The sequence below is a fragment of the Kordia sp. genome (assembly GCF_965283645.1).
Taxonomy (GTDB): Bacteria; Bacteroidota; Bacteroidia; order Flavobacteriales; family Flavobacteriaceae; genus Kordia.
On the sequence record NZ_CBDIPG010000002.1, the window covers coordinates 115344 to 173014 of the forward strand.

Genomic DNA, 57671 nt, shown 5'->3' on the forward strand with positions numbered 1-57671 from the left:
CCCTTCAAAACGTGTCGATTTCGAATTAGAGATGGCATTTATTACTACAGATGCAAATCATTTAGGAGAACCAATTCCTATTGAAGAAGCGGAAGATTATATTTTTGGAGTTGTTTTGTTTAACGATTGGAGTGCACGCGATATTCAAAAGTGGGAATATGTGCCTTTAGGACCATTTTTAGGGAAGAGTTTTGCATCGTCAATCTCACCTTGGATTGTAACAATGGATGCTTTGGAGCCATTTAGAGTGGAAAGTCCAAAACCATTGAAGCCACAATTAGAATATTTACAGTATGCAGGAAAGAAAAGCTATGATGTTAAGTTAGAAGTAGCAATTCAGCCAGAAAATAGTACAGAAACTGTTGTGGCACGTTCTAATTTTAAATATATGTATTGGAATATGGCACAACAATTAACACACCATACAGTAAATGGTTGTCCTGTAAATTCTGGTGACATGATGGGAAGTGGAACGTTGTCTGGAAAAACACCAGATTCGTATGGTTCTATGTTAGAATTGTCTTGGGCAGGAAAAAATCCTGTGCAATTAAATGATGGTTCTGAACGTACATTTATCAACGATGGCGATACAGTAATTATGCGCGGACATTGTAAAAACGAACATGTACGTATTGGTTTTGGAGAAGTTTCTTCAAAATTATTGCCAGTTTTTAAACCTAAGAAAAAGTAACAAACTAGTATTGTTTTTATATAAAAGTAATACTCCCAAAGATTAATTTCTTTGGGAGTTTTTTGTGCTAATTCGGGAAAATTAAATTCTTAATGTGTAATACTTAAATTCTTAATTCTTACAATTCCGTTAGAACCTGTATAGTTTACATTCTTGACAGATTGTAAATAGTTCCCAACTTTAAAGTAATTTCCTGAGGCATTCGTTCCTATTGCTTGGGAGAATATTTCATTAGAGCCATCAAAAACCTTCACAACTCCATTATTATATGATATTTTAAACGTATAACTCGAACCTAATTGATAACCATTATCAATAAATACACTGCCGTTTAAAACATCTTCGGTTATATAACCACCTATTTTGAGTCGTACACCGCCAGATGATTGATTTCGATCACCATAAAATTGTAATCTTATTACATCATCAACTGTATTATTTGGTCCGTGAATTTGAGCAAAACACAAAACACCATTATTTTTCTCTACTACATTTCCATCATCAAGTGCTGCACTTGCTGGCAATCTGTCAACTCTAACGGTAAACGTCATTGAATTATTTCCGCTAGAACCGCTCCAATTAGCTAAATTTCCATTACTCATTTCTCTTAGTTCTACTCTTGGGTTTCCAGAAGTAGCCGAACCTCCTAAACCTCTGTAGCACTTAAAAAATGTCCATTCGCCATCTGTGTAAAAATAATTTGGATCGTCGTATGTTGAAAACGTTTCTCCTGTTGATGCCAACACATCATCTCTATACGTTGCATTAGATCCTGGACTTCCTGTGAATCCGTTTAGTTTCCAGTTATTTGATGTTAAGCCTAAATTGTCTCCAGGTGAATCGCCATTTCCGCCGCCGCCGTCGCTAGTTCCAAAAATTTCTGCTTCCGTAATACTATTCCAAGAGCTTGAAGAGTTTCCAAAACAAGAAATTCGCACATACCGAACATTTACAGTATTGAAACTATACGTTTCTAAGCCATTCGTATTTCCGCTACTTCCCGTAGTTTTCTTATCTACAACGGTTTGCAAATTATATTTAGTGGTTCCTACTCTAATTTTAAAGTATGCTTTTCGTTGATTTCCTTTGTAAAAAGCTAGCTTTACAGATGATACAGATTTTACAGAACCCAAATCATATGTAATGTATTTTCCGTTGTAGCCATTAGAAGACCAACGTGTGCCTAAATTTCCATCTAATGTGTTTTGTGGTACATTTCCATCGTCTCCGTTAGCAGAAGCAGTAATAGACGTTATTCCTCCATTTTTTTGTCGTGAAAGAACTGTTTCGTTTTCAATAGCTTCTTCTTCTAGTTCAACTATTTCATCTGTAGCGCATGAATAGCATATTAGTAAACATAAAAGAAGTAATAATTTGATTGGTTTGTAGGTGTGTTGTAGGATTAACTGTTTCATTGGTTTTGGTTTATAGTTATTATTTTTTTGGTAAACCAATCTGGTAAACCAAATTGGTTTACCAATTATACAACAATACCGATTGATAAAAAAACATAAAACCGTAAAAAAAAGGTGGTTTATTTTAAGGTTTAGTCACAAAATAATAGTATATCATTTTACTCATAATCAATCACATACCAAGAAGATTAGATATGATTTGTATCAAACTAAATAAATAATGGCTATTGATAGTAGAAGAATACCATAAATAAGAGTAAAGGCTTTTCCTGAAATCTTACTTCCCATTTTAGCCCCAAAGAAGTTTGAAATAAAGTATGTGCCAAATAAAATTCCGACCAATTGCCAATCGACAGGATTTTCAAAATTGTATTTTATAAAAGCACCATAACTTACAGGTGGAATGAGTATTGCCAAACTCAATGCGCGCGCATATTCTTTTTTTAGTTTAAAAACGCCTATTAATATTGGAACCATTAACACGCCAGCGCCAATTCCGAACATTCCGCCCAAAATTCCTGTACATGCGGCTAAAATAAATATCCAAATGTATGAAATGTGTTCTTTGTGAGATTCTTGAGCATTTTTCTTTACGTACGATCGAAATTGCATCAAAGCGATAATAACTAATAAAACTGCGAAGTAATATTTTAAGTCCGTTTCTCCAATATAGAAAGCAAATACAGCTCCAAAATACGAGAAAACGCAATAGGAAATAACGCCAATAGTTATGTTAATCCATTGTTTTTTAACATATTCATACATGGACATTACACCTAATAAACTCATAGGACCTAACATCATGGTGAGTACGTTCCCTTGTGCGGCTAGTTGTGACATTCCACAATACAATACTAAAAATGAGACTAAAAACGGACCGCCGCCAATTCCTGCAAAACCGCCAATATAGCCGACGGCTAAACCTAATACTACATAAATAAGTGGATCACACATGAACTGTATTCAAAATTTAGCGCAATTTACTAGAAAAGTTTAGTTAACAAACCATTAAACAAAAAAACAACTTCAAACCGAAGCTTGAAGTTGTCATTACAAAAATTGAATTAATCAATCAAGTAAGTGCAAAACGCACTCGTAAATAAACTAAAGATGGAATTAGTAGTAACTTAATTCTTTCTACAGCAATACGAATACATGCTATACAGGACATGTTCTAAATGTCTCAGTTATACATATTCGCGGGTTTATAGTTTCTTCATTACAAATAATTCCACACGTATATCCACACGTGTTTGCACATGTATTGGCGCAAGTAGGTTGTAATGTTTCCGGACAACAAGAATGTCCGTGACATGTATACGTTCCTCCTCCTTTAACTTGTTGCTGTATTAAATTTGCAACTGTCGACTTTTTAAATTGTAATGATGATTTGATAACTGATTTTTTCATACTGTTTCGGTTTTAATGATTTATATAATGCCTACTCGTAAGTTTTTCGGCTTCCACTACTTTTTTGTCTTAACACGTTGTATTAGGACATAGATAACAGTTTGTATATAAAAGTGTAAAACAGTTTTGTGTACAACCTTCTGTTTCACAATGCAATCTGTCAATAGATTCTAATCCAATTGTTCCACCTTTTAGTTGTGCCGTATTGAAATTTGAAACTACTGATTTTTTCAACTTTAAGGTTGATTTTATTTCTTGCTTTTTCATGATATAATATTTTATAATATTGCCTACTCTGTTAGTTTTTCGGCTTCCCCTTTTAAAAACAAATGGCCGTTTATTTCTATCATAAAGAAAACTAGAAAAGTGAACAAAATAATCCACACCGATAAAGGTTTACAAAAACAAATTGTGAATATTAGGAAGTCTTTTTATGAATCTTTCTGTACGATTTAGGCGAAATTCCTGTCTTTTTCTTGAATGCGTTGTAAAATGAAGTTCGATTGTTAAATCCGGCGGCATAAATAATCTGGTTGATATTTAAGGTATTCTTTTGATCTTTTAAAAGCTCAATAGCTTCGTCAATCCGATAGTTATTGACGAATTCAAAGAAGTTTACCTGAAAATGTTCATTGATTAATTGCGAAGTATGATGTCTGGATAAGTTTAATTCTTCCGATAACACATCTAGCGTAAGCGAATTGTCTAAAAATAATTTATCCGACTCCATTAAAAAGAGCAGTTTATTCTTCATTTCAGTTACTAATGAAGACGATAAACCGTTGTTTTTATATTTAGTAAAAGGAAAGCTAATTGTACCTGAAAAGATGTTAGGTTGCATAAAACTGAAATATGTTACAATGCCTATAAAAAAAGTAATTCCATATCCAATAAGGTAATCATTGGAAATAGTCATTAAGCGCAAATAAATCAGTAACATGTATAAAATAAAGATAAATGTATATCCTGTAAAACATAGCCATAACGATTTTACCCATAAACGTTGCGGTTCAGTAACATTTACTTTTTCTTTTTTGTACAAACCATAAATTTTAATAACATATACAATCATTAATATAGTTACGGTATACACCATATATTCTCTCGGAATTGGCCACCAATTTACATAATTTTCATACGTATCATCAGCGGCAATTTTTAACTTTACATCATACGGTAAAAAGTAAAATCGACCAAATACACTGAATACCCAAACAATAGGAATTGCGTGTCGTGCATCTTTCCAAGTAAATGGACTTTGCTTTAATACACGCTTGATATAAATGTATAATAAAGGTCCGTAAGAAACCCAAGGGATAAAATTGGTGAATGACAAATGTTCTACATAATCACCTTGATAATTAGACCAATACGCACAATTAAAAATTTGATTGTACGAAAACAATAAAAGAAAAACACCAAATATACTATTCGCAATTCGGTCTCCTTTTCGCTTTAAAAAAAATAAAGTAGCGAGTATAAAGGATTGTATGGCAAATGCAAAAAACAGCATTATCCATATATTAATGGTAGTTTCCATAAGCAGAAGTTTTAAGAACGTTTTTTGATTGATTGAATGATGTAACTTCAATGTACAAATAAGAAAGTAAAACCCTTCTTAAAAAATTCTTAATTCTTATGCTAAAATGAAAAATGAATACTCGTTATACGAATTCTGCTAATGGAATCGCGTTAATTTGACCATGAGAAGCGTGCGCAACAGTCACACCATTTTTAATCATAATCAACTGTGGACTTTCGTGCCATACTTGAAAACGAGCCGCTATTTCCTCTGAAATTGGACGGTAATTCAATAAATCTAAATAATAAACTTTCATTTGATTTTCTTCCAAATCATATGATCCTTCAAATTGCTTAATCACCATTCTACTAATTCCACAACGCGTACTATGCTTAAAAATAGCAACCGGCTGTGTTTTCGATTCCTCCACAATAGTATTAAGCTGTTCTACGTTTGTCAAAGGTGTCCAACGTAATTTTGAAGGCTCTGGAGTTTCAGAAGCCTCAGAACTTCCGAATATTTTATTGAATAATCCCATAAGTATGTACTAAATTTAAAGAATGAGTCGAAAGGAATATAAAAAACTTTCAAATTGTCAAAATGTCTTGAAAACTTACGCCTAAACCGCCATTTTGTCTGGGTTTCGTAAATGGAACAAGAATTGCAAAACTACCAAAAAACACACAATAGAACGTTATGAACTTTAATAATTACACTATAAAATCACAAGAAGCTGTACAACAAGCACAGCAACTTACCCAAACATACGGACATCAACTCATTGAAAACGAACACTTGTTCAAAGCAATCATGGAAGTTGATGATAATGTTTTGCCTTTTCTATTAAAAAAACTTGATGTCAATGTTTCGCTACTAAATCAAATTTTAGAAAGCACACTGACAAGTTTTGCAAAAGTTAGTGGTGGAAACATTATGCTATCGCCTGCAACTGGAAAAACGCTCACAGATGCTAGTATTATTGCCAAAGATATGGATGATGAATTTGTTTCAACATCACACTTAGTATTGGCAATATTTAAATCGAACAGTAAAATTGCGCAGATTTTAAAAGATCAAGGTGTTACGGAAAAAGATTTAAAAGCCGCCATTCAAGAACTCAGTAAAGGCGAACGTGTTACTTCTGCAAATGCGGAAGAAACATACAATTCGTTGAATAAGTACGCGAATAACTTAAATCAACTCGCTAATGACGGTAAACTCGATCCTGTTATTGGTCGCGACGAAGAAATCCGTAGAGTCTTGCAAATTTTATCAAGACGCACAAAAAACAATCCAATCTTAGTTGGTGAGCCTGGTGTTGGTAAAACCGCAATTGCGGAAGGTTTAGCTCACAGAATCATTCAAGGTGATGTTCCTGAAAACCTGAAAGACAAGCAAATATTTTCGCTTGATATGGGCGCATTAATTGCGGGTGCAAAATTTAAAGGTGAATTTGAAGAACGTTTAAAAGCCGTGATCAAAGAAGTTACTTCCGCAGATGGTGATATTGTCTTATTTATTGATGAAATTCATACACTTGTTGGCGCTGGCGGCGGACAAGGTGCAATGGACGCGGCAAACATTTTAAAACCTGCATTGGCACGTGGCGAACTCAGAGCCATTGGAGCTACAACGTTGGATGAATACCAAAAATACTTTGAAAAAGACAAAGCGTTGGAACGTCGTTTTCAGAAAATTATGGTGAACGAACCTGATACGGAAAGTGCCATTTCTATTTTAAGAGGAATCAAAGAAAAGTACGAAACACATCATAAAGTACGTATCAAAGATGAAGCTATTATTTCGGCTGTAGAACTTTCACAACGCTATATTACAAATCGTTTTCTGCCAGATAAAGCTATTGATTTAATTGATGAAGCGGCTTCAAAATTACGCATGGAAATCAATTCTAAACCTGAAAATTTAGACGTTTTAGATAGAAAAATTATGCAGTTAGAAATTGAAATTGAAGCTATTAAACGTGAAAATGATGAAACGAAGTTAAAATCGCTTAATGCTGAATTGGCTAACATCAAAGAAGAACGCAACGAAATTTTTGCCAAATGGCAATCTGAAAAAGACATCGTAGATAGTGTCCAAGTAACGAAAGAAGCCATTGAGAATTATCGCGCGGAAGCGGAGCGAGCAGAACGTGAAGGAAATTATGGAAAAGTTGCCGAAATCCGTTATGGAAAAATTAAAGAAGCACAAGCAACATTAGATGCATTACAACATGAGTTATCATTACAAGATGATAATGCATTAATAAAAGAAGAAGTTACGAACGAAGATATTGCAGAAGTTGTAGCAAAATGGACCGGAATTCCTGTGACTAAAATGCTGCAAAGCGAACGCGAAAAATTGCTTCAACTAGAAAACGAATTGCACAAACGTGTGGTTGGACAAGAAGAAGCAATTACAGCAGTTTCTGACGCTGTACGCAGAAGTCGCGCTGGATTACAAGATGCAAATCGCCCAATTGGTTCGTTTCTATTTTTAGGAACAACTGGTGTTGGAAAAACAGAATTAGCAAAAGCACTTGCGGCCTATTTATTTGATGATGAAAGTGCCATGACGCGAATTGACATGAGCGAATATCAAGAATCGCACTCTGTAAGCAGATTGGTTGGTGCGCCTCCAGGATATGTAGGATATGACGAAGGCGGACAATTAACGGAAGCTGTGCGACGCAAACCATATTCGGTTGTGTTATTAGATGAAATTGAAAAAGCGCATCCTGATACGTTCAATGTGCTTTTACAAGTATTGGATGAAGGAAGATTGACCGATAATAAAGGGAGAATTGCGGACTTCAAAAACACAATCATTATTATGACCTCAAATATGGGAAGCCATATCATAGAAGAAAAATTTAAAGCGGTAAAAGATATTGATACAGCTATGGAAGCCGCTAAAGTGGACGTGTTAGGTTTACTGAAACAAACGGTTCGACCTGAGTTTTTAAATCGAATTGATGATATTGTCATGTTTACACCATTATCACAAAATAACATCAAAGAAATTGTCCGATTACAATTTAAAAATGTGATCAAAATGTTAGAAAAACAACAAATTACGTTGGATGCAACAGAAGAAGCAATTGCCTATTTAGCAAAGCAAGGATTCGATCCACAATTTGGTGCGCGTCCTGTAAAACGTGTTCTGCAACGTAAAGTATTGAATCAACTTTCAAAAGAAATATTAAGCGGAAAAGTGACTGTTGACAGTATTATTCTCTTAGATGAATTTGACAACGAACTCGTATTTCGAAATCAAACAGATTTGATTGTGAATTAAGATTCTGCTCTTCAGCGGAATTAGTTTAGCTTGTAATTTTGTGTTTGTCTTGCTGACTTCCCAAAATTGAGCTTCACTAAAACACACAAAGCGCAACTAAAATTAGTTGCGCTTTGCATTTACTAACAAAGACAGAAACTATAAATAGTTCCTGAACTACAAGATTCAGTATATAAACGCTGTGCGCAAAGCTTTATTTTATTGGGAAAAGTTAAAGTTGTGTGAAGTATCTTTAGTGAAACGTCGTGCTGAAATTTTACATAAAACGGACTACTCAGATTTTAAGACTCGCTATTGCTCTTTTGATTGTTAAATTTCTCTTAAGCTAGCGCATGTTTTTAACTTGTATCTAAAAAGACTAAAAATTGCGGATTCGTGAAGAAAATAATTAGTTTGGAATTCTAAAGAAATCCTAAAATTTTAATTTTGCAAAAGTTATATCAAACTTACATTAAATTAGAAATTTCTAAATCAATTCATAAGACATATGAAACATACGAAGCTTATTATTCCACTACTCATTTTATTTTTAGCTATCAGTTGTAAAAATTATTACAATGAAATGCTAGATTGGATTGATACTATTGAAATTGGATTGAACATTGAAGATGTAAAAAATATGCAACCAGATTATTTAGAAATAGATTGGGAAGATCCACAAAATTTTGAAAATGAAAAATGGTATTTAATTACTAAAATAAAAGGAAATAATGATGTTTTAGGAATGTCTAATTTTTTAGTCTTTATTGATGACAAGTATCAAGGAAGAGAAGTGAGAAAGTAAAACCATCAAGCTTTTAAAAGCAAACTGATTGAAAAATTCGCAAAATTCGTAACAACATCTCGATACAATTTTTCTTCATTCTAGCACGAAAAACCACTCGATGTGACGCGTAGAAAAACTAAAAATCGAGAACTGAAAACTGTCAACTGAAACCTACTCCAATCCTAAAACCTTTGTAACTTCTGCTAACTGCTCATCAAACAACTCTTTCGTCAATTCCTGTTTCCAAAAAGGAACTAATTCTTTTAATAGCTTTTTTCCGTGGTCGGAATGTACTTCTTCTGGAAATGCAATTTCTAACACTTCTAGCATAATCTGAACTGCAGTAGACGCACCAGGTGAAGCGCCTAACAATGCTGTAATACTTCCGTCTTTGCTATGAACGACTTCGGTTCCGAATTGTAATTTTCCGCCTTCAAATTCATCCTTTTTGATAATTTGCACGCGTTGTCCTGCAATCATTAATTCCCAATCTTCGTTTTTTGCATTTTTGACAAACTTTCGTAATGAATCCATGCGATCTTCGTGCGACATCAAAACTTGTGCTACCAAATATCTTGTCAAAGGTAAATTGTGCCAAAATGCTCCAAACATTGCAGAAACGTTATCAAACTTAATCGATTTCATCAGGTCTAAATTTGAGCCTTTTTTTAAGAACTTTGGACTGAATCCTGCAAAAGGACCAAATAACAATTCACGTTTTCCGTTAATATATCGCGTATCTAAATGCGGCGTTGACATTGGCGGATCGCCAACACCAGCTTTGCTATATACTTTTCCTAAGTGTTGCTCAATGAGCGCTTCATTTTTACAAACCAACCATTCGCCACTCACTGGAAAACCACCATAGCCGTCTTTTTCGTCAATTTCAACTTTTTGTAATAACAACAAACTTCCGCCGCCAGCACCAATAAATACATGTTTTGCATCTAAATGTTGAATTTCGTTCGTTGCTGTGTTCTTCACTTTTACAGACCATTCTACCTCATCATCTGGATCAATATCCAACACATCATGGTTGCATTGTACTTTGGTGTTGTATTCAGATTCTAAAATTTCAAATAGTTTTCGGGTTAAATTGCCATAATTCACGCCAGTTCCGCGTTCAATTTTTGTAGCCGCTAGTAGTTCATCTTCGTTTCTATCATTCGCGATAAGCGGAAACCATTCCTTCATTTTAGAAATATCATTGGTAAACTCCATCGAATTAAACATAAAATGTGCTTTCAATGCTTTGAAACGTTTTTCTAAATAGGCTGTGTTTTCTTCACCAGTTACCCAACTATAATGTGGCATTTTTTGAATAAATGCGCTTGGATCGTCAATCAAATTATTTTTTACCAAATAGGACCAAAATTGTTTCGATATTTCAAATTGCTTACAGATTTTTAATGCTTTTGTAATATCTACAGCACCATCTTCGTTTTCTGGTGTATAATTTAACTCACACAACGCAGAATGCCCAGTTCCAGCATTATTCCAAGCGGCAGAACTTTCCAAAGCAACTGTATCCAATCGCTCTAAAATTAAAATATTCAAGTTGGGTTGTATCAATTTTGTCAATAAAGCTAAAGAAGCACTCATAATACCGCCACCAACGCAAATAAGGTCGTAATCGGTATTTACATCAATCTTTTGTGAAGTCATAATCTATGTTTACGAAAGTAAATAAGTCACAATATACTAAGAAGCATACGCTAACGCATACTTCTATCTCCTTTAACTAACTCAAAATTTATAATTATGGTAGGTATGTAATTCTAGTTAACAGTTAAAAAGTGTGTTTCCACAACCTCTTGGCGTACAACTCAGCGCCGCATCTGTAAGACACGTTGCATTGGTTCCGCCACCAGTTCCTGTTCCTCCTGTGCCACACAAAGCGGCAATTGTATAAGGTGGACAGTCTGCAGTATTTCCAGTTCCTCCTTTTACATTTTGTTTACAAAACGTAGCAACTTTTTTCTTTTTAAAATTTAATTTTGTCGTAAGATTTTTCTTTTTCATGACAACTATTTTACAAATTATAATTTAATAGGATTTGTTTCCGTTACTTCACATGTACATGATTCAATTGGGCATGTACTTTGCTTTCCTAATGAATTATTAGCTGTAGTCGGATCGTCAGAAGCTCCAATTCCTCCGTATACATATAGCAAATCTAGAGAAGCAATTTTTTTCTTTTTAAAATGTAACTTGGTATTCAGATTTTTTTTCTTCATGATTTAGACTTTTAGAGTTAACCCTATAAACTTACTAATAATCAATTACTTGTGAATACACAGAAACATTACTTGAACTACGTTTTTACAATAAAATTATCGTTTTATACCGATTGGTATATTTTTTACATATCTTTGGAACATATGATAACAAAAGCTGAAAAAACAAAAGCATTTATTATTGAAACCGTAGCACCAATTTTTAACAAAAATGGCTATGCGGCTACTAGTATTGCTGATCTTACCAAAGCTACAGGTTTGACAAAAGGTGCCATTTACGGTAATTTTGAAAACAAAGAACAATTGGCAATTGCCGCATTTAAATTCATGGTTAAGAGTTTAATGAAGGAAATTGTTAGACACATGGACAAAAGCGAGTCACCAATTGAAAAACTTTTACTGATCTCAGATTTTTACCGCAATTATTACATGTATACCAACAAAATGGGCGGTTGTCCTATTTTAAATATTGGCGTAGACGCGAATAATCAAAATACGTTGTTGTTACAAAAAGTGCGTACTATTATTGAGCGTATTCAAGATCAACTAGCAAGCATTATTGAAGATGGAATTGAAATTGGAGAAATCTCTACAAAAATAAATGCCATGCATACTGCCAAACGCATTGACACGTTGATTCAAGGTGCCATTTTTATGGCATATACTATGGATGATGATTTTTACATTAAAGATAGTATGAATCAGATTGACAAAATGATTAATGAAGAATTAAGAGCTTAAGACTATTTTTTTAACTTAAAATATACCAATTGGTATAATAATTAAAACAATTTACAATGAAACAATTACCAAAAATTTTAGAAAGTAAAACCAAAATCCGTTTTCAAGATTGTGATCCACTAAATCATTTGAATAACAGTAAATATTTAGATTATTTAATTAACGCTAGAGAAGATCAACTTATTGAAGCGTATGATTTAGACATATTTAAAAACGCAAAAAATACAGGAATAACTTGGGTTGTTGGTTCACATCAAATCGCTTACATTCGTCCAGCATTTGTAATGGAAACAGTGACTATTGATTCACAATTAATTCAATTTGGTAATAAACAATTACTGGTTGAAATTCGCATGTGGAACGAAGATAAAACAGTATTAAAATCTGTAATGTGGAGTTCGTTTATTCATTTCAATATCTTAAAAGGAAAAGCGCATGAACACAATGAAAATTTCATGAAATTATTTGCAAATGCTGTACTTCCAGTTGAAGAAACTAGTTTTGATGCACGTGTTAAAAGTTTACGTTTGGCAAAAGCTTCGTGATAATTATCACATTTCAACGATTATATTTTAAATATATTTGACCTAAATATGATATATTGGTTTTTAGAGTTCCTACACTGCGGAAAAATAAAAACCAACTAACGTTATTTAATATATACAATGAAAATTAATCGATATATAGATCACACCTTACTAAAACCAACGGCAACACTAAACGACATTGAACAACTTTGCAATGAAGCTATTACACATAATTTCTTTTCAGTTTGTGTACATAGTTGTCATATAGTATTTGCAAAAAAATGTTTACAACATACTACTTCCGTTCACGTGTGTAGTGTTATTGGTTTTCCGCTTGGCGCGATGAGTACCAACGCTAAAGTAGCTGAGTTAACACAAGCAAAAGAAGATGGCGCAGACGAATTTGACATGGTGATGAATATTGGTTGGCTAAAATCGGGAAAGGATGAATTAATCTTAGAAGAAATCAAACAACTAAAATTAGCGGCTGGAAACAAGGTTTTGAAAGTAATTATTGAAACATGTTATCTTACCCATGAAGAAAAAGCAAAAGCTTCTGAACTCGCAGTAAAAGCTGGAGCTGATTTTGTAAAAACCTCAACCGGATTTGGTTCAGGTGGCGCGACATTAGAAGATATTGCCATCATGAAAAATGCAGTAAACGGAAAAGCAAAATTGAAAGCTTCTGGCGGTATTCGCGATTATGAAACGGCTCAGCAGTATATTGACGTTGGCGTTTCGCGTTTGGGAACTTCTAACGGAATTGCTATCATTACAGGAACAGCATCAAAAAACACCTATTAACATGAGTATACACATCAACGCAAGAAAAGGCGAAATTGCACCAACGGTTTTATTGCCTGGCGATCCAATACGTGCCAAATGGATTGCAGAAACTTATTTTGAAAACCCAACGTTATACAACGACATTCGTGGAATGTTTGGCTATACAGGAACGTACAAAGGAAAACCTATTTCAGTACAAGGTACTGGTATGGGCGCGCCTTCTATTAGTATTTACGCGCATGAATTGATCAACGAATACGATGTGCAAAAATTAATCAGAGTTGGAAGCGCTGGTTCGTATCAAAAAGATGTAAACATTCGGGATATTGTGGTGGCAATGTCGTCTTCATCAAACAGTAGTATGAACGATTTACCATTTCATGGAGAAACGTTTGCACCTACAGCAAATGCCGAATTATTCTTAAAAGCCATCAATGTTGCCAACGAAAAAAACATTCCTGTAAAAGCTGGAAATATTTTAACAAGTGATATTTTTTATCAAGAAGATCCTGATTATTATAAAAAATGGGCAAATTATGGCGTTTTATGTGTAGAAATGGAAACAGCATCTTTATATACACTAGCCGCACGATTTAATGTAAAAGCACTATCTTTATTAACAATTTCTGATAGTTTGGTGACCCATGAAACAACAACTTCGGAAGAACGTGCACAAACTTTTAAAGAAATGATTGAAATTGCACTCGCAATTATTTAAACAAAAAACGAATGAAAAAAAACATTTTACTTCTATTAAGTCTATTCTTAGTAATGAATTGCTTCGCGCAAGAATCAAAAGAAAAAAATACTAAATCAAGTGCTGTAGCGGCGAAAACTTCTGTGTATTACTTAATCCGTCATGCTGAGAAAGATCGTAGTGACAAATCAAACAAAGATCCTAAATTAACCAAAAAAGGTAATGATAGAGCCGCCTATTGGGCAGAAGTATTCAAAAATGTAAAGTTTGATGCTGTCTATTCTACAAACTACAACAGAACATTAGAAACGGCAATGCCAATAGCAAAAGCGAATGAATTGGAAATTATTTCATACCATCCTTTTAAGATTAAAATGAATAAGTTTTTAAAAGAAACCAAGGGAAAAACTGTTTTAATTGTTGGACATAGTAACACAACTCCTTCATTTGCAAATAAGCTCTTAAACAAAGAAATGTTTGAATCAATTGAGGACGATAACAACGGAAATGTATATATCGTAACTGTTACTGGCAATGTAAAAACTGTACAGTTATTGACCATTAATTAAACTTTACCGAAAAAATAAATATACGAAAAGATTAATGTTGGCAAAACTAGCATTGATCTTTTTTTAGCTTAAAAAGGTAAAATACAGTACAAATTATAGTGGAATCCCTATATTTGCGCTCATTTATGCAAAAAAATATCAACATACAAAACAAGAAGGCGCGCTTTCAATATGAAATCTTAGATAAGTATACGGCAGGAATTGTCTTAACGGGAACTGAGATTAAATCTATTCGAATGAGCAAAGCTTCTATTGCCGAAAGTTTCTGCGAATTTAACGAGCAAGGAGAACTTTTTGTGGTGAATATGTATATTGAAGAATATGCTTTTGGCACGCATTACAATCACCAACCGCGAAGTACACGAAAGTTGTTGTTGAATAAAAAAGAATTGCGAAGCTTAGAAAAAAGTATCAAAAACGCTGGATTAACCATTGTTCCGTTGCGTTTATTCTTAAATGAAAAAGGATTGGCAAAATTATCTATTGCGCTTGCAAAAGGTAAAAAGATTCATGACAAACGTGAAACGATGAAAGATCGTGACAACAAACGTAACCTGGATCGTATTAAGAAAAATTTCCGTTAAGTTTCTACTAGTTATTTACTGTATAAAATCACGTCATTACGAGAATTTGTTCGCTCTAATCACATAATTGTCATTCCTGCGAAGATAGGATTCCATTTTACTAGTAATTCACGAATTACTTTGCTTGCATTACGGAAAACCGCATTGTATATGTGTGCATTTTGTTTTACATTTAGGGGAAATAACAGGAAGTTTCGATAAAAATACTTCCTGTTATTGACTAAATTTAGTATGAAAACGGGAATTCCTGTTATTCATACGTTAGCTGCAAGCTGAAAAAATCAAATGGAACCTGAATTAAAAAAATACTTGCTCGAACAATGTCGAGATTGGATGCTTAAAGAAGAAATCAAAGTATTAAACAGATTAGGATTAACAGAACACGGAGAGACGGTTACACGAAAAAATGCTTTAGTTGAATATAAAATGGAATTGTTTTATGGGTTTCAAGACAAAAAAGTAAATGATTTAGTTTCTTTAGAAAAAACTCTTGTGGAAGAAAGAATAGCAGAACGTATATTAAATGATAACCCCGATATTCTGAATAATTGCTCAAATTGTGGAAAATTATGACTACAGAACCAAGAGGAAGATTATATCAAGATTCTGAATTTGAATTCAATGAGTTTAACGGATTAAAAATAGAAAAACTAATTGTCTGTGAAAATCCAGAGACTAAAGAGCCTATACTTATTTATATTAAAGTGGAAAATAGAAATTGGCATCAATTCTTTTTGGACGCAGGAATAGGGTTTTGGGAAAACTGGGACGAAATTGACATTGAGGATGATTCTTATGATTTCATTGATTTTACTGACAAATTTGATTTAAAAAACAAAGTTATTAATAGAATATTCTGTAAAAAAGATTTAAATAATAGCAGAATAATATTAGAACTGAAAAGCAACGAAAAGTTGATTTTAAAATGCAAAGAGCCAAATATATTTGATTCTGATTGTGAATTAATAATGTAAAAAAGGCCAGCAGGTAACAAGGTATAAAAAACATAGGGCGCTTTAGGCTTATCCGAAAGATCTGTGTGTATTTGCAAAGTCACCGAATATAAAATTTGGCGTTTATGAGAAAAAAGATAAAAGCAAAATATTTATATTTGGCTTAGTACCAACTCGAAACGTATCGCTTATTACCTGCCCTACGTTTCTTATACTAGCCGTTGTGCGTCATTTAAGAACACTCGAATAAAAAAAGAAAATTATGACAAATTATATTAACTGTGATAAACCTGAAAGTCCTTTCGGAAGAATTGAATGTAATAATTGCGGAGCGAAATATGATTTTGAATTTGACTCAATAAAAGCACCTTACAAAGAAACAGGAATTTTAAAATGTGCTTGTGGAGTTGACTTGGTAAGATGGAATAGTACGACTGAACCATATTTGGTAAGAGTTAATGAATAAAACATACAAAATACATCTGAATGGAATTCTAATTGGGACTTCTGAATTAGAAAAAGCTGATGCACCAATGGGAGTTGCATTTGGACTGATTGTATTTAACCGAATTGAATCGCCATACGAATTCTTTAAAGAATACTGTTTGAAAAACAATATTGTTATAAATACAGACGACCCAGAATTTGAATTTATCGACACTCAAGTGATATCTGGTTTAAAAGTATTTAGACAAGATGGACTGGAAATAAAAGGAGTTGCTGGAAATGCAATTACAGGAATGAAAAGAGATGGATATGAAATTTCAATTTTAGGAATCAATTATCCTTTTTACGAAGAAGAATTTCCACATCACGTAAAGGAATATGAAAATTTGTTCGGAAAAGAATAAAAACGAACGCACAACACCGTGTATAATTAATTGCTTTGGTCGTTGCCTATTTGGAAAATTCCTTCGGAATTTTCTCGCGTTCGTTTTTGTTTACTAAATTAGTTGCTCAAACACGCAACTAACCATACACATCAACGTTAGGCTTAATTAGAAAAACCCGAGAGACCAATTCCATAAATGAAAATATTCCTTAAAATTCTTGGACAAATAATAGCACTCGGAATAGTAATCTTTTTAGGAATATTATTGACTTGGGAACAAATTCCTGGAAATAAAAATATTTGTGATGCTGGTCAAGGACTTTACGGATTAGCTTGGTTGATTTTCATAATTATTTCAATCGCTTTGTTTATAAATTCTTGGATTTTTCTAAATAAAAATAATTGGAAAAAATACCGAATTACTGTTATGATAATCTGTGTACTTATCGTTTTAATATCGTTAACTCTAAGGTCTGTGATTTTTCAAGTATCATATGGAAAAGAAAAACATAAAATTGAAAATACCGAAAATTACAATCAGTTAATTGAAGTAAAACTTTATGAAAATGGAAAATTCTATTCTTGGACTTATGATATGGGTTGTCAATTAGAAAATATCGGAACATATAAATTGAATGGAAATAAAATAACATTGGAATTTGGAAATGAAAAATCTGAATATTTAGGAACAGAATATCTAATCGAAAATGATAAAGTTGTCTGTAATAAAGGTTGTGATTACGAAAACGAATTGAAAATAGAATAAAATAACTAAGCCTAACACCGTGTATAATTAATTGCTTTGGTCGTTGCTTATTTGGAAAATTCCTTCGGAAGTTTCTTGCGTTCGTTTTTGTTTACTAAATTAGTTGCTTAAAGACGCAACTAACCATACACAATCACGTTAGGCACAAGCAAAAGAAACCAACATTAACCAACTATATTAGAATGAGTTTAGTTCAAATTGACAAACAAAAACTAATCGATACAGGATTTACGGAATCTGGTGTAAAAAGGTATGAAAATACTATTACAGAATATTCCCAAATACTATTCGATAAGTCTAAAAAATTCGGAGAAGCGCGAAAGGCCAACGATTCTGCGGTAGAAATAAATTATGAAAATGTTCAAGGAGCTGTGAAGGTAATTTCTTCAACATTCGCAGATGAAAAAATACCGAAATGGAAATTATGGGCTCAATCTGGTGAATATCTGATAACCGCACTTTGTGGTTATTTAGGTTCTCAAGCGACACAAGATAATGCACCAAGTCACTTCACAATATTCTTTGTAATATCTGCAGTTGTCGGAGTAGGTTTGTTTATCGTTAGAAAAACTTCAAAAAACTAAAAAAATGAAAAAGTCAATAAAATACACAGATTCGGCTTCAAAAAAACTTAATAGTGTTTTGGAGAAAGTCAAAGAACAAATTGCTGATGATATCGTTAATTCTAAAAATTATCCTGGAGAAGAACTTATTGAAATAACAGCTTCAGATATTGAAGAAACTTATCGCAGATTAAGCATACGGAATAACAAGTCAACATTTTACAGAAAAAGTAAAATGATAAGAATGATAATTCCTGTTTATTTTATTTTGGGTATTATGCTAACACTTTTTGGCATTTTTAGAAAAGATATTATGGAATTAATTAAAAATGACAAAGAGGGTCTTATGTATTCACTAACAGGTTTTGTGATATCTCTAACTTCTGCTGCTATATTTTATCTATACAAAAATAAAGAGAATGAAAGAAGACGTGAATATGAAAAAGAACGTAGAAATCTAAGTAAGTGGATATCTGAAATTGATTTAGAAAAATATGATACTGAATTTCTGAAAGATGAAAATGCCAGTGCCTAACATCGTATAAAAACAATAGGGCAATTGTAGCAAAACCGAATGGTTTGGGCGCATTTGCAAGGTCGCCAAATTTTTAAATTTGGCTTATTGAGAAAGAAAAAATAATAAGAAAAATTTAAAAATTCAGCTTGTGGCTCAACCGAATAGATAGCGTGCAAATCTGCCCTACTGTTCTTATACACAACCGTTATATATAATTCAAAAAAAGAATCGGAGACATCCGTTAGAAAAGAGATTTTGGAACGATTTTATGTAGTTTTTAAAATCAATAGGTTTTCATTTAAGTTTTTGTCAGTTACACTGTGAAAGACAGTTCTTTCAAACATTGTTAATGTACTCAAAAACTTGATTTAAGGTAGTAGATTTATTTGACAAAATCAACTCTTTATAAAAAACGATAAAATCTAACGTTGTAAATGCTAAAAAACAGCACACGCCTTATACAAATATAAAGCGCATCCTTTTTTTTATTTCAAACGGATTTCAATGCTCATTTGGGCTCTTTTTTGAACTCCTGTTTTTTACTTGAATTTAAGTTGTATTTTAGTTCAATAAAGAACGCAAAAAAACATATATATAACATTGTGTAAACCTGCATTAAAACGCAGTTTACACTTAACGTTACCTGCAAGCTGAAAAAAATTGAGTATGACAAAAAACATTACACTTCTGATTTTAATATTTATTATTTCAAGTTGCTCTGCACAAGAAAATTTTAGAGATTATTATTATCAAATTGGAACAAAAAAGGAAATCAAAGTTTACAAATATGTTGACAAAAACAATCCAAGGAATATTGAATATTGGAAAGTTACTACAAACCCGAAAACAAATAAAATTCTAACCGAATCTTTCACAACTGATTTTAGACTTTACAATATATTCGAGGAAGAGCTGAAAACAAATGGAGCGGAAATAATTCGTTATGCAGATTTTGAGGTTAATGACGAAAAACAGAATATACGGATTGACGGAACGATTGTCGATAAAGATGTTTATAAATGGAATGACACAAACAAATATATTTATTCAGTCAAATACACGAGTCCAAAATATGGAAATGAACAATTCATAAAAGAACGAACTAAAAATAGCTTTGAAAAAATAACTATTAGCGGAACTGAATATTCAACATTAAAATTTAAGGATGAATACGAGATTAAATCACTCGAAAATGACCAGAACTATGAATTTCATCAATTTACCTATTACGCAAAGGGAATTGGAATGGTAAAATACCAAAGGTATCATCCAGATGGAGCAACGATTGAATTAGAATTAACCGAAATCCTAACTGAAAAAGAATTTGATGAACTGAAAGAAAAAGCCAGCAGGTAACACCGTATATAATTCATTGCTAGTTATAGCCAGTTTACGAAAGTCCTCGCGGACTTTATTTGTCCGTAATTTTTTATAAATTAGGTGCTTAAAACACGCAACAAACCATATACAACAACGTTGCCATTAATTAGAACCTATGACCAGAAACATTCCGAAAAAGGTAAGAGAAGCTTTAAGAAAAGAAGTCAATTTTGGATGTCCAATTGATGGTTGTGGCAGTCCTTATTTGAGTTATCATCATTTTGACCCACCTTGGCATATTGAAAATCATCATAGACCAGAGGGAATGATTGCATTATGCCTCGAACATCACAAGCAAGCCGATTATAATGCATTCACAGATGACCAATTAAAAGAATTTAAAAAAAATCCGTTCCTATCTTCAGATGATTCAATACAAGGTCAAATAAATTGGAAAAGAGAGAATTTAGTTTTCTTAATTGGGGGAAATGTTTTCATTGGAGCTCAAAATATTTATCTCAATAAACAAGAACAATTGTTGTGGCTCACTACTGATGAACAAGGTAATTCACTTCTGAATTTAGATATGAAATCCGAAAAGGGAGAATTGATTTTTTCATTACGTGATAATGATTGGTTGGTTATGTCCAATTTTGATAATATTGAAAGTATTCCGAGCGGAAAAAAATTATTCTTCGAAAATAAAACAGAAGATTTAAAAATCGATATTGAATTTAATAACTATTCAAAAGTCGACTTTCAAAAGAAATATGCAGAAGATATTCCAGCGAGGTGGATAGAGATAATTACAAATAAAATTGTTGCTGAACCTATCACAGTCTGCGTAATCAATGGTCACTTAACTTATCCTTTTGAAATTAGAATGGAATCAACAGGCACTACAATAAACGGAGAAGGAAGCGAGATTACTGTAATGGGAAGTCTAACTCTAAAAAATGTCAAGGAACACATAATGCAAAGAGGATTAGTTGTCGGAAGTGGAGTACTGATAAAGTAACTAATGGCAACAATGTATATAAAAAATAACGCAAGTCGTTGCTAAAACAAAGGCTTGGGCATTATTTGGAAGTCGCCAAATTTTTCAATTTGACAATTTCCTAAAAATAAAATAAATAGTAAAATTTAAAAATTCGGCTTGTGTATAATCTGAAAAGTATCGCTTACAACTGCCCTACTTTTCTTATACGGAGACGTTGGCAGTAATACCGAAATGAACATAGAATTAGAAAACCTACAATCGACTATAAAAAGGAAGTACAGTTTTAAATATAAACCTGAATTTTCTGAATCTTTCAAGACAGATATAAAAGACAACCAAATAATCCCATTAACTATTGAAGTTTTTGAAAAATTAGAATGGCCAATTGTCTTTAGAGACAATAAGTCAGTTGAAGCTAAAAGGAAAGGCGACTGGAATAAACTGACCGAAAAAATAACAATTACCAAAAAGGCTTCTGGTCGAATTGAGGTTCATAGTAAAACAATTGAAGGTAATTTCATTGATTTCGGAAAAAACTCTAAAAGAACTGGTTTATTCATTATTCTTTTTCAAAAGTTAGCTAAAGAATACCAAGAAAGCGGAAAACTCTCTGAATTAGAAACGGAGTTTGAAAAAGAAAACAGTTGGGCAGATTATGAAATTCCTTCAGAATTACCAAAACCAAAAGAATTTGGAAAACCAAATTTAGTTCTTTCAATAATTGGAGGTCTTATTATCGCAATTCTGTTTGGAATATTAATTGCGTTTTTAACTACAAAATTTACCTATTTCATTGGAATCTATGAATTCGCAATTGGAATCGGTATTGGATACTTCTTTGGTCAAGTTTTAAAGAAAACTAATTACATTGAGTTTAGATCAATTCAATTTATCATTGGAGGAATCGTGATTGTAATGTTTATAACGAATCTATTCACACAATATCAATTAATAATCGCAGAGAATAACATTTCAGAACTTAGCTTTTTTGAATTTATGAAACTGCGTTTTGAAGGCGGGTTAACAATAAAGGATTTAAATACAGGTTGGATTGGACTTACTTTAAGTTGGGTTTTTCAAATGGTTTTCCCTTACTTTTTAGCTGTCGGTAAAGTTGCAGGAATTACAGCAAATTATATTATTGAAAAAATTCCTGAAAAAGTACTTGAATATACAATTTATCTTTTCGAAATGGAAAAGTCAGAAAGTGAAGTTAGAGCTGAATTAGCACAAAAAGGATGGAATAAAAAGTCTGACCAAGATAATGTTTTTAAAGCTATTGTCGAGATAAGTGGATTTCATCAAATGAACAGAGAATAAAAGTACTACTTGGCAACACCGTAAATAATTAATTGCTATTTATAATATACTTATGAAAACCCTCGCAGATTCTCTATTCATTTTTATTCGCCAAATTATATTCTTAAACAAATAATACACAAAACCATTACCAATAATTAAGATGAAGAAAATAATTTTCATATTAACTTTGATATGCATATCTACTATTGGATTCAGTCAAACAGATTCAATTAAAGGAAACCAATTTGAACTAACGGGAAAGATTATCAATGAAATTTCTTTAACTCCTCATTGTGGAAATTTTGCTTTCGGAACGGTCGTTGAATTTGAAATTATCGAATTTTCTGACTCCAATTATAAAGGTAGTTCTATAGGTGTGATTTTTACTTGTCCTGAATTCTATAAAAGTGGATTTTTTGAGATTGGAAAGACTTATACAATTACCATTGCTGATGAAAATCAAGCAGACTTCAGTTGGATTATTCCTAATGAATATATATTGAATAAATACAAGTTGGACAAAAAACTGTGGGTCATTGAAGCGAATAAGAAATAATAAAATATGAAATCATAGTTCACTACGGCTGTTATGTTATATATACTAAACGTTACAAATTCCAAATACACAAAACCAAGCACATTCAAGATTTCCCAAATGTGCTCAACTTAAAATATAGTAGTGTTTTCTAAACAACAACTTCCTCAGAAGTTTTCGATGTCAACTTTGTGAACTCTTGATTATCTTTCTGAAAATCTACCAATCGTGCAAAAAACCAAATAAAGGCTTCTACTTGTCCGTTTAGCACAAATCTTCCACTAGAAATATGATCCAATACAGCTTGTATATCTAACGTTTGTAACGCAGTAAATGCTTCTTGATGTTGAATCCATACAGCACAAGAAGGCAAATCTGTGATGACTTCTGTATTTTGTGCTATATTTCCATCTTGTATAACAATTGTAATTGGCGTACTCTTTTCAGAAATACGCATGGAAATCGCAAGATTCGGTGTTGGGCGCGTAATTTGTGTCAACCAACGCTGCAAATACGAAGCAAACGTAGTTACCCAATATTGAAGTGCTTCCCGCGTTACATTCACTTTTTCCTGCTTTTGTTCTTCAATAAGCATTTGCGCATCTATTTCGCGTTCAGCTTCAATAAGTGCTTCCAGCGTTTTATCAATATCTTTTCGCGTATGCGCTGCCGAACAAATAAATCGTAAACGTCCACGCCCAATTTCAACAATTGGATAGGTTACCGCCAAGGTTTGAACGCCACGTTTGTACAAACTTTGCACAATAGCATACAATTTATCTTTATCGCCAAAATGTGGTGTGATAATTGGTCCGTCACCTGTGCCTAAATCATAGCCAGCTTCTTCAAATCGTCGGCGCATGTATCGTGTTCTGTCCCATAATTGTTCGCGTAGTTTTTCATCAGCGCGAAGCATTCTCAATGAAGTCAACGCTGCAGCAATATCTGCCGGACTGATAGACGCCTGAAATATATACGCTCTTGAGGATGCTTTTAACAAACCTATATGTTCACGACTCGCGGCAATAATTCCACCGATACTTCCCAACGCTTTGCTCAGTGTTGTCATTAAGAAATCTACATCTGCGGTTGCACCTTGTTCGGCACAAATTCCAGCTCCATTTTTTCCATAAAAACCAAAAGAATGTGCTTCATCTACAAACGTAAGTGCATTGTATTTTTTTGCCATACGCACAACTTCTGCTACAGGCGCAGTTCCTTCTCCCATACTATACACACTTTCCAACACTACCAAAACTGTGCGATACGGAGAAACTTCTGTCTGTAACACTGCTTCTAAATCGTTTGCATCATTGTGTTTAAATGTTCGTATTTCGGCACCGCTCAAACGCGCGCCATCTACTATGGAAGCATGACACAATTGATCGATAATGACAACATCATTTTTTCCAAGAATTCCAGAAATGGCACCTACATTTGCCGTGTAACCTGTGGGAAACAAGCAAGCATCTTCTTTTCCGACCAAATCAGCAAACTCTCTTTCAAAAGCTACATGCTGATTCGTCATTCCAGATGCCGATGCAGAAATCCCCATTCCTGTACCAAATTTTTCCAAAGCGGCTGTCGCTTCTTTGATCACGTTGGCATCTCTATTTAAACCAAAATACAAGTTCGTAGACCAAATAATTGCTTCCTGTTCTTCATCATTAAATGCATCACCAACTACACCTGTGGCGGCACTTCCAGTTCGTAATACTTTCCCGTAAGGATTTCTACGATTGTCATTTACCATACGCAACACTTCCTGCACAAGCTTGCTTTTATCATCCGCGCTCCAAGCTGTTGCGTTTGCCGCTTGAAACGTTGGAAAACTCGCTTGAATATCAAATTGAAATTTCGCCAGCGTATCACTCATCACCTTGCACGGTTGATGTGTAGGTTGTGCTTCCACTCCATTGGTTGTTATGTTGGCAATATAAGTTGCCAAAGCATTTGCTGTTGGATATTCAAAAACCGTTGGCGCTGTGATCTTTTTTCCTAACGATTTTGAAAGTCTACTGCTAAATTCCAACGTAGTTAACGAATCGAGTCCGAATGCATCAAACGGTTGATTGGGTAAGATTTCTTTTGGATCGTTTATATTAAGAATCGTAGCAATTCCGCTTTGAATAGTAGCTAAAATGGCTTCTTTTAAGGAGTTATTTGAATTTTTAAAGCTTTCCAGCAGATTTTCCTCAGTAGTTTGTTTTGTCGATGGAGTTTGTGACAAACGCATGAGTTGCTTTCGATCAAGCTTATCATTTGGTAACAATGGCAATTCATCTAAATAATTAACAACTTGCGGCACCATATATTTTGGCAATCGTTCCGAAATGTATGATTTGATGTTTTCCGTTGTAATTGATGCATCTTTCTTTACAACGTATACAACCAACATTTGTTGACCAATGCCGCCTTCAACAGCCGCAGCCGCTACAGCATCAATGCCATTCATTGATTCAAGTGTAGATTCAATTTCTTCGAGTTCAATTCGGAAACCTCTAATTTTCACTTGTTGATCAACTCTTCCCAGAAATTCAATTTCCCCATTTTCTGTCCAACGGCATAAATCGCCTGTTTTATACAATCTGTTATCTGGAATAGCTTCCGAAGGTGTAATTTCAATAAAACGTTCCTTTGTTTTTACTTCATCATATAAATAACCACGCGCCAATTTCGTTCCCGCAAGGTGTAATTCTCCAGCATCTCCATTAGATACAGGTTGTAAATTATCATTTAAAATATACGCTCGTGAGTTTGGAACTGACTTTCCAATTGTAATAACTTTTGCATCACGAGCAACTTCTGAAATCGTTGAATATACGGTATCTTCAGTAGGTCCGTATGCGTTTAAGACTCTTTCAACTGAATCATGTGCATACACTTGCTGCACCAATGAACGCTTTAGAGCTTCTCCTCCAAAAACAACACACTTTATATTTTCAGGTAATATTTCTGTTGCCAATAATGCTTGTACTGACGACGGAACCATTACAAATGTTCGTACTTCATCTAACGCTGGAATTTTAGTCAATTCTAAAGCATTTTTTACTAATATTATTTTTCCACCAAGTGATAATGTTCCCATGATTTCCATCACAGACGTATCAAAACAAACAGATGCTGCAGCAAGCATTCCGTTCAATTCTTCATCACTAAATATTTCGCGTACGGAAGCACGCATTTCCACTATATTTTTATGCTCAACCGCTACACCTTTTGGTTTTCCTGTAGAACCTGAGGTATAAATTACATATGCCAATTCATTTTTAGATGCATGTATTTTTTCGTCTGAATGATTTCCGAGTTTGTCAATCCACAATACATTTTCAACTTCATTACACAAATCCGCAGTAGCTTTTGTATCAACAATTGCAGCTTTCGATTTCGAATTTGTCAACATATATTTAATACGATCTTTCGGATATGCAGGATCTAACGGAACATACGCGCAACCTGCTTGCATTACGCCTAGTAATGTTGCTACTAATTCCCAAGAACGATTCATACAAACACCAACTAATGATCTGGCTGTTACACCACGATTTTTGAGTTCTCCAGCTACTTCATTGGCTTTTTTCATCAACCGTTGATACTCAATATTGAGTTCTCCGTCAATGATTGCTATTCGTTCTGGATGTGCCAGCATTTGTTTTTTGATCAATCCACAAATTGTTATTTCTGGATTGTCTTCAATCTGTTGCATTAATGTATCCATTTTCATTTTTCTTTTAGTAGTTATTAATTAAGTTAATTTCTTAAAAGTCAAATGGATTAGGGAAGTCCAATACTAGTTAGTTATTCACTAAATAATCATTGTAATTTTGAAAATATTAATTTCGATAGTGCGAATACAGTTATTATATCGATTGTGAATAAAGCTATGATTTAATTACTCAAATTCAAAATAAACGGTGGAATTTTTGAATCGTATAAAAGTTTATGAATGCTAGAAAGTTAGTAGGGATTCAGTTATAAGTTAATTTTTTAATTTTTATTCTCTAACATTGGAACAAAACGGAATTCGCCGAATTCTTTTTTTGTAAATTCTTTTTCAGAAGTACGCACAAATAAAGTCATAATTTGCGCTTTATCACCTACAGGAATCACAAGCTTTCCTCCTATTTTTAGTTGTGCCAATAACGGTTTTGGTACAAACGGTGCGCCAGCTGTAACGACAATTCCGTCAAATGGTGCTTCTTCAGGCAATCCTTTATAGCCGTCACCAAAAATGAGTCGTTTTGCTCGGTAACCAAGTTTTGGTAGGAATAGACTTGTACGTTTAAATAATTCTTTTTGACGTTCTATACTGTATACTTTTGCGCCCAACTCAAGTAGCATAGCCGTTTGATAACCACTTCCTGTACCAATTTCAAGAATTTTAGCACCTTTTGTCACTTCTAATAATTGTGATTGAAAAGCAACCGTAAATGGTTGTGAAATTGTTTGATCCGCTCCAATAGGAAACGCTTTGTCTTGATACGCATGTGCTTCAAAACTAGAATCCATAAACAAATGACGTGGAATGTTTCGAATTCCATTCAGCACATTTTCATCTGTAATTCCTTTAACAGCAACAACTTGTGCTAACTGATTTCGCATTCCTTTATGTTTAAACGTATCTTTCATACCGTCACAAAAGTAGGTTTATTTTTTATGTAATTCTCAAAAATAATACAAGTTCGATTCAAAAAGATCTTAGATTTTAGCTAACAAACTCTTTTTCTGAAATGTAACATGTTTATTTTAAAAAGTAAATTCTAGTGTCCGAATAAAAGAGTAAGACTGCTACACTAGAAGAATAAAGAATCTAGATTTGATGGTAACTATTTGAGAGCCTTCTAATTCTTACATATAAAGTATTTATCGAACACTACTAAAAGTGAAAAAACAATTTTATACTTAGAAAAAAGCATTCCATTTAAAAGATTAAAGCATTCGCAGAAAAGTTTAATTATACAAACACATCAAAGACCATTTGCGTAAATTTGTCGTACTAGAAATTCAATATCCATGAAAAAAACAGAAATTATACTAACTTTTGTTTTCGCAACTATTCTTATTGGTTGTAATACTGATACATCAAAACGTACAATTGAAAATGCCGAAAGTGATTACACAGAAAAGAAAACTGATACACTTACAAAACATTTAAAACCTTTTAAAGAAGAATTACCTACTATTGGTCTTTTAATGTATAATGGCGTTTTACAAAGTGAAGTTGTAGCAACATCTGATGTTTTCGCAAAACCTACCGAAGATGGCACACAACTTTTTAATGTGGTTACCATTGCCGAAACTGAAAACCCGATTACCACAGAAGAAGGAATGCGTTTTCTTCCAGATTACACCTTTGAAAATTGTCCGAAATTAACGGCTCTCTTTGTGCCAAGTGCTTATGATATGTATGCACAAGTTCATAATAAAGAAATTGTAGATTTTATTAAAACTAAAAATAAGGAAACCACGTATACTGTGAGCAATTGTGCTGGCGCGCAACTTATTGGAGCCTCTGGAATTGCGGATGGATACAAAATTGTAACGTGGATTGGTGGTGGTTTACAATTACAAAAGGACTATCCTAACTTGAAGGTTCAGAATGATAGTTTGGTGACTTTTGTAGAAGACGGGAAATTCAGCTCATCAAACGGGAATTTGGCAAGTTATATTACTGCACTGAATTTATTAGAAAAAATGACAAGCTTAGAACATAGAAAATTCGTAGAAAGCTATTTGTATTTAGATCGATTGCAACATTGGAAGAATTAAGACTATTGCCAAACTACCTACGTGTATTTTAAAATATAGCATAATTCGTAAAAATTAGTGGTGAAAAATATAAATAATATATAATTGTTGATGATAAGTCCGAAGGTTTTCGAAAAATAAATTATTTTTGTGGAAAACACTTTTTTTATGCTAAAAGCTGGAGTTTTAGGTGCTGGACACTTAGGAAAAATTCACCTTCGATTATTACAACAATCTTCACAATACGAACTTATTGGTTTTTATGATGCAAATCCTGAATATGCAAAAAAAATAGCCAAAGAATTTGGGTATACGTATTTTGATTCAATTGATGCATTAATTGACGCTGTAGATGTGGTAGATATTGTAACTCCAACGCTTTCACATCACGAATGTGCTAAAAAAGTAATTACAAAAGGAAAGCATGTTTTTATTGAAAAACCAATTACGAATACGGTTGCTGAAGCTGAGGAATTAATTAAACTTGCAAACGAACACAACGTAAAAGGACAAGTTGGACATGTAGAACGTTTCAATCCTGCATTTAAAGCGGTAAAAGATCAGATCAATTCGCCAATGTTTATTGAAACACATCGTTTGGCAGAATTTAATCCGCGCGGAACTGATGTTCCTGTAGTTTTAGATTTAATGATTCATGATATTGATGCAATTTTAAGTGTTGTAAATTCTAAAGTAAAAGACATTCACGCTAGTGGTGTTTCGGTAATTAGTAATTCGCCAGACATTGCCAACGCACGTTTGGAGTTTGAAAATGGTTGTGTTGCCAATCTGACTTCAAGTCGAATTTCCATGAAAAACATGCGTAAAAGTCGTTTCTTTCAACGTGATGCATACATTGCTGTAGATTTCTTAGAAAAGAAAGTTGAAGTTGTAAAAATGAAAGACGCACCGAAAAAAGAAGATGAATATGCTATGATTCTTCAAAATGCAGAAGGTGTAAAAAAACAAATCTATTTTGAAAATCCAGAAATTGACGAAAACAATGCTATTTTGGAAGAATTAGAAACGTTTGCAGACGCAATTAACAATGACACAACGCCAATAGTTTCGTTAGAACAAGGAACCGAAGCATTGCGTATTGCGATTCAAATCATTGAAAAATTCAACAAATAATTCTATTCATGTCAAGTATCAAAAAAATAATACATCTTCTTACCCTTTTTACGATAACGTTTTCGTTTGGACAGGAAATTATAGAAATTAAAAATATTGATCAAATTAACGTTTCTGACTTGACAAAAGATATTCAAATTGTCAAAAAGGATAAAGATAATTTCAAAATGGTATGGTGGATTCCTACGCAATATTGGCAAGTAGTGATGAACGGAAGCTCCATTGTAAATTCAAGTGAAATAGATCAATTTGTAGAAATATTAGACGAATATATTTTGGTGGCAACTATGAATTCTGAACTTACAATTACAGGAAATTTTAAACCAAAGTATTCAAAAATTCAACTGAAAGACGAAAAAGGAAATATGTATGAAGAACTGAAAGGTTCAGAAATTTCGGGAGAATATCTTCAAGTACTTTCTACACTCAAGCCTTCTATGACACAAACTTTGGGCCAATTGGGCAAACAATTGAAATTTCACGTATTCAAAAAAACAGGGGAAAACGGAAAACTTATTACACCAATGGCAAAGTTCAGTGAATTTTCATTTATTATGAATGAAAAATCAAAATTCAGTTTCAAATTACCTTTAGCAAGCATGGTAGAAGAAAAAGTATGTCCTAAAGATAATGAATTGGTAAACGGAAACTGGAAATACTGTCCATGGCATGGAAAAAAACTAAAATTACAGACTAAATAAACTATATATTATGAAAAATGTAGCTGTCATCGGAGCAGGAACAATGGGCAACGGAATTGCACATACATTTGCTCAATTTGGCTTTAAAGTTCAATTGATAGATATCTCTCAAGCATCTTTAGATAAAGGAATTGCAACAATTACGAAAAACTTAGATCGTATGGTTGCAAAAGAAAGAATTTCTGAAGAAGACAAACAAAATACGTTAAACAATATTACAACACATACTTCAATTAAAGAAGGTGTAGAATATGCTAGTTTAGTAGTAGAAGCTGCAACTGAAAATGTAAATCTGAAACTGAAAATATTTAAAGATTTAGACGAATTATGTCCAGAAGATACCATTTTGGCAACAAATACGTCTTCAATTTCAATCACACAAATTGCAGCCGTAACTTCACGTCCAGAAATGGTGATAGGAATGCACTTTATGAATCCAGTGCCCATTATGAAATTGGTTGAAATCATTCGTGGATATAACACTTCGGATGAAGTTACGAATACCATTATGGAGCTTTCGAAGCAATTGAACAAAGTTCCTACAGAAGTGAACGATTACCCTGGATTTGTAGCAAACAGAATTTTAATGCCAATGATCAATGAATCAATTGAAACATTGTATAATGGTGTTGCTGGCGTTGCGGAAATTGATACCGTAATGAAATTAGGAATGGCGCATCCGATGGGACCATTACAACTAGCTGATTTTATTGGGTTAGATGTTTGTTTATCTATCTTAAATGTAATGTATGAAGGATTCAAAAATCCAAAATATGCACCTTGCCCACTATTAGTAAACATGGTAAACGCTGGAAAATTAGGTGTAAAATCTGGAGAAGGATTCTATGATTATTCAGAAAGTAGAAGAGCCGAAAAAGTAGCAAAAATGTTCAACTAATGATCGATACAAAACGGTATCAATTGACAAAAAAAGAATACAGAAATGTAGTCTTTAATACGTTTCGTAAAAATGTATTAAAATTGATTCCTTTTGTACTCATTTGGAGTTTATTACTAGGTTGGACAGTCAGTTTGCACGTATTGCTTTTTACGCTTTTGACAATATTTCTATTGAGTATAAAGTTGCTATACTGGCTATCTGTAAAGAATTTAAAACCATTTTTTGCGGAAACACATCTGCAGTTTGACGAAAAGTTTTTATACCTATCTAAAAGTAATGATACTTCTAAATGGTACTTTAGTCGTCTGAAAAAAGTAGTTGCTGAGCAAAACTATTGGTTGGTATATATTACAAATACACAGTATATATATGTGCCAAAACATATATTTTTGACTGAAAAAGATCAAATTGCATTCAAATCTTATCTAAAAGTTTGAAGCAATTAATTCTGATACTATGCGTATGCTTAGTAGGTTGCCAACAAACAACCCACACTAAAAGTACGCCAAAACAACAACAAGAAAAGGCAAACGTAACTAAAAATATGTTTGCCTTTTTTGATTCACTATTTACAAAACAACCAACGTATATGGCTTCTGGCTTCGATTTTCCTGTTGGAAAACCAAATGCCGACGGTTATTACAATGCGCAAAAGTTTACCGTAAACAATCATTTAGGTGACGATTGGAATGGAAAAGGTGGCGGCAATACAGATTTGGGCGATCCAATCTACACCATTGGAAACGGATATGTCAACTTTGCCGAAGATGTTGGCGGCGGTTGGGGAAATGTGATCAGAATTATTCATAAATATAAAAATAACTATTATGAATCCTTGTATGCGCATTGTGATACAATTTCCGTAAAAAAGGGTAGTTTTGTAACCAAAGGCATGCAAATAGGTACTATCGGAAACGCAAATGGCGCTTATTATGCACATGTACACTTAGAAATTCGCGATAAAATTCTTATGGAAGTTGGTGGCGGATATAGTAACAATACGGAAGGATTTGTTAATCCGACTGAATTTATAACCTCAAACAGAAACTAAGGTGGCAACTATAAAACCATTCAAAGCAGTTCGTCCTACACGAGACAAAGTAAGCTTAGTAGCGTCACGCTCATATCAAAGTTATACGCAAGACGAACGTGAAGCGCGATTGGATTACAATCCGTTTTCATTTTTACATATTGTCAATCCAGGATATAAATATCACAAAGAAATTTCTGGAAAAGACAGATATACGTTGGTTCGAAATCGTTATTTAGAATTTAAAGAAGATGATGTTTTTACACAAGATGAAACACCTTGTTTTTATATCTACCGAATTGTCAATCGCGAAAAGCAAACCTTTACAGGAATTGTTGCCGCCGCAAGCAATGAAGATTATAAAAATAATATCATCAAAAAACATGAAGATACTATTGAATACCGAGAACAAGTTTTTAAAGAATACCTAAAAACTGTCGGATTTAACGCCGAACCTGTACTCCTAACCTATCCAGATTCTAGTACAATTAATGCCATTCTAGAAAAATACACCAACTTGCGTTCAGAATATGAATTTACAACAACCTACAGAGATACACATTATCTTTGGAAAGTTGAAAATACTGAAGATATTCAAGTAATTCAGCAGGAGTTTGAACACATGGGCGAAATTTATATTGCGGACGGACATCATCGTTCTGCATCTTCATTCTTATTAGGAGAAGATTTAAAAAATTCGAACCCAAAACATACAGGACAAGAAGCATACAATGCATTTATGAGTTATTTAATTCCTGAATCTGAATTGCGTATTTACGAATTTAATCGGTTGGTAAAAGATTTAAATGGACTCACAAAAGAACATTTTTTACTAAAGCTTGATCAATGTTTCCGAATTGAAAATCGTGGTGTAGAATTATATAAACCAACTAATAAACATCACTTTAGCATGTATTTGGATGGCGAATTTTATTCACTGTATTTACGTAAAACACATTATGAGTTTACAGATTCTTTAAGTGAACTTGACACCCATATTTTGTACATAACCATTTTAAAGCCAATTTTAGGAATTACCGATTTACGCAACGATCAACGAATTGATTATGGATACGACAAACACAATGTTATTGAAATGAAAAACCGTATTGATCAAAAAGAATTTGCTGTTGGTTTTGGCTTGGTTCCTGCAAATGTTGATGAAATGAAACGTATTGCAGATGAAGGCTTAACAATGCCGCCAAAAAGTACCTACATAGAACCAAAATTACGAAGCGGCGTTACAATTTATGAGTTTTAGCTTCAACTTCGCTCAATTAAGTCTTGGTTTTGGCTTAAATTTAATATTTAGCATTCAAAATTTATACATAAAAAAATGTCTATTTCAGAAAAAATAAAAGAATTACATACAACTTTACCCAAACATGTAACACTAGTTGCTGTTTCCAAAACAAAACCTGTAGCTGACTTGCAAGAAGCATATGACGCAGGACAACGTGTATTTGGAGAAAATAAAATTCAGGAAATGGCAGAAAAATGGGAAGTTTTGCCCAAAGACATTTCTTGGCATATGATTGGTCATGTACAACGGAACAAAGTTAAATATATGGCTGCATTTGTAGATTTGATTCACGGTGTTGATAGTTTAAAATTGTTGAAAGAAATTGACAAACAAGCAAAAAAACACCATCGAATTATCAAATGTTTACTTCAAATTAAAATTGCCGAAGAAGATTCAAAATTTGGCATGAGTTCCGCTGATGCATCTAGTTTGCTCGCTTCCGCAGAATGTACTCAGTTAGAAAACATACAAATTGTTGGTGTTATGGGCATGGCAACTTTTACAGATGATACAACGCAAGTTCAAAAAGAATTCAACAACTTAAAAACTACTTTTGATCATTTGCAAGCACAACATGCTTCGTTGGAAATCATTTCAATGGGCATGAGTGGCGATTACGAATTGGCAATAAAAGAAGGCAGTACTATGGTAAGAATTGGAAGCAGTATTTTTGGCGCTCGAAATTATACGTCAGCAAGCCAAGTAAATCCTTAGGATATTTTTATATTTATACCCTAAACCTAAAACGAAAACGCATAGCTTGTACGCAATAGTAGACATAGAAACAACTGGTGGAAAGTACAATGAAGAAGGAATTACAGAAATTGCAATCTATAAATTTGATGGTCATGAAGTTGTAGATCAGTTTATAAGCTTGGTAAATCCTGAACGTGACATCCAACCTTTTGTAGTAAATTTGACAGGAATTAATAGCAAAATGCTTCGTGATGCTCCAAAATTTTACGAAGTTGCCAAACGCATTGTAGAAATTACAGAAGACTGTATCATTGTAGCGCACAATGCAAATTTTGATTACCGCATCTTACAATTAGAATTCAAACGCTTAGGCTTCCCATTCAAACGAAAAACTTTATGTACAGTAGAATTGTCCAAAAAGTTAATTCCAGAAATGGAATCATACAAACTTGGAAAACTAGTACGTGCTTTGGGTATTCCGATGAGTGATAGACATAGAGCTTCCGGCGACGCTTTGGCCACTGTAAAACTCTTTAAGTTATTACTTGATAAAGATTCCGATAAAAACATCATTCAGCAAGCTGTAAAGACAGAAATTCGTAAAAAAGTAGCTACACGCCTACTCGATATTATTGAAAGTTTGCCTTCTGCAACAGGCGTTTATTATATGCACAATGCGAAAAGTGAAATTATTTATATCGGGAAAAGTAAAAATATTAAAAAGCGTGTCAATCAGCATTTTACAGGAACAAATAATAAATCTAAAAAGATTCAGAAACAAGTTGCTACGGTAACTTTTGAACGTACAGGAAGTGAGTTGGTAGCACTTTTGAAAGAAAGTGAAGAAATAAAACGTAACAAACCAATTTATAACAGAGCGCAACGCAAAACCATTTTTCAATATGCAATGGCTTCTTACAAAGATGAAAACGGCTATATTGGATTAAAAATTGAAAAAGCTGACGGACGTAAAAAGCACATTACTACTTTTACCAACATATCTCAAGCAAAACACGTCATGTTTAAGCTGACGGAAGAGTTTGGTTTGTGTCAAAAAATTAATGAATTATACCGTTCAAAATCACATTGTTTTCAATACACAATTAAAGAATGTGCTGGCGCTTGTATTAATGAAGAAGACGTTGCTAATTACAACAAACGTGTACAAGAAGCAATAACAAAATACAGCTATCAAAATCAAAATATGTTGATTATCGACAAAGGTCGTGCGCATGATGAACGCAGTGCTATTCTTATTGAAGACGGCGTTTACAAAGGGTTTGGTTATTACAGCTTAAACTACCAAGTAACCAACATTGAAGTTTTAAAATCAATTATTACTCCAATGCAAAATAACAGAGACGTACAACATATTATTCAGAGTCATCTTCGTCGAAAAAATAAATTTAAAATTATCCCATTACAGTAGCTTATGAAATTATATTACTTGTTTTTTGTATTCCTAATCACATGTATGTGTTACGGACAAAATCCATTGAGTGAGAAGTTTGGCAACGTTTCTCAGAAGGAATTAGATATGCGTACGTACGAAAAAGATACAACTGCACACGCTGTTGTGTTAGAAGAATATGGCGATGTTTCTTTTCAATTAATTAAAGATCGAATCCTTTTAGTAAAACAATATTATACTAAAATTAAGATTTTAGATAAACAAGGAGTTGATGAAGCTATTATTCAAATTCCGTATTATCGAACTAGAAAATCTGAAGAGACTATTAAAAACATTAAAGCTGTTACCTATAATACAGGTGAAACAAATACGCTTGCGACAGATCAAATTTTCACAGTAGATCATTCTGAAAATTGGTCTGAAAAACGATTTACATTTCCGAACGTAAAAGTGGGAAGCGTTTTAGAATATCAATATACATTGGAAACGCCTTTTGTGTACAATTTTGAAGGTTGGGAATTTCAAAGTGATATTCCAAAAGTGTATAGTGAATTTAGCGCGAAAATTCCTGGAAACTATCGATATAACAGAGTTTTAAAAGGTTTCTTAAAATTAGCCATTAACAAATCTGATGTAAAAAAAAGGTGTTTTTACGTTCCTGGACTTGTTGATAAAGCTGATTGCGAAGTTTTTAAATATGCCATGAGAGACATTCCTGCTTTTAAAGAAGAAGCCTATATGCTTTCTAAAAACAACTACTTGTCAAGAATACATTTTGAAATGTCGGAATACTATCGTTTTGACGGTGGAAAAGATGTGTATACCAAAACATGGAAAGCGGTGGACAAAGAAATGCGAAATGATAAAGATGTTGGTGGACAAGTAAAACGTAATAAGTTCTTTAAAAATCAACTCTCGGATGCTATTTTAAATGAAAAATCCGATTATAAACGCGCTCAAAAAGTATTCAACTTTATCAAAGAGCATTACACTTGGAATGGTGAATACCGTCTTTTTAATAACGCAAATGTGCGACAAGCATTTATAAACAAAACTGGAAGTATTGCCGAAATCAACTTATCATTAATCAATAGTTTATTGGCGGCTAATATAAAAACAGAAACAGTCATGCTTTCCACACGATCGAAAGGAATACCAACGCAAATTCATCCGGTTATGTCCGATTTTAATTATTTGGTTGCAAAAGTTACCATAGGACAAGAAGTGTTTTTACTTGATGCTACTGACAAATTGCTTTCGTTTGGATTGATACAAACACGTGCGTTAAACTATACAGGACGCGTCATGGATTTTAAAAAACCTAGTTATTGGAATCCTATAAATCCGTATGCAGAAAATCGTCAAAATACATTAATTAATATTGCTGTAGATGAAGAAGGAACTGCAAAAGGTAAAATTTCGCAAGTAAATTCAGGTTACTTAGCATATGAAAAACGAAAAGAATTAGCAGACACAGACGAAGACAGTTATTTGGATGATATTGAAAAACGGATTCCATTTGTAGAAGTTGAAAAATATGAAATTAAAGACCGAGAAGAAACTCAGAAACCCACAAAAGAATTTTTCTTTTTGGAGTTTAACGATGCCTTTTCAAGTGAAAAAACCTATTTAGATCCCTTCTTTTTCAAGCTATTTCCATCAACGCCTTTTCGATTGGAAGAACGAAAATATCCTGTAGATTTTGCGTATCCGCGAATCTACACGACACGTTTCATTATGTCAATTCCTGATTCGTATGAATATGTAAATATTCCAGAAGACAAAACCTATAAATTAGCAGGTACAAAAGCTATTTGTGGTTTAAAAACTGTTGCACAAAACGGACAATTAAACATGACATTTAAGCTTGTTATCAATGATTTTCATTTTACAGCGGCGGAATATCAAGAACTAAAAACATTTTTCAGCAACCTAGCTACACTAGAAAGTAAAACACGCTTAACCATTACGAAGAAGAATTGATAAATAAATAGTAAATTAGCAACTATGGCAAAAAACTGGAAAGCTAAAATTCACGAAGTCATTTATGAAGCTGATACACCTGCTGGAAAACTGTTTGATGTAGTTTTACTGATACTTATTTTGGCAAGTATTGTATTGGTCATGCTCGAAAGTGTTAATGAATTTGCTGACAAGCATGGAAAATTTCTAAACATTGCCGAATGGGTAATTACTATTTTATTTACGATTGAATATTTTGCCAGAATCATTTCTATAAAAAAACCAAAACAATATATTTTTAGTTTTTACGGAATTATAGATTTACTTTCTACTATTCCAAAATATTTATCCTTATTCTTAGTCGGTTCACATTCATTAGTAGCGCTTAGGGCTTTACGATTGATGCGTGTTTTTCGTATTTTAAAATTAGCACGATTTGTTGGAGAATCAAATAATTTAATGCGTGCTTTAAAAGCCAGTAGAGTCAAAATTGCTGTATTTATAATGTTTATTTTGATTTTATGCACCATTTTAGGTTCAATAATGTATTTGGTTGAAAGTGGTCAAGATAGCGGCTTTACGAGCATTCCAAGAAGTATTTATTGGGCAATTGTTACCTTAACAACTGTTGGTTATGGTGATATTGCGCCGCTTACCGCTTTGGGGCAATCCATTGCTTCTATTATCATGATTTTAGGTTATGGAATTATTGCCGTTCCTACGGGAATTGTTTCTGCCGAATTAGTCTCTATGGATAAAAACGATGTTCATTTAAACACACAATCCTGCCCCAAATTGTAGTGCAGAAGGACATCGGAATAATGCTGAATATTGTTATGATTGTGGTGAAAGTTTAAATCCTGAAGAAACCGATTAAATTACACATGTCTAACTATCTTATTTCAATCGTTGGCGCAACTGCCATTGGAAAAACTGCATTGAGCATTCAATTGGCACAACATTTCAATACGGAAATCATTTCGTGTGATTCACGTCAGTTTTTTAAAGAAATGGCAATCGGAACTGCGGTTCCTTCCGAAGAAGAGCAAAATGCCGCACCACATCATTTTATTCAACACATTAGCATTTTTGATAATTATAATGTTGGACAGTTTGAAAAAGATGCTATTGCCAAACTTGACGACTTGTTTCAAACAAACAAAGTTGTCATTATGGTTGGCGGAAGTGGTTTGTATGTAGATGCCGTTTTGAAAGGTTTAGACGATTTTCCAAAGGTAGATCCTAAAATTAGAGAAACGTTAAATCAACAGTTAGAAACCGAAGGTATTACTTCTCTTCAAGATAAATTACAGGAACTCGATCCTGTTTATTATAAAAAAGTAGCATTGGAAAACCCACATCGATTGATTCGTGCTTTAGAGATTTGTATTGGAAGTGGAAAACCATATTCGAGCTTTTTGAAATCTGAAACGACACAGCGTAATTTTACTTCGATTAAAATTGGGCTCACCGCAGACAGAGAAATTATATACGATCGTATTAACAGACGCGTTGAAATTATGATGCAAGAAGGTCTGTTGGAAGAAGCAAAAACACTATATCCACATAAAACGTTGAATGCTTTACAAACCGTTGGTTACCGTGAATTGTTCAATTATTTTGATGGAAATTTCACGTTGGATGTTGCTATTCATGAAATTAAGAAGAATACACGCCGATTTGCCAAACGACAAGGAACTTGGTTTCGAAGAGATGAAAACACGAATTGGTTTGATTATGAAGAAGATATTAAACGTATTATTGAGAAAATTGAAAGTTTGATTTGTTGATTTGTGTATTTATTTATTTATTTGAAAATATATACTTTATTCAGAGTTTTGAATTTCTCGTAATGACATTTTATTAGATTTTCAGCACGTAAATTCGAATGATTTTTTTTTAAATTTCACTCAGACTGACGGTTTGTATATTGAAGCACTCAACTACCAAAATACCAACAGTAAAACTAATACCAAAACCAAAAAAAATGACCCAAGAAGTACAAAACCTCGTAGAAAACCTAAAATTATTACCACATCCTGAAGGTGGATTTTATAAAGAAGTATATAGAAGCGCACATATGATTTCGAAAGAAGCGTTGCAGGCTAATTTTTCGGGCGATCGTAGTTATTGTACAAGTATTTATTTTTTATTGACTTCTGAGAATTTTTCTGCTTTTCACAGAATTAAGCAAGATGAAATTTGGCATTTTTATGGCGGAAGTTCCTTGTCTGTTCATGTTATTGATGAAAACGGACTGTATACAGAACATAAAGTTGGAATGGATTTTAGAAATGGAGAACAGCCACAATTAGTTGTTCCCGCAGGTTGTTGGTTCGCGTCAAGCGTTCCAAAAAAAGATTCATACGCATTTGTAGGTTGTACAGTAGCACCAGGATTTGACTTTGATGATTTTGAATTGGCTACACGTGCGGAGTTGACAAAAACATATCCAACCTATAAAAATATTATCTATAGACTTACTAGAGATTAATGATAACTGAAAAAGTCGACATTCGGGAGCCGACTATATTTCAATTGTTTAGGGGAAAACGTATATTTTGAGTTGTTACTCTGCTTTATTTTTTACAACCAATCTAAATCCTTCTCCGTGAATATTTAGAATTTCTACGTCTTCATCTCTTTTCAGATATTTACGTAGTTTCGCAATATACACATCCATTGATCTTGATGTGAAGTAGTTATCATCTCTCCAGATTTTCGTTAATGCAAGTTCTCTTGGCATTAAGTCATTTTCATGTAAAGCTAATAAGCGCAATAATTCGTTTTCTTTTGGAGACAGTTTGATAGGTTCTTCCGTATCAAATGTTAAGAATCTTAATTTAGAATTTAGGCTAAATCTTCCAATTACGAATTCGAATTGTTTGCTGTCTGCAACAGAATCAGATGTTTTGCGTTGCATTATTGCTTTGATTTTCATCAATAATACTTCCGAATCAAAAGGCTTGTTTAAGTAGTCGTCTGCGCCTACTTTGTATCCTTTCATTACATCTTCTTTTAATGCTTTAGCAGTTAAGAAAATGATTGGAACTTCTGTATTTTTCTCGCGAATTTCTTTCGCAAGCGTAAAACCATCTTTGTACGGCATCATTACGTCAAGTATGCAAAGGTCGTAATTGTCTTTTTTGAATTTTTCAAATCCTTCCATTCCGTTCTTTGCATGAACAACGTCATAATCGTTCATTGATAGATAGTCTTTTAATACAGTCCCAAAATTCGGATCATCTTCTACTAATAAAATTTTTTTGTTTTGAATCTCCATGTGGTTACGATATTAATGGTAATTTGATAATGAAGGTAGTTCCTTTGCTTTTCTCACTTTCAACCGAAACTTGACCTTGATGGTCGTCTACGATTTTTTTTACGTAAGCTAAGCCTAGTCCGTGGCCTTTTACATTATGTATGTCACCGGTATGTTCTCTATAAAATTTTTCAAATATTCTTTTTTGTACTGATTTGGACATTCCTTGTCCTTGATCTTTCACTTTTATTACAATGTTGTCTTTCACCACTTCAGTGTGAACGTCAATTTTTGGTTCACCTTCTGTGTATTTTATTGCGTTGTCCAACACATTAACCAATACGTTGGTAAAGTGCGTATCATTTGCCATTACCATAGAATCGGTTGCTCCCAAATGCATTTTCACATAGCCATTTCTGTCTTCAACAATCAATTCTATGTGAGACATTGCATCTTCAATTAGGTCGTGAACATCAACTTCTTCTTTACTTATATCTAATTGGTTTTTCTCCAATTTAGATATTTGTAATACATTTTCTACTTGTGCATGCATTCGTTTGTTTTCTTCACGAATCATTCGCAAATAGCGTTTTACCTTGTCTTTATCATCAATGATTTTCGGATTCTGAACAGCATCTAGCGCTAAATTTATAGTCGCAATTGGTGTTTTGAATTCGTGTGTCATGTTGTTGATGAAATCAGTTTTTATTTCTGAAATCTGCTTTTGTTTTATTAATTGATATAATGCACTTGAATATGCAATTATTATAATTAGTGTAAAAACAATAGACATGATTGCCATTCCTATGATTGACGATAGTACGTATTTGTTTCGCTTTGGAAAACTTAAAAATAATGTAAATCCACTTCCGCCTTCATAGTCGTCAAATAATGGAACATCATACATTCCACCATCTGTAATTTTGAACTTTTTAGATTTTATTTTTGTTGCCAATCCATCATCATATACACCAAATTCGTATTCTAAATCAAGATCTAGCTTATCTAAGTTTTCTTGGATTACAAATTCTAAAAATTCGCTAGAAACACGTTTATGAATTGGAATTTGCTTCGTAAATTCGTTTATATCATCTTTGTATTGCTCCATTTTCCTAGAAATGTTGTCCACTTCTCGCATTCGCTCTACAAAAGAGATACTACTCACGTTCGCATCATCTAGTAAATCTTCTTTATAAACAGTACGTGTTGTATACCGTTTGAAGTTTTTTAGACTTGTACTATCATCTTCGTTAATATTATCAATGAACGTAGGAAATATATTGTAATCTTCTTCAATAATTCCTCTAGTATAAATACTAGTTTCGTTATTTTTATCATTTCTACTTGTTATTTGTAATACACTGATTATTTGTGAATTTTCAGGTTCTTCAATGCTGTCAATTAACTTTTGAAATTTTGAGTAATATTTAAAATGTTCTGATTGGCTTGCGCTTTCAGAAACATTGGTTAGAATTTGATTTGCATTAAGGGTGAAAGATTCCTGCTTTTCCTTTACAGCAGAAGCAATCCAATATCCTTGGACAAATATAATTCCGATAAGCGATAAACTCATCAAAATGACTAGAACAATAAATAATCGTTTACTCATTTGATCAAAATTAACGCTTAATCTCGGTTATTATAACTTTTTAACCAAACCTTAACAAATATGTTAATTTTGTCAGATTTTCTAGCAAAATACTAATATTTCTTGATGGATTTTTGCCACCTGTGCTTTCGATTTTGTGAGGTCTTCATTATGAATAATATAGTCAGAGCGTGCTATTTTTTGTTCATCACTCCATTGATTATTCATTCTATTTTGCACAGCTTCTCGTGTTGTGTTATCTCTTAGTAAGATACGACGAAAACGTTCTTCAATTGGCGCAATAACCGTTATTATTTTATCACATTGCTTGTATGAATCATTTTCAAATAATATAGCAACTTCCTTAATGATGTATTTTTCATTGCTACGCTCGGCATACCAATCTTTAAAATGTTGTCTAACTCGTGGATGTACGATGGAATTTATTTTTTTTAATTCCTCTGGTTGCTTGAATACGATGTTGGATAAATAACTTCTGTTGAGTTCTCCATTTTTATAGGTTTCTTCTCCAAATGCTTCAATAAGTTCTTTTTGTATGACTTCAGAAGTATGCATCAATTTTTTCGCCTCAATATCTGCAATATAGATAGAAACGCCCAATTCATGAAACATTTTAGCTATGGTGGTTTTTCCACTTCCAATTCCGCCTGTAAGTCCTACAATCATTTTTTTATTAAGAAGTTTATTTTTTGGTTATCAATTCGGTATGATTTTACTTTTTTTGGTCGTTTTCCCAGTTTGGGAATAAAGAAGGAAGCATTTGTCTTTTCAATATCTTTGTAATCACATAGAATTGAAAAGTCATTTGCCGAAATTTCGTTAAAATCGGACACATTTGCCGTAAAGATGATGTTTACTTCTTTCGGAAATAGTTTGATGGAATATCCGCTTGGCAAATTAACAATACGCAACGGAATGCTTAGTTTTCCTTCCGTAAATTTATCTACTTTGGCTATTGCTTTTACTTTTGAAGTACTATACGTTAAGCGTTTTAGTGAATCGTTTTTTAATAGTTTTACTTCTAAATTTATATCTTTATTTATTCCTTCTATTTGTTTGATTTCGGTGTATACTACTTTTTGAGCATCTATTACATCTTCTGGTCCTGATATTTTTATCGTTTTTGGTTCAATTTTCAATGAATCGTATAGATTATAACCGTTTTCAAATGTAAAAGCTAATTGATGAATTACTGGAACTTCTTTGGTTTTGTTTTTCCCAAGTTTTAGAAATAAAGTGTCTGGTGATACTTTTAAAATTTCAATTTCCCTATATAAATGCTTATCAATGGTATTGTCTGTTAGTACATAAAATGTTTCAGCCGCTTTGAGTTTGTTTACTTTTTTTAGATCGACTTCTACTGTGCTTTTGAAGAATTTTTGGCGTAACATCCGAAAACCTGTTGTTTTTACTTGCGCTTCGATAATGTTTTCTTGGCTTCCTAATAAAATTTTATCATCCGATAAGTTGGTGTATTCAACATTCATTTTAATCGTATCCGTATACGTGTTGGATAGTTTGATAAGCGTCCATATCATGAAAGATACAATGAAAAAAATCAAGAATGTATTGATTTTTCGTCCTTTGTATAATTCGGCAAATACACTTTTAATTCCTTTAATCATAGTTATTTTTTAAAGAATAATTTAGGAAATCTTTCTTCTGGATTGTGTTTAAAAATTTTTAAAGCTATTGTCGATTTTAAAAAACCTATTCCATATCCGTAAAATTGTATACAAACTGCAAGCATTGCCAATAGTGCAATTTTGATACTTTTTGTACTTCGTAATGCATCTAACAATATGGCTATAAAATATACGCCATATGCATATGAAAACCAATGAAATTTAAAAAATATACTCGCAATTACTGAAATTAGGAATCCTACACAGAATAGTGTTGGAAACCAATAGGTAAGTTTTGCTGTTTTTGGATGCCATCGATTTAAAATTGGACGCACCATTCCAAATTTATTGACTTGCATATGAAATTTTTCCCATGAAATTCTTCGTTTATGATATACGTATGCTTCTGGCAACAATGTAGTTTTGTAACCTGCTTTCCAGATTCGGATTGTTAAATCGGGATCTTCTCCTGGATGAATTTGACCAAAACCTTGTGTTTTTTCAAATACTTCTTTAGAGATTCCCATGTTGAAACTTCTCGGTTGAAATTTATCGACTGCTTTTTTTCCGCCTCTTATTCCACCTGTGGTTAAAAACGCTGTCATTGCATAACTAATTGCTTTTTGTATGGTTGTAAATGAACTATGTGCGGCATCTGGACCACCAAAACAATCGTAGTATGTATTTTTTAAAGCTTTGTCAACCTCGCTCAAATATTGTGCTGGAAGAATACAATCGGAATCAAATATTAAGAAGTAGTTTCCTTTGGCACGTTGCATTCCGTAGTTACGTGAATCGCCAGGTCCTGAATTTTGTTTGAAATAATAACTTATGTCAAGTTGATCTTGATACGCATCAATTACATCTTTTGCAGGAATTGTAGAACCATCTTCAACAATTACAACTTCAAAATTTTCTTGAAACGTTTGTTTCGTTATACTTTCAAGTAGTTCATTTACCTCATCAGGTCTGTTATATACAGGAACAATAATTGAGAATTTTAGTTGCATGTAGCAAATGTAAATTAATCACATAAAAAAAGCCACCGATTGGTGGCTTTTCTTAATGATCTCTGAAAAAAGATTATTGTTTGATAATTTTGATAGTATTAGTGGCATTATCCACAGTTACTTTTACAAAATAAGTTCCAGCTTTTAATGAAGCTGTATTAATTTCTTTGCTTATTGCATTAGGTGAAACTGATAATACCTCTTGACCTAGCATATTGTAGAATACTGCATTTTGGATATTCTTTTGTGCTTTTAATGTCAACGTATTTTTTACTGGATTCGGGTAGTATTTGAATCCTTCAATACTAATATCATTTGTTGATAATGTTGACGTTTCTAATACACTGAATTTTCCAACATGGAAATCATAATCTTCTGTGTTATCAATAGCACCATCACTTGCCCATAAAGCAAATTGCACGTTTCCTGTTACAGTTATATTATGAATATATCTAGTACCAGTAACTAATGGCTGATTGGCAGCATTCCATGTCGTAATATTTGTCCAAGTCACTCCTCCATCAACAGATTGTAAAAGCTGAACTTCATCATCACTACCCATAGTATCAGTATCAGTAGCATCACTAGTTCCTGAAAATGAATAATCAGTAACGGCTACTTCTAAATCTAAGCTGTAAGAAGTTCCCATTGGAATATCATAAACAGTTGAAATTAACCATTCTCTATCAACATTTTGGAATAAATTAATGACATTACTATTTACTACAGTAGTATCATCATTTGTATAAGCTCTACCTGATTTCCAATCTGAAGTTGTCCCAGTTGGTCCATCAGCTACTTCTCCTGCTCCAGCCTCTGCCCAACAAGTTGCTGGATTTGACGAAAAGTCAGTTGTAGCTGGAAAGGCAGTTACAGAACCACAAATAGTTGAGAAAGTAAATGGTCCAGCCCATACAGATGTTCCATTAGCACCACCACAATCTGCTCTTACGTAAAAATCGTATGCTGTGTTATCTGTTAATGACATAGCGCTATAAGGGTTTGTTGTTACACCCGCGTTTGTAGGAGTTCCTGTTGGAGTAAATCCTGAAGTACCTATTTCTAAATCCCACATCGTAGCTGTTCCTGCTTCTGTCCACCCTAAATCAGCAGTAGTTGCCATGATATTCGTAGCAGTTAGAGCAGTTGGCTCAACACATGTTGGAATTTCTCTTACTTGAAACTTACTTACGTGAAAATATATATCTTCTGGATCATCTACAGCACCTTCTTGTGCTAGAAAAGCAAATTGTACTGTTCCTGTTTGTGCAGTTAAATCATATGTAATTTCTTCTCCTATATCAGTTGGCACATTACCTTGAACCCATGCTTGTAATCCAGACCAAGTTGCACCTCCGTCAGTAGTCATTAATAAACTTACTCTATCATCTGAACCTAAATCTGCTCCTGATCCGCTTGTACCACCTTCTGTTAATGCTACGTATACTTTTAATTCACTTGGCGCTGCCATAGATAAATCAAATTCTGGAGAAACAATCCAATCACTTCTTCCTGATATAAAAAGATTAAACCTGTTACTTGGTGTTCCGTTGTGGTTAGAAGCAGCCCAAGCAGAACTACCTAAATCCATAGGCCCAGTAGATGAATCTCCGTTATCAGCTTCTACCCAACAAGTCGGTACGTTTACAGACATATCTGCATCGTAATCTGGTGTAAAAGGATTACAGGCAGTTGTAAAAGCAAATGGTCCAATCCAATCACTTGTATCACCTCCACCACAGTCAGCTTGTACATAAAATTGATATTCATTACTTGCAGTTAATCCTGTAGCATTAAATGGGTTCATAACTCCTGAGTTAGTAGCCATTCCCGTAGCCATTCCTCCTGTAGTAACATTAACTATTTCTACATTCCATGAAGCTGCCGTTCCATTTTCTGTCCAACCTAACGTAGCTCCTGTCGTTGTTATAGCCGAAGCTGTCAATGTAGAAGGGTTAGGGCAGATAATTGTTTCTAAACAAATATCTGTAGTACCTGATATAGCACCATCTTTCCAAACAGCCAATTGATATGTTGATCCAGCTGTTAAGCCAATAACTTCTCCTTGGTTGGTAGCTGTATTAACACATACTAATTGCATTCCACAACCATCAAATACAGCATATTCTGCTGTTTCCCCTTGAAGGTTAATTACAACACTTCCTGTTGGTGGCGCTACAAACTCATACCATGATCCTGCATTTACTCCAAACGTATCACAAGAAAGATCTGTTGTTCCTAAATCAAAAGATGAAGAATAATCTAATGTGGTAGGTGTAGCAGTAGAACAATCAGCTTCCACAGTTAACCCAATAGGTAAACTACATAATTCTCCTAAAGATGGCTGTGTCCATGTCAATGAAACATATATACTATCATCTCCACCGCAATTAGCTTGGACGTAGATATCGTAAGTTTCTCCTTCTGTTAATCCCGTTAGATCTAATGAAGGTGTTGTCATTACAGTTCCAGACGTTCCTCCGCCTCCTTGTGCGTAAGGTGAAACACCATATTCATAAGTCCAGTTTGTTTCAGAACCTCCAGCTGTCCAATTGATTGTCGCTTCTGTTGTTGAAGTTATTGTTTCACTTAAGGCTGTTACCTCTGGACATGATGGCGTTGTATCATTTACTACGTTATCTACGTATAATTCAAATTCATCAGTCCCTGTTGCTCTTATTGCCACATAAACTGTTTGACCGACATAAGAATTTAAGAAATATTCAATTTTTGTCCATGCTGCTGCTGCAGTGGTTTCAGCTTGCAATACTACTGTAAATGAAGACGCCATTGCATCTGTGGTTGATAATAAAACCTCATATGACTCTAGAAATGTACTACTTCTTGATTTGATGTAAAAAGAAAATCTATCATTAAGCCCTGCTGTAACAGCAATTGCCGGAGAAATGAGAAAATCATCGTGAGCATTTGAGCCATAAACAATACCAGCTACAGCTGATCCATCTTGAGCTCCTCCTGACGGTGCATCGTCAAAAACCCAGCCATTGGTGCTTCCGTTATTGATAACCGTCCAAGATGCTGGAATTTCTGTTTCGAAACTTTCGGTAAATTGTGCATTAGCCTGCCAACAATATGCGATTAATGTTATGCATAATAGTGTAATTTTTTTCATAAAATTATTTGATTTTTGTTAGTTAGTTGAATTCCAGCAGAAATTACAACATTTTTTTTGGTTTCACCATGTTAATATCGATAAAACGACATTTTTTGCCGACAAAACACTAAAAAAGCAGTATTTCCTCTATATGATTTTTAGATTATTTTAACATTATATTTTTATTAAATATTCTTTTCTTCCCTATGATTTTAAGAATATAATAACCAGAAGATAAACTAGAAATATCAATTGATTTATGCAGGTCTATTTTACCATATTTTAAAAGTGCACCTTTAGCATCAAATATCTTGTATGTAAAATCATCATTTACAGTTGATTTTACCCAAATAATTCCTTTAGTAGGGTTTGGATATACTTGTAATGAATTTGTTGATTTGTATTCATCAATACTTAATGGACTGCTTCCTTCTAGTATATTTAGCGTCTGATTTGGTGTTACATTGTATAGTATGTCTTGTGCGCCACCTAACCACGTTATTTTTACGTATTCTATTGTTGTGTTTCCTACGAGTCCAAAAAATTCTGATCCAGAGTTTTGCCCTAGATATCCTTCTCCACAAACAGTGTAACGATATTGCGAAACTCCTCCTGCTTTTACTTCAATAGTTGCTCCAATACCTTGCTTGTTACTCACCACACCTTCCAGGTTTACTTTTAACCAGTTGTTCGTGCTTGTGGTTTCATTTTTCCAAAGAAATATGTTTTCATCTCCTGAGTTACTCACTACTATTTCGGGAAAACCATCATTATCGGTATCACCAATAGCGTTGGAATAACTTTGTCTGGCATCATTTACAAATCCTGAACTAGTTTCTGTACTGAATGTGTTGTTACCATTATTTGTGTAAAATGCAGCTGGCAGAAAAATTGGATTGCTTGAGTCAAACGATCCACTTACATATAAATCTAAATCACCATCGTTTTCAGCATCTAAAAATACAGATCCCCAAGCGATACTATTAAACATTGTTCCAGTTCCGGAAGCTATGTTGGTAAATGTACCATCGCCATTGTTTCTTAAAAAGTAATTTCCTTCCGTTCCATTTGTTACATATATGTCAAACCAAGTGTCTTTGTTGTAATCGGCAATTGTAACAGACATAGCGTCGATTGCCAAGTTTGTTCCAGATTCTACACTTACATCTGTAAATGTACCATCGCCATTGTTTTTGTAGAGAATGTTAGTCGTGTTTACTTTGTCATTTGCCATGTAAATATCTTGCCAACCATCATTGTTGTAATCAAAAAATGCTGAGCAAAATGATAAGTGACTTCCTGTACTTATTCCAGCCGCATTGCTAACATTGGTAAACGTTCCGTCACCGTTATTTTTGTAGAGATAGTTTTGTTGTGGCGTGGTTAATCCTCTATTGCATAGAAATACATCTAAATTACCATCATTATTGTAATCGCCCCATGAAGCTCCAAAGTTATCCATAGCCGCAGGTGGCAAACCAGCAGTGACAGTAATATCAACAAGTGCCGTTGTATCATTTCTGTATAAGCGACTTCCGTCTATATCTCCAGATATATATAAGTCATTGTCTCCATCATTGTCAAAATCAACCCATATGACTTGTTTTTGTTGCGTATTATTGTTCGGATTTAGTATTGTTTCTAATGAAAATGTTCCATCTCCATTATTTTTGTAAATTTTTAGTGGATCTCCAGCTTGTGTAGCTATCGTAACATCATCCCAACCGTCATTATTGAAATCGTAAAAAGAGATTCCTCCGCCTAAGTAAATAGTTCCACACATATCGCCAACACCTAGCGCTGTAGCTTGGTCTTCAAAAAATATTTGCGCATGAAATGTAGTTGAAGAAATACATATATATACAATAAGAAAGAAACGTAATAGTTTTTTCATAGTCGGTTTTTAGTTTCTTGAAAAGATCGAGGTTCGAGATGACTAAACTATAAAAACATATGATCTTATACAAATATTAATTGCGTGTATGTGTCTGAATATCAATTGTCAATTTACATTTCAAGAATGACACTTCTCTTATTTCAAAATTATTTTTACTATTGAAATACATGCAAAACCTTATGAATACAGGAAAAAGACTAAATATATTTTTAACATTTGCTACGGTTTTTACCAAAAAAAATGTCTCTAATACGTAGAGACATTTTTATAGTATATATGTATTATTTTTTATTCTTCTGTAAATCTTTCAATTACTTCTTGACTTACTCCTGTGTTAGAGAATCCACCATCATTGTATAGATTTTGCATGGTTACTCTCTTCGTAAGGTCTGAGAATAATGTTACCGTATAGTTTGCACAGTCTAATGCTGTTGCGTTTCCAAGTGGCGACATTTTTTCTGCATATGAAATAAATCCGTCAAATCCTTTTACACCTTGTCCAGCTGTTGTTGGCGTTGGTGATTGAGATATTGTATTGACACGAACTTTTCTGTCTTTTCCAAAGAAATATCCAAAACTACGTGCAATTGATTCTAGGTATGATTTGTTATCAGCCATATCATTGTAATCAGGAAATGTACGTTGCGCCGCCATGTATGTTAAGGCTACAATACTTCCCCATTCGCTCATTGCGTCAGATTTGTATAGTGTTTGCATTACTTTATGGAAAGATACCGCAGAAACATCCCAACCTTTTGTCATCCAATCGTAGTTTAGGTCTGTGTAGTGTCTTCCTTTTCTAACATTTACAGACATTCCTATTGAGTGTAATACGAAGTCAATTTTTCCACCTAAAATCTCCATTGATTTATCAACTAAATTTTGAAGATCTTCTGTACTTGTTGCATCGGCAGGAATGATTTCAGAACCCGTTTTTTCTGCTAAATCTCTAATTTTTCCCATACGCATTGCTATTGGCGCATTTGTTAATACAAACGTTCCTCCTTCTTCATGCACACGTTCAGCAGTTTTCCATGCAATAGAGTTTTCGTCTAACGCACCAAATATGATTCCTCGTTTTCCTTTTAATAAGTTATATGACATGCTTGTTAATTTTAGTCGTTTTTAGTTGTTTTGGTAGTTCAAATATATGGTAAAAGATTGAATTGATCGATTTCTACGGATTGAATATTGTGTTTTACGATTCTAGTAATTCTTTTGCATTGGCTAATGCCGAATCTAATATTTTTGCGCCGCTTAACATTTGTGCTATTTCTCGAACGCGTTCGTCACCTTGAAGCTGTTTTAAATGTGTCGTAGTTACTTCATTTATATCTTCTTTGTATACTTTGAAATGTTGTTTACCTTTTGCCGCAATTTGTGGTAAGTGTGTGATGGAGAATACTTGCATACTTTTCCCCATATGCTGCATTATTTTCGCCATTTTATTAGCAACTTCACCAGAAACTCCTGTGTCAATTTCATCAAACATTATAGTTGGCAATTGCATGTATTTTGATAGAATTGCTTTGATACACAACATTACTCGTGATAATTCTCCACCAGAAGCCGCTTTTTTCAATTCGCTAAAGTTGCCACCTTTGTTTGCCGCAAATAGAAATTGTAAATCGTCCATTCCGTTTGCATACAATTGATCGGTTTGCGTTACTTTGATATTGAATCGTGCATTTGGCATTCCCAACGTTGCTAACATGGTTTCCAGTTGCTCTGTTAGGATCGGAATTCCGGCAACACGTTTTTTACGAATTGAAGTCGCAATCGTTTGTAATTCTTTTTGTAATTGTTGTAAAACTGCTTCTTTCTCCTTAATTACATCTTCAATGTTTTCAGATGTTTGCGCTTTATCTGCTAAGGTGTTTTGTATATTTCGCAATTCTTCAACCGTTAATACATTGTGCTTTTTTTGTAGATCGAATATTTTTTGAAGCTTCTCTCCTATTTGCGCCAATAATTCAGGATCAAACTCTGCATCAGCTTGTAAATTAATGACTTCATTATAGATGTCATCCAATTCAATATATACACTTTTGATACGTTCTGAAAGGTTTAAAAATTCAGGAGCAATGTCCGAGAGCTTTCCCGAAGTTGTTTGCAATTCTGAAATCAAATGCAACACGCCAACTTGCTCATCTGAAAGTAGTTGTTCAGAAGCACTCAAATTGGTTTTTATATCTTCTGCATTGTTTAAGCGTTCGTATTGTGCTTCTAAATCTTCAACAATTAAACCTTCTAATTTAGCTTCTTCTAATTCTTTAAGCAAGAACATATTATAATCGTGTTCTTTTTCTAAATCTGCTTGTTCTTGACGTATTTTTTGAAGTTCTTTTTGTGCTTTTTGATAAGTATTTAAGCGTGTTTGATACGAAATAACTTCATCCGTAACATTCGCCAATGTATCAATAACTTGAAACTGAAATTGATTGTCGGTAAGTTGTAATGTTTGATGTTGCGAATGTATATCTATCAACTGATCGCCAAGTGAATTTAATACACCCAAACGTACAGGAACGTCGTTTATAAATGCTCTTGATTTGCCAGAAGGTAGTATTTCGCGTCTTATGATGGTGTCATGATCGTAATCAAGATCATTGGTTTCAAAGAAGTTTTTGAGCTTGTATTTTTTAATCGAAAATTCGGCTTCAATCACACATTTTCGCGTGGTATCTTTTAGCGAAGACAAATCTGCACGTTTTCCTAATATTAAAGCCAATCCACCGAGCAGAATTGATTTTCCAGCACCAGTTTCTCCTGTAATTATAGTTAATCCTTTATCAAATTCAACTTGTAAAGAATCAATTAACGCGAAGTTTTTTATAGATAGTTGTGTGAGCAATGCAACAGTATTTTATTGAGTTACAAAAATAGACTATTGCATTAAATATTTGCTAGAATCAGAATTTAATTTTTTCCCACTTTGTTGCGTGAAATGGCGCTACTCTATTTAGGGTTTCTACCAAGCGTACCACGTTTACTTTTGGTCCACCAGAGTAAATACTTTGAATTTCTTCTGCTTTTGCATCAAAAAATGTTTGTAATAGAAAAGAATTTGGACGTCTGTTGTTTAACGCTTTAAATATTTCTAAACTTTTTGCAATTGTACTTTTGGCGGCGCGTGCATCATCAGCCATTAAATCCATGCCAACTCTGTGGTAATTGTACATTACCGTTCTGTATTCTTTGTGTGTATTGTTTAATAAATTATCTAACAATAACCAACGTGTACGGTTTCCGTCTGCTTCTTTCCAACCTAAAAATGGCGTAGGTTGTGCTAAGTTTACAATTTGTTGTGCTTGTGCAAAGTATTCCGATCCGCCACGTAGTTTGAAACTATCAGCATCTATTCCTAAAATTACATATGCATAATAAGCTACGACTGCTACCAAGTTGGTTGTAAATGCGTTTGGATTGTATACTATTGGTTGAAATTCTTGATAGATGAATCTGAATTGCTTGTCGTTGAAGTTAAATACTGGCGACTCAAAAGACGAGTTGTATATTGGTCGTGACGATTGCACTTGAATGGTAGCTACAAATTCATCCGAATTGTATTGTGAAACATTAATTACAAAACTACAATTGATACGCTCAGAAGCCTTATACTTCTTGTTTGTCCATTGTGTTTTGTTTACAAAATCCGTTAATGAACGTTCTAATGTTTTAAAAATTTGCTGATTTGTCTGATTGACTTGCTGTGCATCAATTGTGATTTGACAGTTCAATTCTTGTGCCGTAGAAAAACATACTGCACCAAATACTAAGATACTTAAAACAAGATTACGCATTGATTCGCTTTAAAATTTCACTAAATATATCGTTGGCTACTTCAGCTTTCGATTTTAATCCAAAAGCGAAGGTATTCATTTTTTTGTCAATTATCGTTACTTTATTTGTTGGTTTTCCAAAACCTGCACCTGTATCATTGAGTGAATTTAGCACAATCATGTCTAAATTTTTCTTGGTGAGTTTTCCTTTTGCATTTTCCAATTCATTATTCGTTTCCAATGCAAACCCAACTAAAAATTGATCTTTTTTTATCGTTCCTAACGAAGCTAGGATATCTTTTGTTTTGATCAATTCTATAGTTAACGATGAAGCTGCCTTTTTTATTTTCTGAGAGGCAACATCTTTTGGTTTATAATCAGCTACAGCCGCAGCTAATATTGCAATAGTAGCCGTTGGAAAATCGTGATGAGCCGCATTATACATATCTTCAGCACTAATTACATCAACTACTTTTACTGAAGAGTGTTGCATGCTTTGATTATTTGGTCCTGCAATTAATACAACCTCAGCACCTAAGTTTGCGGCAGTTCGTGCCAATGCAAAGCCCATTTTCCCTGAAGAATGATTTCCAATAAAACGCACAGGATCAATTGCTTCATAGGTTGGACCAGCCGTAATTACTACTTTTTTTCCTTTCAGCGGAAGCTTGCCTAAGATATCTTGTTCAATAAACGAAATGATGTCTTCAGGTTCTGCCATTCTACCTTCTCCAACCAAACCACTAGCCAATTCGCCGCTTGTAGCAGGAATCATGATGTTTCCAAAACTAGTTAATTTTTCAAAGGAGTTTTTAGTAGAATTGTGTTTGTACATATCCAAATCCATTGCTGGCGCAAAATATACAGGACATTTTGCTGATAGATATGTAGCAAGCAATAAGTTATCACTATTTCCTGTCGCCATTTTAGACATTGTATTTGCTGTTGCTGGTGCAATTAGCATAAAGTCTGCCCACAAACCAAGTTCTACATGGTTTGTCCACATGTCGTTTTCGTCTGATTCATTGATGAAAGACGAATGTACAGGGTTTTTAGAAAGCGTAGATAGTGTTAACGGTGTAATGAAGTCTTTAGCAGCAGGCGTCATCATCACTTTGATTTCTGCGCCTGCTTTTATAAATAACCGTACAAGAGAAGCTGTTTTATAAGCGGCAATTCCGGCAGTAACACCTAACAATACTTTTTTGCCTCTTATTATTGACATATACTATGCTTCTTCTTTAGTGTTACGGTAGTATATTTTTTCTTCCAACCATTCTTGTACTGCAATAGCATGTGGTTTTGGAAGTTTTTCATAGAATTTAGATACTTCAATTTGCTCTTTGTTTTCGAAGATTTCTTCTAAACTATCGTTGTGTGTAGCAAATTCGTCTAACTTCTCGATTAATTCTTTTTTAATTTCTGAATTGATTTGTATTGCTCTTTTTGCAACTACAGAAATCGCTTCATAAATGTTGTCTGTCGGCGCATCAAATTGATTTCGTTCAACTGTTGTTGTGCTAATTGGAGCGTCTAAATTTTTAATATCAACCATAATTCAGGGTTATTTTGAAATTTTTTCTAATTCTTGTGTAATTGAAGCCATCATTTCGTCAGCTTCTTCTTTGTATTTTGATTCTGGATAGAATTTCACCAACGTTCGATACGCTGCTGAAGCTTCTTTAAAACGTTCTTCCATCAAAGAAATAAAACTCTTTGAAGCAAGTCTGTACATGGAATCTAATTTTAAAAACATTGCGTCTTCACGAAATGTAGTTCCAGGAAAATCTGAAAGGAAATTCTCTGTTGCTTTGATAGCCGCTTTGTAATCAGCTATTCTGTTGTATTGTTTTGCAATTTCGTATGCTTTTTTCTCTATTTTCGTAGTTAACTCACTTACCATTTTGTTTGCTTCTGGCATGTCTGGTGAGTCTGCATAGTTATTGATGAAAGCTTGCAATTTGTTGATTGCTTTTTTTGTCTCTGTTTGATCTATGCTGTAACGAGGCGATTCCATGTAATAGCTTTTTGCTTCATAGAATAAAGCCTTTTGTACGCTGTCACTTTTTGGATATGATTTGGCAAAACGCTCAAATTGATATGCTGATACGAAATATTGTTCTATTTCAAATAATGTGCGTCCGTACATAAATGTAACACGTTCTCCTTGTGGTTTTCCACGATATCTTGGAACAACTTGCTCAAAAAGTCTGCTCGATTTTTTGTATTTTCCTTCTTTGTATAAGCGCTCAGCTAATTCATATTTAACCTTTATATCTTCTGACTTTAACGCCTTTTGATATTCGCTACACGAAGCTAATGTAATTGTTACTAATAGTATGTAAAGAAAGTTCTTCATATTTTTAAACATCTTGCAAAAGTATGTATTTATTATGTATTAAAAAAACATTTTTAAAGCGCTAAATTAAGTTTAGATATTTGTTTTTAATAGTCTTTATCATAGTTTTAACTTTTTAGACCAGACTTCTTTGATTTTTGGACTTACTTTGCTGTTTACTTGGTTATCCGTTTTTTGCTATTCTGTTGATTTGAAGATTTACTAACGAAGCAACAAATACATAAGACAAGTCAATGTACTACTACAACTTCTCCGTATTGCTTAGTTTACGATGATCTAAAATGGTGTATCCTTCTTCATCAAAATAGAATGCTTTTTCAAAGGTAACATCCATCAAGAGTTCTTGAAATGTGTATGAGTGTAATTTGTAGACTTCTTCATTGAACGCTTCATCATAATAAGTAATCATGATGAGGAATTCTCCATTTAAAGTTTTCAATGCTTCTTTTGAGAATTTTGCCAAAGGTGAATCTTCCGTAATTTCGTGTACCAACGTCCACGTAGTTGGCAAATAGGTAATGTGATCTCTTTCTAACTCTAATTGATAAAAATTACGTTTGTATCCATGTGTTGCATCTTCTTCCGTAATAGCAAGCGTAACTACGATTCGCGGATTGATCATGACATCCGTTTTACTATTGATTAAACGAAACATTAATGCTTGTCCGTCATTAAAATCTCTGTAAATGATGTTATTACTGAATTCAATAGAAGCTTTCGGCTTTGAAAAACGTCCATACAAAAGCCCAGTTACGAATGAAAAGCTTAACAGTCCGATCAATGCGTGACAACTTGAAACAATTCCTGCTAAAATACCTTTTGGCGCCATGGCTCCGTACCCAAGTGTTGTAACTGTTTGAGACGAAAAGAAAAATGCTTTTACAAAATCGTGAAGGAATGATATTGGTTGTACTCCAATAAACTCAACTCCTATGATTACATATATTGTTGCAAAAAATATGTTTAATACAAAGTATGCTAAGAATACAAAACAGAAAAAACGTATCCAACTTATATCTACTAAATACGCATATAAAGCTGAGATACCTGATTTTCTATTTAAGTGCTTTATGTTAAACGAACCATCTTTGTTTAC

Annotated in this window: 57 protein-coding genes and 1 pseudogene (2 of these 58 cut by a window edge); 33 read left to right on the forward strand and 25 right to left on the reverse strand. The window is 33.5% G+C overall.

Translation table 11 applies throughout. The annotated features are described in order from the left end of the window. Window positions 1–691: the 3' portion of a fumarylacetoacetase gene (gene fahA / locus ACQ654_RS25145; protein WP_430413162.1), read on the forward strand. Its footprint begins 599 nt before the window's first position; only the last 691 of its 1290 coding nucleotides appear in the window; its start codon lies off the left edge, out of view; its stop codon occupies window positions 689–691. An 89-nt stretch (window positions 692–780) separates the two neighbouring features. Here fahA and ACQ654_RS25150 read toward each other — a convergent pair whose 3' ends face one another. The 6 genes from ACQ654_RS25150 to ytxJ all read right to left on the reverse strand — a co-directional run bounded on the left by ACQ654_RS25150 (window position 781) and on the right by ytxJ (window position 5576). Continuing rightward, on the reverse strand, window positions 781–2106 hold the full coding sequence (locus ACQ654_RS25150) for a polysaccharide lyase family 7 protein (protein ID WP_430413163.1): 1326 nt from the start codon (window positions 2104–2106) through the stop codon (window positions 781–783). 204 nt (window positions 2107–2310) lie between these two features. After that, a complete protein-coding gene (locus tag ACQ654_RS25155; RefSeq protein ID WP_430413164.1) occupies window positions 2311–3060 on the reverse strand; it encodes a sulfite exporter TauE/SafE family protein in 750 nt (249 codons plus the stop codon). A gap of 204 nt (window positions 3061–3264) precedes the next feature. After that, the gene (locus ACQ654_RS25160; RefSeq protein WP_430413165.1) at window positions 3265–3516 is read right to left on the reverse strand and encodes a hypothetical protein; all 252 of its coding nucleotides are present in this window, start codon (window positions 3514–3516) and stop codon (window positions 3265–3267) included. 69 nt (window positions 3517–3585) lie between these two features. Continuing rightward, on the reverse strand, window positions 3586–3783 hold the full coding sequence (locus ACQ654_RS25165; RefSeq protein WP_430413166.1) for a hypothetical protein: 198 nt from the start codon (window positions 3781–3783) through the stop codon (window positions 3586–3588). 151 nt (window positions 3784–3934) lie between these two features. After that, entirely contained in the window at window positions 3935–5056 is a 1122-nt protein-coding gene (locus tag ACQ654_RS25170; RefSeq protein WP_430413167.1) for a helix-turn-helix domain-containing protein, read from the reverse strand. Between the two features lie 124 nt (window positions 5057–5180). Further along, window positions 5181–5576, reverse strand: coding sequence for a bacillithiol system redox-active protein YtxJ (gene ytxJ / locus ACQ654_RS25175; RefSeq protein ID WP_430413168.1), 396 nt, complete (start codon window positions 5574–5576; stop codon window positions 5181–5183). 158 nt (window positions 5577–5734) lie between these two features. Here ytxJ and clpB point away from each other — a divergent pair, with 158 nt between their 5' ends. Then, window positions 5735–8335 (forward strand): ATP-dependent chaperone ClpB, encoded by a 2601-nt coding sequence (gene clpB / locus ACQ654_RS25180; RefSeq protein ID WP_430413169.1) that lies wholly within the window; start codon window positions 5735–5737, stop codon window positions 8333–8335. A 487-nt stretch (window positions 8336–8822) separates the two neighbouring features. Beyond that, window positions 8823–9119 (forward strand): hypothetical protein, encoded by a 297-nt coding sequence (locus tag ACQ654_RS25185; RefSeq protein ID WP_430413170.1) that lies wholly within the window; start codon window positions 8823–8825, stop codon window positions 9117–9119. A gap of 153 nt (window positions 9120–9272) precedes the next feature. Here ACQ654_RS25185 and mqo read toward each other — a convergent pair whose 3' ends face one another. From mqo to ACQ654_RS25200, 3 genes are all read right to left on the reverse strand, one after another. Next, window positions 9273–10766, reverse strand: coding sequence for a malate dehydrogenase (quinone) (gene mqo / locus ACQ654_RS25190; protein ID WP_430413171.1), 1494 nt, complete (start codon window positions 10764–10766; stop codon window positions 9273–9275). A gap of 117 nt (window positions 10767–10883) precedes the next feature. Then, window positions 10884–11123: a hypothetical protein gene (locus tag ACQ654_RS25195; protein ID WP_430413172.1), complete on the reverse strand. Its 240-nt coding sequence runs from the start codon at window positions 11121–11123 to the stop codon at window positions 10884–10886. Window positions 11124–11140: 17 nt separating this feature from the next. Continuing rightward, window positions 11141–11338 carry a hypothetical protein gene (locus ACQ654_RS25200; protein ID WP_430413173.1) on the reverse strand — a complete coding sequence of 66 codons (198 nt, stop codon included), beginning with the start codon at window positions 11336–11338 and terminating at the stop codon, window positions 11141–11143. A 144-nt stretch (window positions 11339–11482) separates the two neighbouring features. Here ACQ654_RS25200 and ACQ654_RS25205 point away from each other — a divergent pair, with 144 nt between their 5' ends. The 17 genes from ACQ654_RS25205 (at window position 11483) to ACQ654_RS25285 (ending at window position 23051) form a co-directional block, all read left to right on the forward strand. Then, a complete protein-coding gene (locus ACQ654_RS25205) occupies window positions 11483–12079 on the forward strand; it encodes a TetR/AcrR family transcriptional regulator (protein WP_430413174.1) in 597 nt (198 codons plus the stop codon). A 56-nt stretch (window positions 12080–12135) separates the two neighbouring features. Continuing rightward, the gene (locus ACQ654_RS25210) at window positions 12136–12624 is read left to right on the forward strand and encodes an acyl-CoA thioesterase (RefSeq protein WP_430413175.1); all 489 of its coding nucleotides are present in this window, start codon (window positions 12136–12138) and stop codon (window positions 12622–12624) included. A 120-nt stretch (window positions 12625–12744) separates the two neighbouring features. Beyond that, window positions 12745–13410 (forward strand): deoxyribose-phosphate aldolase, encoded by a 666-nt coding sequence (deoC, locus tag ACQ654_RS25215; protein ID WP_430413176.1) that lies wholly within the window; start codon window positions 12745–12747, stop codon window positions 13408–13410. A 1-nt stretch (window position 13411) separates the two neighbouring features. Further along, complete coding sequence (deoD, locus tag ACQ654_RS25220) at window positions 13412–14110, forward strand: purine-nucleoside phosphorylase (protein ID WP_430413177.1); 699 nt, start codon at window positions 13412–13414, stop codon at window positions 14108–14110. A gap of 11 nt (window positions 14111–14121) precedes the next feature. Then, window positions 14122–14658, forward strand: a complete 537-nt coding sequence (locus ACQ654_RS25225) for a SixA phosphatase family protein (RefSeq protein WP_430413178.1) — start codon at window positions 14122–14124, stop codon at window positions 14656–14658. A 125-nt stretch (window positions 14659–14783) separates the two neighbouring features. Then, window positions 14784–15242, forward strand: coding sequence for an SsrA-binding protein SmpB (gene smpB / locus ACQ654_RS25230; protein WP_298425715.1), 459 nt, complete (start codon window positions 14784–14786; stop codon window positions 15240–15242). A gap of 285 nt (window positions 15243–15527) precedes the next feature. After that, window positions 15528–15815 carry a hypothetical protein gene (locus tag ACQ654_RS25235; protein WP_430413179.1) on the forward strand — a complete coding sequence of 96 codons (288 nt, stop codon included), beginning with the start codon at window positions 15528–15530 and terminating at the stop codon, window positions 15813–15815. Next, a complete protein-coding gene (locus ACQ654_RS25240; protein WP_430413180.1) occupies window positions 15812–16216 on the forward strand; it encodes a hypothetical protein in 405 nt (134 codons plus the stop codon). Before ACQ654_RS25235 ends, ACQ654_RS25240 begins: the two co-directional genes overlap by 4 nt. Window positions 16217–16457: 241 nt before the next feature. After that, on the forward strand, window positions 16458–16661 hold the full coding sequence (locus ACQ654_RS25245) for a hypothetical protein (protein ID WP_430413181.1): 204 nt from the start codon (window positions 16458–16460) through the stop codon (window positions 16659–16661). After that, window positions 16654–17046: a hypothetical protein gene (locus ACQ654_RS25250; protein WP_430413182.1), complete on the forward strand. Its 393-nt coding sequence runs from the start codon at window positions 16654–16656 to the stop codon at window positions 17044–17046. The genes ACQ654_RS25245 and ACQ654_RS25250 overlap by 8 nt, the downstream gene beginning before the upstream one ends. Before the next feature lie 177 nt (window positions 17047–17223). Further along, window positions 17224–17793, forward strand: a complete 570-nt coding sequence (locus ACQ654_RS25255; RefSeq protein WP_430413183.1) for a hypothetical protein — start codon at window positions 17224–17226, stop codon at window positions 17791–17793. Between the two features lie 182 nt (window positions 17794–17975). Then, window positions 17976–18377: a hypothetical protein gene (locus tag ACQ654_RS25260; protein WP_430413184.1), complete on the forward strand. Its 402-nt coding sequence runs from the start codon at window positions 17976–17978 to the stop codon at window positions 18375–18377. Window positions 18378–18381: 4 nt separating this feature from the next. Beyond that, window positions 18382–18891, forward strand: coding sequence for a hypothetical protein (locus ACQ654_RS25265; RefSeq protein WP_430413185.1), 510 nt, complete (start codon window positions 18382–18384; stop codon window positions 18889–18891). Between the two features lie 648 nt (window positions 18892–19539). Continuing rightward, window positions 19540–20229, forward strand: coding sequence for a hypothetical protein (locus ACQ654_RS25270; RefSeq protein WP_430413186.1), 690 nt, complete (start codon window positions 19540–19542; stop codon window positions 20227–20229). A 139-nt stretch (window positions 20230–20368) separates the two neighbouring features. Beyond that, complete coding sequence (locus ACQ654_RS25275) at window positions 20369–21211, forward strand: hypothetical protein (protein WP_430413187.1); 843 nt, start codon at window positions 20369–20371, stop codon at window positions 21209–21211. 213 nt (window positions 21212–21424) lie between these two features. Beyond that, window positions 21425–22513 carry a hypothetical protein gene (locus ACQ654_RS25280; protein ID WP_430413188.1) on the forward strand — a complete coding sequence of 363 codons (1089 nt, stop codon included), beginning with the start codon at window positions 21425–21427 and terminating at the stop codon, window positions 22511–22513. 142 nt (window positions 22514–22655) lie between these two features. Next, on the forward strand, window positions 22656–23051 hold the full coding sequence (locus ACQ654_RS25285; RefSeq protein ID WP_430413189.1) for a hypothetical protein: 396 nt from the start codon (window positions 22656–22658) through the stop codon (window positions 23049–23051). Window positions 23052–23181: 130 nt separating this feature from the next. On the opposite strand, the gene ACQ654_RS25290 is transcribed toward ACQ654_RS25285, so the two are convergent. Both ACQ654_RS25290 and ACQ654_RS25295 read right to left on the reverse strand, forming a co-directional pair. After that, on the reverse strand, window positions 23182–26748 hold the full coding sequence (locus ACQ654_RS25290) for an amino acid adenylation domain-containing protein (RefSeq protein ID WP_430413190.1): 3567 nt from the start codon (window positions 26746–26748) through the stop codon (window positions 23182–23184). A 269-nt stretch (window positions 26749–27017) separates the two neighbouring features. Continuing rightward, complete coding sequence (locus ACQ654_RS25295) at window positions 27018–27659, reverse strand: protein-L-isoaspartate(D-aspartate) O-methyltransferase (protein WP_430413191.1); 642 nt, start codon at window positions 27657–27659, stop codon at window positions 27018–27020. A gap of 384 nt (window positions 27660–28043) precedes the next feature. Here ACQ654_RS25295 and ACQ654_RS25300 point away from each other — a divergent pair, with 384 nt between their 5' ends. The 13 genes and pseudogenes from ACQ654_RS25300 (at window position 28044) to ACQ654_RS25360 (ending at window position 40410) form a co-directional block, all read left to right on the forward strand. Continuing rightward, entirely contained in the window at window positions 28044–28799 is a 756-nt protein-coding gene (locus tag ACQ654_RS25300) for a DJ-1/PfpI family protein (RefSeq protein ID WP_430413192.1), read from the forward strand. 147 nt (window positions 28800–28946) lie between these two features. Further along, window positions 28947–29912 carry a Gfo/Idh/MocA family protein gene (locus ACQ654_RS25305; protein WP_430413193.1) on the forward strand — a complete coding sequence of 322 codons (966 nt, stop codon included), beginning with the start codon at window positions 28947–28949 and terminating at the stop codon, window positions 29910–29912. Window positions 29913–29920: 8 nt separating this feature from the next. Next, window positions 29921–30613, forward strand: a complete 693-nt coding sequence (locus ACQ654_RS25310) for a hypothetical protein (RefSeq protein ID WP_430413194.1) — start codon at window positions 29921–29923, stop codon at window positions 30611–30613. 10 nt (window positions 30614–30623) lie between these two features. Then, complete coding sequence (locus tag ACQ654_RS25315; protein WP_430413195.1) at window positions 30624–31511, forward strand: 3-hydroxybutyryl-CoA dehydrogenase; 888 nt, start codon at window positions 30624–30626, stop codon at window positions 31509–31511. Next, window positions 31511–31951: a YcxB family protein gene (locus ACQ654_RS25320; protein WP_430413196.1), complete on the forward strand. Its 441-nt coding sequence runs from the start codon at window positions 31511–31513 to the stop codon at window positions 31949–31951. The genes ACQ654_RS25315 and ACQ654_RS25320 overlap by 1 nt, the downstream gene beginning before the upstream one ends. Beyond that, entirely contained in the window at window positions 31948–32565 is a 618-nt protein-coding gene (locus tag ACQ654_RS25325) for a M23 family metallopeptidase (RefSeq protein ID WP_430413197.1), read from the forward strand. Before ACQ654_RS25320 ends, ACQ654_RS25325 begins: the two co-directional genes overlap by 4 nt. 1 nt (window position 32566) lies before the next feature. Continuing rightward, window positions 32567–33805, forward strand: coding sequence for a DUF1015 domain-containing protein (locus ACQ654_RS25330; RefSeq protein WP_430413198.1), 1239 nt, complete (start codon window positions 32567–32569; stop codon window positions 33803–33805). Between the two features lie 75 nt (window positions 33806–33880). Then, the gene (locus tag ACQ654_RS25335; RefSeq protein ID WP_430413199.1) at window positions 33881–34561 is read left to right on the forward strand and encodes a YggS family pyridoxal phosphate-dependent enzyme; all 681 of its coding nucleotides are present in this window, start codon (window positions 33881–33883) and stop codon (window positions 34559–34561) included. Between the two features lie 46 nt (window positions 34562–34607). Then, entirely contained in the window at window positions 34608–35972 is a 1365-nt protein-coding gene (locus ACQ654_RS25340; protein WP_430413200.1) for an exonuclease domain-containing protein, read from the forward strand. A 3-nt stretch (window positions 35973–35975) separates the two neighbouring features. Further along, window positions 35976–37937: a DUF3857 domain-containing protein gene (locus ACQ654_RS25345; RefSeq protein WP_430413201.1), complete on the forward strand. Its 1962-nt coding sequence runs from the start codon at window positions 35976–35978 to the stop codon at window positions 37935–37937. Window positions 37938–37961: 24 nt separating this feature from the next. Then, window positions 37962–38793 (forward strand): annotated as a pseudogene (locus tag ACQ654_RS25350) (ion transporter). A 7-nt stretch (window positions 38794–38800) separates the two neighbouring features. Next, window positions 38801–39706, forward strand: a complete 906-nt coding sequence (gene miaA / locus ACQ654_RS25355) for a tRNA (adenosine(37)-N6)-dimethylallyltransferase MiaA (protein WP_430413202.1) — start codon at window positions 38801–38803, stop codon at window positions 39704–39706. 197 nt (window positions 39707–39903) lie between these two features. Continuing rightward, a complete protein-coding gene (locus tag ACQ654_RS25360) occupies window positions 39904–40410 on the forward strand; it encodes a cupin domain-containing protein (protein ID WP_430413203.1) in 507 nt (168 codons plus the stop codon). 75 nt (window positions 40411–40485) lie between these two features. On the opposite strand, the gene ACQ654_RS25365 is transcribed toward ACQ654_RS25360, so the two are convergent. The 14 genes from ACQ654_RS25365 to ACQ654_RS25430 form a co-directional block, all read right to left on the reverse strand. Beyond that, window positions 40486–41199, reverse strand: a complete 714-nt coding sequence (locus ACQ654_RS25365) for a response regulator transcription factor (RefSeq protein ID WP_430413204.1) — start codon at window positions 41197–41199, stop codon at window positions 40486–40488. Window positions 41200–41203: 4 nt separating this feature from the next. Next, the gene (locus tag ACQ654_RS25370; protein ID WP_430413205.1) at window positions 41204–42787 is read right to left on the reverse strand and encodes a sensor histidine kinase; all 1584 of its coding nucleotides are present in this window, start codon (window positions 42785–42787) and stop codon (window positions 41204–41206) included. A gap of 81 nt (window positions 42788–42868) precedes the next feature. Further along, entirely contained in the window at window positions 42869–43453 is a 585-nt protein-coding gene (gene coaE / locus ACQ654_RS25375) for a dephospho-CoA kinase (RefSeq protein ID WP_430413206.1), read from the reverse strand. After that, complete coding sequence (locus ACQ654_RS25380; protein ID WP_430413207.1) at window positions 43450–44412, reverse strand: CdaR family protein; 963 nt, start codon at window positions 44410–44412, stop codon at window positions 43450–43452. Before ACQ654_RS25380 ends, coaE begins: the two co-directional genes overlap by 4 nt. A 2-nt stretch (window positions 44413–44414) precedes the next feature. Next, window positions 44415–45422 (reverse strand): glycosyltransferase, encoded by a 1008-nt coding sequence (locus ACQ654_RS25385; RefSeq protein ID WP_430413208.1) that lies wholly within the window; start codon window positions 45420–45422, stop codon window positions 44415–44417. 73 nt (window positions 45423–45495) lie between these two features. Beyond that, on the reverse strand, window positions 45496–48555 hold the full coding sequence (locus tag ACQ654_RS25390) for a choice-of-anchor J domain-containing protein (RefSeq protein WP_430413209.1): 3060 nt from the start codon (window positions 48553–48555) through the stop codon (window positions 45496–45498). Between the two features lie 145 nt (window positions 48556–48700). Then, the gene (locus ACQ654_RS25395) at window positions 48701–50431 is read right to left on the reverse strand and encodes an FG-GAP-like repeat-containing protein (protein ID WP_430413210.1); all 1731 of its coding nucleotides are present in this window, start codon (window positions 50429–50431) and stop codon (window positions 48701–48703) included. A 291-nt stretch (window positions 50432–50722) separates the two neighbouring features. Continuing rightward, on the reverse strand, window positions 50723–51538 hold the full coding sequence (locus ACQ654_RS25400) for an enoyl-ACP reductase FabI (protein WP_430413212.1): 816 nt from the start codon (window positions 51536–51538) through the stop codon (window positions 50723–50725). Window positions 51539–51632: 94 nt separating this feature from the next. Continuing rightward, window positions 51633–53288 (reverse strand): DNA repair protein RecN, encoded by a 1656-nt coding sequence (recN, locus tag ACQ654_RS25405; RefSeq protein WP_430413213.1) that lies wholly within the window; start codon window positions 53286–53288, stop codon window positions 51633–51635. Window positions 53289–53346: 58 nt separating this feature from the next. Next, entirely contained in the window at window positions 53347–54237 is an 891-nt protein-coding gene (locus tag ACQ654_RS25410) for a DUF4835 family protein (RefSeq protein ID WP_430413214.1), read from the reverse strand. Next, window positions 54230–55441, reverse strand: a complete 1212-nt coding sequence (gene coaBC / locus ACQ654_RS25415; protein ID WP_430413215.1) for a bifunctional phosphopantothenoylcysteine decarboxylase/phosphopantothenate--cysteine ligase CoaBC — start codon at window positions 55439–55441, stop codon at window positions 54230–54232. Before coaBC ends, ACQ654_RS25410 begins: the two co-directional genes overlap by 8 nt. A 3-nt stretch (window positions 55442–55444) precedes the next feature. Then, window positions 55445–55771 carry a DNA-directed RNA polymerase subunit omega gene (locus ACQ654_RS25420; RefSeq protein ID WP_007094529.1) on the reverse strand — a complete coding sequence of 109 codons (327 nt, stop codon included), beginning with the start codon at window positions 55769–55771 and terminating at the stop codon, window positions 55445–55447. 9 nt (window positions 55772–55780) lie between these two features. Further along, window positions 55781–56575 (reverse strand): outer membrane protein assembly factor BamD, encoded by a 795-nt coding sequence (locus ACQ654_RS25425; RefSeq protein ID WP_430413216.1) that lies wholly within the window; start codon window positions 56573–56575, stop codon window positions 55781–55783. Between the two features lie 241 nt (window positions 56576–56816). Then, window positions 56817–57671, reverse strand: the 3' portion of a protein-coding gene (locus ACQ654_RS25430; RefSeq protein ID WP_430413217.1) for an ion channel. The gene runs 66 nt beyond the window's last position; 855 of the gene's 921 nt are visible here — the last part of the coding sequence; the start codon falls outside the window, past its right edge — the gene reads right to left on this strand; its stop codon occupies window positions 56817–56819.

Excerpts from the sequence above, each read along its gene's own strand:
- coaE (WP_430413206.1), bottom strand. The coding sequence starts at position 43,453 with ATGATTGTAGGACTTACAGGCGGAATTGGAAGTGGAAAAACCACCATA.
- ACQ654_RS25380 (WP_430413207.1), bottom strand. The coding sequence starts at position 44,412 with ATGATTAAAGGAATTAAAAGTGTATTTGCCGAATTATACAAAGGACGA.
- ACQ654_RS25260 (WP_430413184.1), top strand. The coding sequence starts at position 17,976 with ATGAGTTTAGTTCAAATTGACAAACAAAAACTAATCGATACAGGATTT.
- ACQ654_RS25265 (WP_430413185.1), top strand. The coding sequence starts at position 18,382 with ATGAAAAAGTCAATAAAATACACAGATTCGGCTTCAAAAAAACTTAAT.
- deoD (WP_430413177.1), top strand. The coding sequence starts at position 13,412 with ATGAGTATACACATCAACGCAAGAAAAGGCGAAATTGCACCAACGGTT.
- ACQ654_RS25315 (WP_430413195.1), top strand. The coding sequence starts at position 30,624 with ATGAAAAATGTAGCTGTCATCGGAGCAGGAACAATGGGCAACGGAATT.
- ACQ654_RS25410 (WP_430413214.1), bottom strand. The coding sequence starts at position 54,237 with ATGCGTAATCTTGTTTTAAGTATCTTAGTATTTGGTGCAGTATGTTTT.
- ACQ654_RS25200 (WP_430413173.1), bottom strand. The coding sequence starts at position 11,338 with ATGAAGAAAAAAAATCTGAATACCAAGTTACATTTTAAAAAGAAAAAA.
- coaBC (WP_430413215.1), bottom strand. The coding sequence starts at position 55,441 with ATGTCAATAATAAGAGGCAAAAAAGTATTGTTAGGTGTTACTGCCGGA.
- ACQ654_RS25155 (WP_430413164.1), bottom strand. The coding sequence starts at position 3,060 with ATGTGTGATCCACTTATTTATGTAGTATTAGGTTTAGCCGTCGGCTAT.
- ACQ654_RS25305 (WP_430413193.1), top strand. The coding sequence starts at position 28,947 with ATGCTAAAAGCTGGAGTTTTAGGTGCTGGACACTTAGGAAAAATTCAC.
- ACQ654_RS25250 (WP_430413182.1), top strand. The coding sequence starts at position 16,654 with ATGAATAAAACATACAAAATACATCTGAATGGAATTCTAATTGGGACT.
- ACQ654_RS25270 (WP_430413186.1), top strand. The coding sequence starts at position 19,540 with ATGACAAAAAACATTACACTTCTGATTTTAATATTTATTATTTCAAGT.
- ACQ654_RS25170 (WP_430413167.1), bottom strand. The coding sequence starts at position 5,056 with ATGGAAACTACCATTAATATATGGATAATGCTGTTTTTTGCATTTGCC.
- ACQ654_RS25360 (WP_430413203.1), top strand. The coding sequence starts at position 39,904 with ATGACCCAAGAAGTACAAAACCTCGTAGAAAACCTAAAATTATTACCA.
- ACQ654_RS25390 (WP_430413209.1), bottom strand. The coding sequence starts at position 48,555 with ATGAAAAAAATTACACTATTATGCATAACATTAATCGCATATTGTTGG.
- ACQ654_RS25210 (WP_430413175.1), top strand. The coding sequence starts at position 12,136 with ATGAAACAATTACCAAAAATTTTAGAAAGTAAAACCAAAATCCGTTTT.
- ACQ654_RS25365 (WP_430413204.1), bottom strand. The coding sequence starts at position 41,199 with ATGGAGATTCAAAACAAAAAAATTTTATTAGTAGAAGATGATCCGAAT.
- miaA (WP_430413202.1), top strand. The coding sequence starts at position 38,801 with ATGTCTAACTATCTTATTTCAATCGTTGGCGCAACTGCCATTGGAAAA.
- ACQ654_RS25300 (WP_430413192.1), top strand. The coding sequence starts at position 28,044 with ATGAAAAAAACAGAAATTATACTAACTTTTGTTTTCGCAACTATTCTT.
- clpB (WP_430413169.1), top strand. The coding sequence starts at position 5,735 with ATGAACTTTAATAATTACACTATAAAATCACAAGAAGCTGTACAACAA.
- ACQ654_RS25225 (WP_430413178.1), top strand. The coding sequence starts at position 14,122 with ATGAAAAAAAACATTTTACTTCTATTAAGTCTATTCTTAGTAATGAAT.
- ACQ654_RS25285 (WP_430413189.1), top strand. The coding sequence starts at position 22,656 with ATGAAGAAAATAATTTTCATATTAACTTTGATATGCATATCTACTATT.
- ACQ654_RS25310 (WP_430413194.1), top strand. The coding sequence starts at position 29,921 with ATGTCAAGTATCAAAAAAATAATACATCTTCTTACCCTTTTTACGATA.
- deoC (WP_430413176.1), top strand. The coding sequence starts at position 12,745 with ATGAAAATTAATCGATATATAGATCACACCTTACTAAAACCAACGGCA.
- mqo (WP_430413171.1), bottom strand. The coding sequence starts at position 10,766 with ATGACTTCACAAAAGATTGATGTAAATACCGATTACGACCTTATTTGC.
- ACQ654_RS25335 (WP_430413199.1), top strand. The coding sequence starts at position 33,881 with ATGTCTATTTCAGAAAAAATAAAAGAATTACATACAACTTTACCCAAA.
- ACQ654_RS25290 (WP_430413190.1), bottom strand. The coding sequence starts at position 26,748 with ATGGATACATTAATGCAACAGATTGAAGACAATCCAGAAATAACAATT.
- ACQ654_RS25280 (WP_430413188.1), top strand. The coding sequence starts at position 21,425 with ATGAACATAGAATTAGAAAACCTACAATCGACTATAAAAAGGAAGTAC.
- ACQ654_RS25165 (WP_430413166.1), bottom strand. The coding sequence starts at position 3,783 with ATGAAAAAGCAAGAAATAAAATCAACCTTAAAGTTGAAAAAATCAGTA.
- ACQ654_RS25150 (WP_430413163.1), bottom strand. The coding sequence starts at position 2,106 with ATGAAACAGTTAATCCTACAACACACCTACAAACCAATCAAATTATTA.
- ACQ654_RS25425 (WP_430413216.1), bottom strand. The coding sequence starts at position 56,575 with ATGAAGAACTTTCTTTACATACTATTAGTAACAATTACATTAGCTTCG.
- ACQ654_RS25275 (WP_430413187.1), top strand. The coding sequence starts at position 20,369 with ATGACCAGAAACATTCCGAAAAAGGTAAGAGAAGCTTTAAGAAAAGAA.
- ACQ654_RS25295 (WP_430413191.1), bottom strand. The coding sequence starts at position 27,659 with ATGAAAGATACGTTTAAACATAAAGGAATGCGAAATCAGTTAGCACAA.
- ACQ654_RS25255 (WP_430413183.1), top strand. The coding sequence starts at position 17,224 with ATGAAAATATTCCTTAAAATTCTTGGACAAATAATAGCACTCGGAATA.
- ACQ654_RS25345 (WP_430413201.1), top strand. The coding sequence starts at position 35,976 with ATGAAATTATATTACTTGTTTTTTGTATTCCTAATCACATGTATGTGT.
- ACQ654_RS25185 (WP_430413170.1), top strand. The coding sequence starts at position 8,823 with ATGAAACATACGAAGCTTATTATTCCACTACTCATTTTATTTTTAGCT.
- ACQ654_RS25420 (WP_007094529.1), bottom strand. The coding sequence starts at position 55,771 with ATGGTTGATATTAAAAATTTAGACGCTCCAATTAGCACAACAACAGTT.
- ACQ654_RS25245 (WP_430413181.1), top strand. The coding sequence starts at position 16,458 with ATGACAAATTATATTAACTGTGATAAACCTGAAAGTCCTTTCGGAAGA.
- smpB (WP_298425715.1), top strand. The coding sequence starts at position 14,784 with ATGCAAAAAAATATCAACATACAAAACAAGAAGGCGCGCTTTCAATAT.
- ACQ654_RS25385 (WP_430413208.1), bottom strand. The coding sequence starts at position 45,422 with ATGCAACTAAAATTCTCAATTATTGTTCCTGTATATAACAGACCTGAT.
- ACQ654_RS25195 (WP_430413172.1), bottom strand. The coding sequence starts at position 11,123 with ATGAAAAAGAAAAATCTTACGACAAAATTAAATTTTAAAAAGAAAAAA.
- ACQ654_RS25320 (WP_430413196.1), top strand. The coding sequence starts at position 31,511 with ATGATCGATACAAAACGGTATCAATTGACAAAAAAAGAATACAGAAAT.
- ACQ654_RS25235 (WP_430413179.1), top strand. The coding sequence starts at position 15,528 with ATGGAACCTGAATTAAAAAAATACTTGCTCGAACAATGTCGAGATTGG.
- ACQ654_RS25205 (WP_430413174.1), top strand. The coding sequence starts at position 11,483 with ATGATAACAAAAGCTGAAAAAACAAAAGCATTTATTATTGAAACCGTA.
- ACQ654_RS25370 (WP_430413205.1), bottom strand. The coding sequence starts at position 42,787 with ATGAGTAAACGATTATTTATTGTTCTAGTCATTTTGATGAGTTTATCG.
- ACQ654_RS25160 (WP_430413165.1), bottom strand. The coding sequence starts at position 3,516 with ATGAAAAAATCAGTTATCAAATCATCATTACAATTTAAAAAGTCGACA.
- ACQ654_RS25395 (WP_430413210.1), bottom strand. The coding sequence starts at position 50,431 with ATGAAAAAACTATTACGTTTCTTTCTTATTGTATATATATGTATTTCT.
- ACQ654_RS25400 (WP_430413212.1), bottom strand. The coding sequence starts at position 51,538 with ATGTCATATAACTTATTAAAAGGAAAACGAGGAATCATATTTGGTGCG.
- ACQ654_RS25240 (WP_430413180.1), top strand. The coding sequence starts at position 15,812 with ATGACTACAGAACCAAGAGGAAGATTATATCAAGATTCTGAATTTGAA.
- ytxJ (WP_430413168.1), bottom strand. The coding sequence starts at position 5,576 with ATGGGATTATTCAATAAAATATTCGGAAGTTCTGAGGCTTCTGAAACT.